Annotated in this window: 63 protein-coding genes and 4 tRNA genes (2 of these 67 running past the window's edge); 56 read left to right on the top strand and 11 right to left on the bottom strand. The window is 60.1% G+C overall.

Annotated elements, in window-relative coordinates; all coding sequences use genetic code 11:
- Nucleotides 1–185, top strand: partial view of an aminotransferase class I/II-fold pyridoxal phosphate-dependent enzyme gene (locus ACEN84_RS16695; protein ID WP_112720421.1) — the 3' end only. It extends 973 nt beyond the left edge of the window; only the last 185 of its 1,158 coding nucleotides appear in the window; its start codon lies beyond the left edge, outside the window; it ends in the stop codon at nt 183–185.
- 56 nt (nt 186–241) lie between these two features.
- Here ACEN84_RS16695 and ACEN84_RS16700 read toward each other — a convergent pair whose 3' ends face one another.
- Entirely contained in the window at nt 242–751 is a 510-nt protein-coding gene (locus ACEN84_RS16700) for a ribonuclease H family protein (RefSeq protein WP_413709306.1), read from the bottom strand.
- Nucleotides 752–902: 151 nt separating this feature from the next.
- On the opposite strand from ACEN84_RS16700, the gene ACEN84_RS16705 reads away from it, so the two are divergent.
- From ACEN84_RS16705 to ACEN84_RS16725, 5 genes are all read left to right on the top strand, one after another.
- Entirely contained in the window at nt 903–1,232 is a 330-nt protein-coding gene (locus ACEN84_RS16705) for an ArsR/SmtB family transcription factor (RefSeq protein ID WP_413709307.1), read from the top strand.
- Nucleotides 1,229–1,636: an SRPBCC family protein gene (locus ACEN84_RS16710; protein ID WP_413709308.1), complete on the top strand. Its 408-nt coding sequence runs from the start codon at nt 1,229–1,231 to the stop codon at nt 1,634–1,636. Before ACEN84_RS16705 ends, ACEN84_RS16710 begins: the two co-directional genes overlap by 4 nt.
- Nucleotides 1,637–1,665: 29 nt before the next feature.
- The gene (locus ACEN84_RS16715; protein ID WP_413709309.1) at nt 1,666–1,866 is read left to right on the top strand and encodes a hypothetical protein; all 201 of its coding nucleotides are present in this window, start codon (nt 1,666–1,668) and stop codon (nt 1,864–1,866) included.
- Between the two features lie 75 nt (nt 1,867–1,941).
- The gene (locus tag ACEN84_RS16720; RefSeq protein ID WP_413709310.1) at nt 1,942–3,195 is read left to right on the top strand and encodes a D-arabinono-1,4-lactone oxidase; all 1,254 of its coding nucleotides are present in this window, start codon (nt 1,942–1,944) and stop codon (nt 3,193–3,195) included.
- Between the two features lie 165 nt (nt 3,196–3,360).
- Nucleotides 3,361–3,618 carry a hypothetical protein gene (locus ACEN84_RS16725; RefSeq protein ID WP_413709311.1) on the top strand — a complete coding sequence of 86 codons (258 nt, stop codon included), beginning with the start codon at nt 3,361–3,363 and terminating at the stop codon, nt 3,616–3,618.
- Nucleotides 3,619–3,707: 89 nt separating this feature from the next.
- Here ACEN84_RS16725 and ACEN84_RS16730 read toward each other — a convergent pair whose 3' ends face one another.
- Entirely contained in the window at nt 3,708–6,605 is a 2,898-nt protein-coding gene (locus tag ACEN84_RS16730) for an Rne/Rng family ribonuclease (protein WP_413709312.1), read from the bottom strand.
- Nucleotides 6,606–7,279: 674 nt separating this feature from the next.
- Between ACEN84_RS16730 and ACEN84_RS16735 the strand changes: the two genes are divergently transcribed.
- From ACEN84_RS16735 to prfB, 3 genes are all read left to right on the top strand, one after another.
- Nucleotides 7,280–8,491: an N-acetylmuramoyl-L-alanine amidase gene (locus ACEN84_RS16735; protein WP_413709313.1), complete on the top strand. Its 1,212-nt coding sequence runs from the start codon at nt 7,280–7,282 to the stop codon at nt 8,489–8,491.
- A 241-nt stretch (nt 8,492–8,732) separates the two neighbouring features.
- Entirely contained in the window at nt 8,733–11,192 is a 2,460-nt protein-coding gene (locus tag ACEN84_RS16740; protein WP_112720413.1) for a penicillin-binding protein 1A, read from the top strand.
- A gap of 101 nt (nt 11,193–11,293) precedes the next feature.
- Nucleotides 11,294–12,425, top strand: a protein-coding gene (prfB, locus tag ACEN84_RS16745; RefSeq protein ID WP_413709314.1) for a peptide chain release factor 2 whose coding sequence is annotated in 2 segments (ribosomal slippage) — nt 11,294–11,362 and nt 11,364–12,425 — 1,131 coding nt in all. Because the reading frame shifts where the segments join, the coding sequence is not laid out codon by codon here.
- 53 nt (nt 12,426–12,478) lie between these two features.
- Here prfB and ACEN84_RS16750 read toward each other — a convergent pair.
- From ACEN84_RS16750 to ACEN84_RS16760, 3 genes are all read right to left on the bottom strand, one after another.
- Nucleotides 12,479–12,793 carry a hypothetical protein gene (locus tag ACEN84_RS16750; protein WP_413709315.1) on the bottom strand — a complete coding sequence of 105 codons (315 nt, stop codon included), beginning with the start codon at nt 12,791–12,793 and terminating at the stop codon, nt 12,479–12,481.
- 112 nt (nt 12,794–12,905) lie between these two features.
- A complete protein-coding gene (locus ACEN84_RS16755; protein WP_413709316.1) occupies nt 12,906–14,648 on the bottom strand; it encodes a hypothetical protein in 1,743 nt (580 codons plus the stop codon).
- Nucleotides 14,649–14,831: 183 nt separating this feature from the next.
- Nucleotides 14,832–14,907, bottom strand: a tRNA-Thr gene (locus ACEN84_RS16760).
- Nucleotides 14,908–15,126: 219 nt separating this feature from the next.
- On the opposite strand from ACEN84_RS16760, the gene ACEN84_RS16765 reads away from it, so the two are divergent.
- Together ACEN84_RS16765 and ACEN84_RS16770 are read left to right on the top strand one after the other, a co-directional pair.
- Nucleotides 15,127–15,900: an NAD kinase gene (locus tag ACEN84_RS16765; RefSeq protein WP_112720409.1), complete on the top strand. Its 774-nt coding sequence runs from the start codon at nt 15,127–15,129 to the stop codon at nt 15,898–15,900.
- A 1-nt stretch (nt 15,901) separates the two neighbouring features.
- Nucleotides 15,902–16,405 (top strand): hypothetical protein, encoded by a 504-nt coding sequence (locus tag ACEN84_RS16770; protein WP_413709317.1) that lies wholly within the window; start codon nt 15,902–15,904, stop codon nt 16,403–16,405.
- A 56-nt stretch (nt 16,406–16,461) separates the two neighbouring features.
- Here ACEN84_RS16770 and ACEN84_RS16775 read toward each other — a convergent pair whose 3' ends face one another.
- From ACEN84_RS16775 to rlmB, 3 genes are all read right to left on the bottom strand, one after another.
- Entirely contained in the window at nt 16,462–16,599 is a 138-nt protein-coding gene (locus ACEN84_RS16775; protein ID WP_413709318.1) for a hypothetical protein, read from the bottom strand.
- A gap of 61 nt (nt 16,600–16,660) precedes the next feature.
- Nucleotides 16,661–16,828, bottom strand: coding sequence for a hypothetical protein (locus ACEN84_RS16780; RefSeq protein WP_413709319.1), 168 nt, complete (start codon nt 16,826–16,828; stop codon nt 16,661–16,663).
- Nucleotides 16,829–16,917: 89 nt separating this feature from the next.
- Entirely contained in the window at nt 16,918–17,808 is an 891-nt protein-coding gene (gene rlmB, locus ACEN84_RS16785) for a 23S rRNA (guanosine(2251)-2'-O)-methyltransferase RlmB (RefSeq protein WP_203429037.1), read from the bottom strand.
- 202 nt (nt 17,809–18,010) lie between these two features.
- On the opposite strand from rlmB, the gene ACEN84_RS16790 reads away from it, so the two are divergent.
- The 17 genes from ACEN84_RS16790 (at nt 18,011) to rpoC (ending at nt 36,612) form a co-directional block, all read left to right on the top strand.
- A tRNA-Tyr gene (locus tag ACEN84_RS16790) sits at nt 18,011–18,095 on the top strand.
- Nucleotides 18,096–18,118: 23 nt separating this feature from the next.
- Nucleotides 18,119–18,192 (top strand) — tRNA-Gly (locus ACEN84_RS16795).
- A gap of 198 nt (nt 18,193–18,390) precedes the next feature.
- Nucleotides 18,391–19,566 carry an elongation factor Tu gene (gene tuf, locus ACEN84_RS16800; protein ID WP_130282487.1) on the top strand — a complete coding sequence of 392 codons (1,176 nt, stop codon included), beginning with the start codon at nt 18,391–18,393 and terminating at the stop codon, nt 19,564–19,566.
- A 107-nt stretch (nt 19,567–19,673) separates the two neighbouring features.
- Nucleotides 19,674–19,955 carry a type II toxin-antitoxin system RelE/ParE family toxin gene (locus ACEN84_RS16805; RefSeq protein WP_413709320.1) on the top strand — a complete coding sequence of 94 codons (282 nt, stop codon included), beginning with the start codon at nt 19,674–19,676 and terminating at the stop codon, nt 19,953–19,955.
- Nucleotides 19,956–19,975: 20 nt separating this feature from the next.
- On the top strand, nt 19,976–20,275 hold the full coding sequence (locus tag ACEN84_RS16810; protein WP_413709321.1) for a HigA family addiction module antitoxin: 300 nt from the start codon (nt 19,976–19,978) through the stop codon (nt 20,273–20,275).
- 77 nt (nt 20,276–20,352) lie between these two features.
- Entirely contained in the window at nt 20,353–21,246 is an 894-nt protein-coding gene (locus ACEN84_RS16815; protein ID WP_413709322.1) for an NAD-dependent epimerase/dehydratase family protein, read from the top strand.
- Nucleotides 21,247–21,386: 140 nt separating this feature from the next.
- Nucleotides 21,387–21,462 (top strand) — tRNA-Trp (locus ACEN84_RS16820).
- A gap of 103 nt (nt 21,463–21,565) precedes the next feature.
- Nucleotides 21,566–22,612: a glycosyltransferase family 2 protein gene (locus tag ACEN84_RS16825; protein ID WP_413709323.1), complete on the top strand. Its 1,047-nt coding sequence runs from the start codon at nt 21,566–21,568 to the stop codon at nt 22,610–22,612.
- A complete protein-coding gene (locus tag ACEN84_RS16830; RefSeq protein ID WP_413709324.1) occupies nt 22,609–24,201 on the top strand; it encodes a hypothetical protein in 1,593 nt (530 codons plus the stop codon). The genes ACEN84_RS16825 and ACEN84_RS16830 overlap by 4 nt, the downstream gene beginning before the upstream one ends.
- A 269-nt stretch (nt 24,202–24,470) precedes the next feature.
- The gene (gene secE / locus ACEN84_RS16835; RefSeq protein WP_112716918.1) at nt 24,471–24,671 is read left to right on the top strand and encodes a preprotein translocase subunit SecE; all 201 of its coding nucleotides are present in this window, start codon (nt 24,471–24,473) and stop codon (nt 24,669–24,671) included.
- Between the two features lie 17 nt (nt 24,672–24,688).
- A complete protein-coding gene (nusG, locus tag ACEN84_RS16840) occupies nt 24,689–25,219 on the top strand; it encodes a transcription termination/antitermination protein NusG (RefSeq protein WP_112716916.1) in 531 nt (176 codons plus the stop codon).
- 175 nt (nt 25,220–25,394) lie between these two features.
- Nucleotides 25,395–25,826, top strand: a complete 432-nt coding sequence (rplK, locus tag ACEN84_RS16845; RefSeq protein ID WP_112716914.1) for a 50S ribosomal protein L11 — start codon at nt 25,395–25,397, stop codon at nt 25,824–25,826.
- A gap of 4 nt (nt 25,827–25,830) precedes the next feature.
- A complete protein-coding gene (gene rplA / locus ACEN84_RS16850; protein WP_112716912.1) occupies nt 25,831–26,529 on the top strand; it encodes a 50S ribosomal protein L1 in 699 nt (232 codons plus the stop codon).
- A 323-nt stretch (nt 26,530–26,852) separates the two neighbouring features.
- The gene (gene rplJ, locus ACEN84_RS16855) at nt 26,853–27,371 is read left to right on the top strand and encodes a 50S ribosomal protein L10 (protein WP_112716910.1); all 519 of its coding nucleotides are present in this window, start codon (nt 26,853–26,855) and stop codon (nt 27,369–27,371) included.
- Nucleotides 27,372–27,429: 58 nt separating this feature from the next.
- Nucleotides 27,430–27,810 (top strand): 50S ribosomal protein L7/L12, encoded by a 381-nt coding sequence (gene rplL / locus ACEN84_RS16860; protein WP_112716908.1) that lies wholly within the window; start codon nt 27,430–27,432, stop codon nt 27,808–27,810.
- 261 nt (nt 27,811–28,071) lie between these two features.
- Nucleotides 28,072–32,211 (top strand): DNA-directed RNA polymerase subunit beta, encoded by a 4,140-nt coding sequence (gene rpoB, locus ACEN84_RS16865; protein ID WP_112716906.1) that lies wholly within the window; start codon nt 28,072–28,074, stop codon nt 32,209–32,211.
- A 189-nt stretch (nt 32,212–32,400) separates the two neighbouring features.
- A complete protein-coding gene (rpoC, locus tag ACEN84_RS16870; protein WP_130282491.1) occupies nt 32,401–36,612 on the top strand; it encodes a DNA-directed RNA polymerase subunit beta' in 4,212 nt (1,403 codons plus the stop codon).
- Between the two features lie 63 nt (nt 36,613–36,675).
- On the opposite strand, the gene ACEN84_RS16875 is transcribed toward rpoC, so the two are convergent.
- Both ACEN84_RS16875 and ACEN84_RS16880 read right to left on the bottom strand, forming a co-directional pair.
- Entirely contained in the window at nt 36,676–36,879 is a 204-nt protein-coding gene (locus tag ACEN84_RS16875; protein WP_130282489.1) for a hypothetical protein, read from the bottom strand.
- 131 nt (nt 36,880–37,010) lie between these two features.
- Nucleotides 37,011–37,721, bottom strand: coding sequence for an acid phosphatase (locus tag ACEN84_RS16880; protein ID WP_413709325.1), 711 nt, complete (start codon nt 37,719–37,721; stop codon nt 37,011–37,013).
- 173 nt (nt 37,722–37,894) lie between these two features.
- On the opposite strand from ACEN84_RS16880, the gene ACEN84_RS16885 reads away from it, so the two are divergent.
- Together ACEN84_RS16885 and ACEN84_RS16890 are read left to right on the top strand one after the other, a co-directional pair.
- A complete protein-coding gene (locus ACEN84_RS16885) occupies nt 37,895–38,149 on the top strand; it encodes a type II toxin-antitoxin system ParD family antitoxin (RefSeq protein WP_199630022.1) in 255 nt (84 codons plus the stop codon).
- Nucleotides 38,146–38,448 carry a type II toxin-antitoxin system RelE/ParE family toxin gene (locus tag ACEN84_RS16890; RefSeq protein WP_413709326.1) on the top strand — a complete coding sequence of 101 codons (303 nt, stop codon included), beginning with the start codon at nt 38,146–38,148 and terminating at the stop codon, nt 38,446–38,448. Before ACEN84_RS16885 ends, ACEN84_RS16890 begins: the two co-directional genes overlap by 4 nt.
- Before the next feature lie 11 nt (nt 38,449–38,459).
- Here the strand turns inward: ACEN84_RS16890 and ACEN84_RS16895 are convergent, their stop codons facing one another.
- Complete coding sequence (locus tag ACEN84_RS16895; protein ID WP_112716928.1) at nt 38,460–38,753, bottom strand: transcriptional regulator; 294 nt, start codon at nt 38,751–38,753, stop codon at nt 38,460–38,462.
- 496 nt (nt 38,754–39,249) lie between these two features.
- On the opposite strand from ACEN84_RS16895, the gene rpsL reads away from it, so the two are divergent.
- From rpsL to secY, 26 genes are all read left to right on the top strand, one after another.
- Nucleotides 39,250–39,621 (top strand): 30S ribosomal protein S12, encoded by a 372-nt coding sequence (rpsL, locus tag ACEN84_RS16900; protein ID WP_003547537.1) that lies wholly within the window; start codon nt 39,250–39,252, stop codon nt 39,619–39,621.
- 77 nt (nt 39,622–39,698) lie between these two features.
- Nucleotides 39,699–40,169: a 30S ribosomal protein S7 gene (rpsG, locus tag ACEN84_RS16905; protein WP_112716896.1), complete on the top strand. Its 471-nt coding sequence runs from the start codon at nt 39,699–39,701 to the stop codon at nt 40,167–40,169.
- 29 nt (nt 40,170–40,198) lie between these two features.
- The gene (gene fusA, locus ACEN84_RS16910) at nt 40,199–42,298 is read left to right on the top strand and encodes an elongation factor G (RefSeq protein WP_112716894.1); all 2,100 of its coding nucleotides are present in this window, start codon (nt 40,199–40,201) and stop codon (nt 42,296–42,298) included.
- A gap of 68 nt (nt 42,299–42,366) precedes the next feature.
- The gene (gene tuf / locus ACEN84_RS16915; RefSeq protein ID WP_130282487.1) at nt 42,367–43,542 is read left to right on the top strand and encodes an elongation factor Tu; all 1,176 of its coding nucleotides are present in this window, start codon (nt 42,367–42,369) and stop codon (nt 43,540–43,542) included.
- A 311-nt stretch (nt 43,543–43,853) separates the two neighbouring features.
- Nucleotides 43,854–44,162 carry a 30S ribosomal protein S10 gene (gene rpsJ / locus ACEN84_RS16920; protein ID WP_003547547.1) on the top strand — a complete coding sequence of 103 codons (309 nt, stop codon included), beginning with the start codon at nt 43,854–43,856 and terminating at the stop codon, nt 44,160–44,162.
- Nucleotides 44,163–44,196: 34 nt separating this feature from the next.
- Complete coding sequence (gene rplC / locus ACEN84_RS16925; protein ID WP_008521348.1) at nt 44,197–44,838, top strand: 50S ribosomal protein L3; 642 nt, start codon at nt 44,197–44,199, stop codon at nt 44,836–44,838.
- A 13-nt stretch (nt 44,839–44,851) separates the two neighbouring features.
- The gene (gene rplD, locus ACEN84_RS16930; protein WP_112711471.1) at nt 44,852–45,472 is read left to right on the top strand and encodes a 50S ribosomal protein L4; all 621 of its coding nucleotides are present in this window, start codon (nt 44,852–44,854) and stop codon (nt 45,470–45,472) included.
- On the top strand, nt 45,469–45,762 hold the full coding sequence (locus ACEN84_RS16935; RefSeq protein WP_112711472.1) for a 50S ribosomal protein L23: 294 nt from the start codon (nt 45,469–45,471) through the stop codon (nt 45,760–45,762). The genes rplD and ACEN84_RS16935 overlap by 4 nt, the downstream gene beginning before the upstream one ends.
- 11 nt (nt 45,763–45,773) lie before the next feature.
- A complete protein-coding gene (gene rplB / locus ACEN84_RS16940; protein ID WP_112711473.1) occupies nt 45,774–46,610 on the top strand; it encodes a 50S ribosomal protein L2 in 837 nt (278 codons plus the stop codon).
- 15 nt (nt 46,611–46,625) lie between these two features.
- Nucleotides 46,626–46,904 (top strand): 30S ribosomal protein S19, encoded by a 279-nt coding sequence (rpsS, locus tag ACEN84_RS16945; RefSeq protein ID WP_007531666.1) that lies wholly within the window; start codon nt 46,626–46,628, stop codon nt 46,902–46,904.
- A gap of 2 nt (nt 46,905–46,906) precedes the next feature.
- Nucleotides 46,907–47,296, top strand: a complete 390-nt coding sequence (gene rplV / locus ACEN84_RS16950; protein WP_007531667.1) for a 50S ribosomal protein L22 — start codon at nt 46,907–46,909, stop codon at nt 47,294–47,296.
- Nucleotides 47,296–48,015, top strand: a complete 720-nt coding sequence (gene rpsC / locus ACEN84_RS16955; RefSeq protein WP_018857109.1) for a 30S ribosomal protein S3 — start codon at nt 47,296–47,298, stop codon at nt 48,013–48,015. The genes rplV and rpsC overlap by 1 nt, the downstream gene beginning before the upstream one ends.
- A gap of 36 nt (nt 48,016–48,051) precedes the next feature.
- A complete protein-coding gene (gene rplP, locus ACEN84_RS16960; protein ID WP_003573792.1) occupies nt 48,052–48,465 on the top strand; it encodes a 50S ribosomal protein L16 in 414 nt (137 codons plus the stop codon).
- A 10-nt stretch (nt 48,466–48,475) separates the two neighbouring features.
- Nucleotides 48,476–48,676 (top strand): 50S ribosomal protein L29, encoded by a 201-nt coding sequence (gene rpmC, locus ACEN84_RS16965; protein ID WP_007531673.1) that lies wholly within the window; start codon nt 48,476–48,478, stop codon nt 48,674–48,676.
- Between the two features lie 12 nt (nt 48,677–48,688).
- A complete protein-coding gene (rpsQ, locus tag ACEN84_RS16970; protein ID WP_004674926.1) occupies nt 48,689–48,928 on the top strand; it encodes a 30S ribosomal protein S17 in 240 nt (79 codons plus the stop codon).
- Nucleotides 48,929–49,187: 259 nt separating this feature from the next.
- Complete coding sequence (rplN, locus tag ACEN84_RS16975) at nt 49,188–49,556, top strand: 50S ribosomal protein L14 (RefSeq protein ID WP_003547558.1); 369 nt, start codon at nt 49,188–49,190, stop codon at nt 49,554–49,556.
- 12 nt (nt 49,557–49,568) lie between these two features.
- The gene (gene rplX / locus ACEN84_RS16980; protein WP_112711474.1) at nt 49,569–49,871 is read left to right on the top strand and encodes a 50S ribosomal protein L24; all 303 of its coding nucleotides are present in this window, start codon (nt 49,569–49,571) and stop codon (nt 49,869–49,871) included.
- A complete protein-coding gene (gene rplE, locus ACEN84_RS16985) occupies nt 49,871–50,428 on the top strand; it encodes a 50S ribosomal protein L5 (protein ID WP_112711475.1) in 558 nt (185 codons plus the stop codon). Before rplX ends, rplE begins: the two co-directional genes overlap by 1 nt.
- Before the next feature lie 32 nt (nt 50,429–50,460).
- Nucleotides 50,461–50,766 (top strand): 30S ribosomal protein S14, encoded by a 306-nt coding sequence (gene rpsN / locus ACEN84_RS16990; protein WP_112711476.1) that lies wholly within the window; start codon nt 50,461–50,463, stop codon nt 50,764–50,766.
- Nucleotides 50,767–50,778: 12 nt separating this feature from the next.
- On the top strand, nt 50,779–51,177 hold the full coding sequence (rpsH, locus tag ACEN84_RS16995) for a 30S ribosomal protein S8 (RefSeq protein ID WP_003547562.1): 399 nt from the start codon (nt 50,779–50,781) through the stop codon (nt 51,175–51,177).
- A 44-nt stretch (nt 51,178–51,221) separates the two neighbouring features.
- Nucleotides 51,222–51,755: a 50S ribosomal protein L6 gene (rplF, locus tag ACEN84_RS17000; protein ID WP_112711477.1), complete on the top strand. Its 534-nt coding sequence runs from the start codon at nt 51,222–51,224 to the stop codon at nt 51,753–51,755.
- 12 nt (nt 51,756–51,767) lie between these two features.
- Nucleotides 51,768–52,130: a 50S ribosomal protein L18 gene (rplR, locus tag ACEN84_RS17005; protein WP_112711478.1), complete on the top strand. Its 363-nt coding sequence runs from the start codon at nt 51,768–51,770 to the stop codon at nt 52,128–52,130.
- A 132-nt stretch (nt 52,131–52,262) separates the two neighbouring features.
- A complete protein-coding gene (gene rpsE, locus ACEN84_RS17010; RefSeq protein ID WP_112711479.1) occupies nt 52,263–52,832 on the top strand; it encodes a 30S ribosomal protein S5 in 570 nt (189 codons plus the stop codon).
- 14 nt (nt 52,833–52,846) lie between these two features.
- Nucleotides 52,847–53,056, top strand: a complete 210-nt coding sequence (gene rpmD / locus ACEN84_RS17015; RefSeq protein ID WP_112711480.1) for a 50S ribosomal protein L30 — start codon at nt 52,847–52,849, stop codon at nt 53,054–53,056.
- Between the two features lie 16 nt (nt 53,057–53,072).
- Nucleotides 53,073–53,546 (top strand): 50S ribosomal protein L15, encoded by a 474-nt coding sequence (gene rplO, locus ACEN84_RS17020; RefSeq protein ID WP_112711481.1) that lies wholly within the window; start codon nt 53,073–53,075, stop codon nt 53,544–53,546.
- A gap of 235 nt (nt 53,547–53,781) precedes the next feature.
- Nucleotides 53,782–54,722, top strand: partial view of a preprotein translocase subunit SecY gene (gene secY, locus ACEN84_RS17025; RefSeq protein WP_112711482.1) — the 5' portion only. It continues 400 nt past the right edge of the window; the window shows 941 of its 1,341 coding nt (coding positions 1–941); its start codon is at nt 53,782–53,784; its stop codon lies beyond the right edge, outside the window.

Here is a 54,722-nt window from a genome sequence, read left to right on the forward strand (position 1 = left end):
TCACACGCTTCAGCAATGACAGCATGGCCTTTGCCAAGCGCATGCTGGCGGAGATCAATGTCGCGGCCACGCCGGGTCTCGACTTCGATCCGCTGGAGGGCAACAGGACGATGCGGATGTCCTATGCGGGATCCGAATCGGAGATCGCTGAGGCCATCGAGCGCATGGCCGGCTGGCTGAAATAGGGTCTGTTTTCCTGCGCTTGCGCCGGTTTCCTGAATCAATTCCGCAGGCGCTTGAATCAATTTGTGAGCGGGCGAAGCGACAGGCGCCCGCGCTCCGCCAGCTCATCGGCCCGCTCATTGCCGCCGATGCCGGCATGGCCCTTGCACCAGGCGACGGACAAAGCGGCGTTGCGCGATAGCGCGCCGTCGATCGCCTGCCAGATATCCTTGTTGGCGATCGCCCGGTTTCGGAGATTGGCGTTGGCGCCGATCTTCTTCCAGCCGTTGTTCCGCCAGATCGGCCTCCAGAGCGTGCAGCCCTTTATGGCATAGGCCGAGTCCGTCCAGATGACTGCAGTCTCGCCGGATGCGTTTGCATCGACCCACCGCGCCGCTTCCAGGATTGCCCGCAGCTCCATACCGTTATTCTCGGCCTTACCGACTCTACCGGATGCCGATGCGATTTCGGCGCCGTCGCGATAGGCAGCGAATGCCCAGCCGCCGTGGCCGGACTTCGGATCGAAGGAGCCATCGGTGAACAGGTGGAGGCCGCGGCGCATGTCCGGCGCGTCTGGGATCTCGGTCATGCTGGTGGAGGGGCCCTCTACTGGAATCGTTGCCCGTAGGGTAGCGGCAAGGTGAAGGCCTGTCTGCGTTCGAGCGGAGCCCGTTCACAAGCCCCTTGACTATTCCATACCCGTATGGCTATGAATAAACCCATAGCCAATGAGGTATGAATTGGAAACACAAAGCACCCAGGACCTGCTTTTCCGGTCGCTCGCCGATCCGACCCGCCGCGCGCTTTTCGAGCGTCTGTGCCTGGAGGGCGAGAAGACGGTCGGCGTGCTGACGTCAGGAGCAGGGGTCTCGCAACCGGTCGTCTCGAAGCATCTCGCCGCCCTCAAGCAGGCTGGCCTGGTGCGCGACCGGCATGAGGGACGCCAGACGCATTACAGTGCCCGCATCGAGGCGCTGGCGCCGCTGGCGGATTGGACGACGAAGATGGCCGGCTTCTGGGAGAGCCGGTTCGATGATCTCGAAGAGCTTTTGAAGAGGATGGACCAATGAGCGACGCAACCCATGAACGGCGCACCGTGGTCGTCGAGCGGGAGATCGCCTTTCCGCCGGAAAAGATATGGCGCGCGCTGACGCAGCCGCATCTCTTGCAGGATTGGCTGATGCGGAACGATTTCAAGCCGGTGGTCGACCACCGCTTCAAGTTCAGCGGCGACTGGGGCTCGGTCGATTGCGCGGTCCGCGAAGTCGAACCGAACAGGACGCTCTCCTACAGCTGGGACGCTCATGGCCTCGAAAGCGTCGTGACGTGGACCCTGACGCCGACGGCGAAGGGCACGCATCTGCGCATGGAGCAATCCGGATTCCGACCCGACCAGCAGCAGGCCTTCATGGGCGCACGCGCAGGCTGGCACAAATTCTTCGAGAACCTCGAGCAGCTGCTGGCGCGCGCTTGAGTTTCGACCATATCTTCAGGGAGGAAACATTGGCTTTCAGCAGATTTATCCGGCAGACGCACCGCTGGATCTCGATTATCTTCACGGTGACCGTCGCCGCCAATTTTGCAACCATGGCCTTCGGCACGCCACCGGCATGGGTCGTCTATTCACCGCTTCTGCCGCTGTTCCTGCTGCTTTTCAGCGGCCTCTATCTCTTCGCCCTGCCTTATCTGGCAGGACGGAATTGACGGCAAGCGGCCTCTTCAATCCGGCGCGTTTCGGCTAACGTCGAGGCGACAAATGGATTCGGGAGGGTTAGTAGCGTGCGTCAGGTTCCGGCAGCCAATTGGGCGGAGAGCTATCACTACAGCTTCAGGGAATGCCTCAGCCCCACCTCGGTGGATGAGCTTTGCAGCATCGTCGCGCAATCGGGATCGCTGAAGGCAGTCGGCTCCGGCCACTCCTTCAACGGTATTGCCGATGGCAGCACCGCGATCCGGCTGACGGATATGCCTGCCAATCCAGTGGTCGAGAGCAACGGCACGGAGGTCAGCGTCGGCGGACACTGGACCTATGGCGATCTTGCCCAGTTTCTCCACGGTCAGCGGCTGGCGATCCACAATCTCGCCTCGCTGCCGCATATCTCGATTGCCGGCGCGATCGCCACGGCCACCCATGGATCGGGCGACGGCAACGGCAATCTGGCAACCGCGGTATCGGCTCTGGAATTCGTCGCCGCTGACGGCAGCCTCGTCAAGGTCAGGCGCGGCGAGCCCGGTTTCGACGGCATGGCCGTCCATCTCGGCGCGCTCGGCATCGTGACGAGGGTGAGCCTCGATATCCGGCCGGAATTCAAAATCGCGCAAAGCGTCTATGAAGATCTCGCCTGGGATCAGCTGCTTGCCAATCTCGATCAGATCATGGCAGGCGGCTACAGCGTCAGCGTCTTCACGCAATGGGCGGAGAAGGCGGGGGCGATCTGGCTGAAACGGACGGCTTCCGACGCTGACTGGCCGGCAGAGCTCCATGGCGCGGTGCGCGCTACGGTAAACCGTCACCCGATCATCGGGCTCGATGCCGGCAACTCGACGGAGCAACTCGGCCGTTACGGACGCTGGTCCGACCGGCTGCCGCATTTCAAGATGGGCTTCACCCCGAGCAGCGGCGCGGAGATACAGTCGGAATTCCACGTGCCCCGGCAGCATGGCGCAGCCGCAATCCAGGCCTTGCTGAAGATTCGCGAGCGTTTCGCGCCGCTGATCCAGGCCGGCGAGTTCCGTACCGTCGCAGCCGATACGCTCTGGCTCAGCCCTCAATATCAGCGCGATACGCTATCGATGCACTTCACCTGGCAGCGGGATCAGGATGCCGTCAACGAGGCGGTTCGTCATATCGAGGAGGCGCTCCAGCCTTTCGACGCGCTGCCGCATTGGGGCAAGGTCTTCAACGAGCGCGGCATCGGTGCGCGCTATGAGAAGTTTGACGATTTCGTCAATCTTCGCAACAGGATGGACCCGGAACGCAAGTTCTCGAATCCCTGGCTCGACGCGGTCGTCTTCGGCGCCGGCAAGGCCTGAAAATCGGCATGGCGCTACATCCGTACTTCCGGCTTTACTCATGAAAATGTCTTTCCGGTAGCAGGAAAGCGGGCTCTTCCGATGCCTTTGATAACTGCCGGTGGTGTCACGCTCAGGTCACGCTGGAGGGTGATATGACGTCTGCTTCTTGTTCAGGAGCAGGCAGTGAACCGCTTTATCATATACCTTCCGGACGACCGCGACTGGGTCAAGATACTGACCTCTTTGCAGAAGCTCGGAAGCCTCGAAACCGACCGTGCGCACATGGTGACGTTGGTCAGCCCCTTCGATACCGATCACATCGATGCCAAGCTGAAGGAAGGCCGCAAGTCCTACGTCCTCGTCAAGGTCGAGGGCGAATTGCGCTATAACGTCCGCGACCACGCCGCGACCGCCGTTCTGGCGATCCATGTCGAAGTCTGAGCCTTCGCCGATCCCAATCAATCCTTGAGCCATAAAAAAATCCGGCCGCGTCTCCACGGCCGGATTTTTGTTTTGAACCGTCAGGCTTCTTAGAAGAAGCCGCGGCGCTGCCACCAGCCGGCCTTCTTCGGCTTGCCGTCGCCTTCGGCCTCGGCAGCCTCGCGGGTCGACTTCACGGTCGGTGCAGACGAGGAGATGTTCGATTCGCGGTTGGCGCGGACCGGCTTTGCCTCTTCGGCCGCAGCGGCTTCAGCAGCAGGAGCGGCGAGGTCGGCGGATGCTTCGACAGTCTCGGCTTCCGGCTCTGCAGCGGCTGCAGGCGCTTCTTCGGCGACAACAGGCTCTTCGACAGGCGATGCAGCTGCCTTGCGGCGGCCACGGCCGCGGCCCTTGGCAGGCTTGACCTCTTCGGTGACGAAGGCACCGGTTTCGACGGCTGCCATGGCGCTTTCGCCCTCGGCTGCATCAGTTGCAAAGGCTTCGATCACTTCGGCCTGGGTTTCGACCGCGACGGTCTCGCCGGCTTCAGCTTCCGACTCGGCGTCGCCTTCACCTTCACCGTCGGCGGCATCGGCGCTCAGTTCGCCGTTTTCGTCACGGTTGCGGCGTCCACCACGCTTGCCACGGCGGCGGCGCTTGCGGCGCTGCTCGTTGTCGCTATCGCCTTCGGCGCGGGCTTCGGTTGCAGCGGCTTCATCGCCTTCTGCCTCGTCCTCATCGCCTTCTGCTTCGTCGGCACCGTCTTCAGCGGAGGCTTCGAGGCCCGAAGCCTGGTCGCCATTGCCACCACGGCCACCACGGCGGCGGCGGCGGCGCTTGCGCTTGCGGTTACCGCCTTCGCTGTCGCTTTCCGAACGCTGCTGGGCAGGGCGCTCGGCGCTAGCTGCCTTTTCTTCCAGCTCTTCGTCTTCTTCCTCGTCCATCTCGATCACGACATCGTCGTCGTCATCGTCGGGGATGGCCGCGAAGTTGAAGAGCGTTTCGATCTTGACCGGGTTCTCGACCGGCTCGCCACGATCGATCGCGAAATGCTGCGAACCGATGCTGTTGTCGGCACCGATGACGATCGCCACGCCGAAGCGGGTTTCGTAATCGACGATCGACTGGCGCTTGTGGTTGAGCAGGTAGAGCGCGATGTCAGGCGTCGTGCGCACGGTGATATCGTGCGTCGTGTTCTTGAGCAGATATTCCTCGATGCCGCGCAGGACGTGCAGGGCAACGGAGGACTGCGAACGGACGTGGCCGGTGCCGCCGCAATGCGAGCAGACCTGCGTCGTCGATTCCAAAACCGAAGCGCGGATGCGCTGGCGCGACATTTCCAGAAGGCCGAAATGCGAGATGCGGCCGACCTGGATGCGGGCGCGGTCGTTCTTCAGGCATTCCTTCAGACGCTTCTCGACGGCGCGGTTGTTGCGCTTTTCTTCCATGTCGATGAAGTCGATGACGATCAGGCCGGCAAGGTCGCGAAGGCGAAGCTGGCGCGCCACTTCGTCGGCGGCTTCGAGGTTCGTCTGCAGCGCCGTGTCTTCGATCGAATGCTCGCGCGTCGAACGGCCGGAGTTGACGTCGATCGAAACCAGCGCTTCCGTCTGGTTCATGATCAGGTAGCCGCCGGACTTCAGCGTCACCTGCGGCTGCAGCATGCGGTCGAGCTGTGCCTCGATGCCGGAGCGCGAGAAGATCGGGTGAATGTCGCGGTAAGGCTGAACCACCTTGGCGTGGCTCGGCATCAGCATCTTCATGAAGTCTTTCGCTTCACGATAGCCTTCTTCGCCGGCAACGATGATCTCGCCGATATCCTTGTTGTAGAGGTCGCGGATCGAGCGCTTGATCAGCGATCCCTCTTCGTAAACCAGGCAAGGAGCCGTCGAGGCCAGCGTCAGCGTGCGGACGTTCTCCCACAGGCGCATCAGATATTCGAAGTCGCGCTTGACCTCGACCTTGGTGCGGTTTGCACCGGCGGTACGAAGGATCACGCCCATGCCCTGCGGCACTTCCAGCATGCGGGCGATTTCCTTCAGCCGCTTGCGGTCCTGCGGGTTGGTGATCTTGCGCGAAATGCCGCCGCCACGCGCCGTGTTCGGCATCAGAACCGAGTAACGGCCTGCGAGCGACAGATAAGTGGTGAGAGCCGCGCCCTTGTTGCCGCGCTCTTCCTTGGCGACCTGCACGAGCAGGATCTGGCGGCGCTTGATGACTTCCTGGATGCGGTACTGCTTGCGCGGACGGCGGGCTGCACGATCCGGCACTTCTTCCATCGCGTCTTCGGCGCCGACGGATTCAATCACTTCTTCTTCATGGTCGTGATCGTCGTCGTCATCGTCGTCGTGGCCGCGGCGGCGGGAATCGACTTCTTCCGAGATCGAGTCGCTTTCGACCATTGCAGCCATCGATCCGCCGTTCGAATCGTCGTCGCTGTCGACGGAAGCAACCGGTGCTTCGACATCGGTCGGAACGGCGTCTTCGGTCGCGGTGGTTTCGACAGCCTTCTTGCGGCTGCGGCGCGGCTTGGCCGCGGCCTTCTTCTTGGCCGGAGCGGCTTCTTCGGCAACCGGAGCTTCTGCCTCGGTCGGAGCCTCGGCTGCGACTTCCTCGGCAGGCTCGTCCTTGGCGACGATGCCGATATCGGGCTGCTCCTGGTTCGCCGGATCGTTCATCGGCGCGGTCTCGACATGCTCGACGTCGTCGTCGCGGCGATGCTCTTCGGCCTCGGCGCGCAGCAAGGCCTGACGGTCGGCAAGCGGGATCTGGTAGTAATCGGGATGGATTTCGGCAAAGGCCAGGAAGCCGTGCCGGTTGCCGCCGTAGTCGACGAAAGCGGCCTGCAGCGAGGGCTCAACCCTCGTTACCTTAGCAAGATAGATGTTGCCGCGGATTTGCTTCTTGTGCTGCGACTCGAAGTCAAATTCTTCTATGCGGTTCCCGCGAACGACAACGACGCGCGTCTCTTCCTCGTGAGACGCGTCGATAAGCATTTTGTCTGCCATGTAAGCTGTGCTCCTCGGCGCAGCCCGATACGCGCATTCCCGCCGGTGTCTAGGACAGGCAGGGAACGGTTATGAGCGGTTGCGCCGGATAATGAAAGTCGCGATTGGTTCGGGAGGGTAGGCAGCAGCCAGGCAACAGCGGGGAAGATATTCTCCCGGGGCCTGTAGACTTTGGATAAAACCTGCTGCGACACCATTATGACCAAGCGAGATCGACAATACTAAGACCCGTAGGTCCGATGGGTTTGCTCCTCAGAGCGTTTGGTGGCTATCCACCGATGAAGTTTCCGCATACGCCGGAAAATTCAGAATCCAGTTCACTCGGCTAGAAACACATATGACGGCGGACGATTGCCGGTTGCGGCGCCAGGTCCTCGTGGGGTTGGCAGCCTTCGCGGCGACTCTATCCCGTCAGCACTTCTAACCTGAATTCGTTGTATGGTTTCTCTGTCACAATAGCAAGGGAAAAGCCAAATGTGCCATAATATTGATGGATTTCGGCACGCATAGAAAATCGGGGATAAACGGTCCTGATTCGGCATGCGCTGTGTTACAAGGCTCGGGGAGCCTGACGGCGCTGGCGGGCGTCCGGGACCGATATGCAATGACAGATAGGGTGTGGCGGTCGATTGGTTAAGAGGGAGCGGCCCGCTAAAGGGCAATCCGGCAGGCGGATGAATGTTTTGGCGGGCGCGCTCGTTGCTGCCGCGCTGTGTCTTCATGTGGGACCTGCTTCGGCTGCCGATGGCGGCAAGCCCGAACCGCTGCTTGCCTATGGCGCCCGCATCATCGGCGATGACGCCCGCACCCGCATCGTCGTCGATTTCGACCGCGAACCGGCTTTCTCCGTTCACTACATCGCCAATCCCGAGCGCATCGTCATCGACCTGCCGGCGACCGCCTTCGGCTTCGATGCCAGGCAGCTCGGTGCCCGCGGTCTCTTCAAGGATATCCGCTACGGCGCGATGGGCGAGGGCAGTGCCCGCATCGTGCTGACGGCGATCAAGCCGGTGAAGCTGGCGATCGCCAAGGTGCAGAAGGATGAGGACGGCAAGGGCCACCGCCTGGTGCTCGATGCCGAGATGACGACCAAGGAGGAATTCGCGGCCCTCGTCAAAGGCCAGTCCTGGAGCGATCCGGCCGACCAGCAGGTGACGAGCGCGATACCGGCCGGAGAGACGCCGAAGCCCGGCGACTTCATCATTGCCGTCGATGCCGGTCACGGTGGTATCGATACCGGCGCGATCGGCGTCGACACCAAGACCGAGGAAAAACAGGTGACGCTTGCCTTTGCCAAGGCGCTGGCCGACCGGCTGAACCGCGAGGCCGGCATCAAGGCCTTCCTCACCCGCGATAACGACGAATTCCTGTCGCTTTCCGAGCGCGTGCAGCTCGCCCGCCAGCACCATGCCGGTCTGTTCATCTCGCTTCATGCCGATACGCTGAAGCAAAAGGATATCAGGGGCGCCACCGTCTACACGATCTCCGACAAGGCATCCGACAAGCTCGCCGCCGATCTCGCCGAGCGCGAAAACCTCTCCGACCAGATCGCCGGCAAGGAAACCGTTGCCGAGCCGCCTGAGGTCGCCGACATCCTGCTCGACCTGACGCGGCGCGAGACCCAGGCCTTCTCGATCTCGCTTGCCGAGAATGTGCTCGGCTCCTTCAAGGATCAGATCGGCACGATCAACAATCCGCACCGGCATGCCGGTTTCCAGGTCCTGCGCGCACCCGACGTGCCCTCGATCCTGCTCGAGCTCGGCTTCCTCTCGAATGTCGAGGATGAGAAGCTCCTCCTCGACGACCAGTGGCGGCTGAAGATGGCCGATCTGCTGACCGATGCCGTAAAGCGATACCATTCGTCGGTTGCCGCCAATGGCGGCTGATGCCGTGGCGAAGATGTGACAGTTTGGGCGAAAGCTGAGGATGGCAGTGGAATGGGGCAGGGGAGCCCTATTTTGCTCACATTCAGGCCGTTACTCCCGGCTATGTTTCTGACCCGAGAGGCGGAATCGGCTTGTCGCAGTGCCGCGCATGGAGTAAGCCGCGCGCAACGTGTAAATTGCGCGATCTGATGCGATGATACCGCCTGCGCCGATTGAAGATTTGGAATACCGGTAGCCCAACATGATCAGACTTCTTGGATATTTCTTCGGCATTGCTTGCGTCATGTTTCTTGGCGCAGCAGCTGTCGTGGCCGTTTATCTGGCCAACGTCGCGAAGGATCTCCCCGATTACGCCGTGCTGAACAGCTATGCGCCGCCCGTGACCACCCGCGTTCACGCCGGCAACGGCGCGCTGATGGCTGAATATGCCAAGGAAAAACGCCTGTTCCTGCCGATCCAGGCAATCCCGGACCGCGTCAAGGCTGCCTTCCTTTCGGCTGAAGACAAGAATTTCTACAACCATCCGGGCGTCGACCTCACCGGTCTCGGCCGCGCTATTCTCGTCAACGTCCAGAATTTCGGCTCTGGCCGCCGCCCGGTCGGCGCCTCGACGATCACCCAGCAGGTCGCCAAGAACTTCCTTCTGACCTCGGACCAGACGATCGACCGCAAGATCAAGGAAGCGATCCTCTCCTTCCGCATCGAGCAGGCCTACAGCAAGGACAAGATCCTCGAGCTTTATCTGAACGAGATCTTCTTCGGCCTGAACTCCTACGGTATCGGCAGCGCAGCACTCACCTATTTCAACAAGTCGGTCACCGAACTGACGATCGCCGAATCCGCCTATCTGGCATCGCTGCCGAAGGGCCCGGCAAACTACCATCCGTTCCGCCACCCGGAAGCAGCGCTTGAGCGCCGCAACTGGGTCATCGATCGCATGGTCGAAAACGGCTATGTCAGCAAGGAAGACGGCGAAGAAGCCAAGAAGCAGCCGCTCGGCGTCACCGCCCGCAGCACCGGCCCGTCGCTCTTCGCGTCCGATTACTTCGCCGAAGCCGTCCGCCGTCAGCTGATCGACCAGTTCGGTGAGAAGGCGCTTTATGAAGGCGGTCTCTCGGTCCGTACCTCCCTCGATCCGCAGATGCAGCTGGCGGCCCGCCGCGCCCTGCAGGATGGTCTGACGACCTATGACGAGCGCCGCGGTTTCCATGGCCCGATCAAGACGATCGACACGACTGCCGACTGGGGCAAGGCTCTCGCCGACATTCCGGCGCTGTCGGACGTTCCCGAATGGCGCCTTGCCGTCGTTCTCGCCGTCTCCGACGACAGCGTCGATATCGGCCTGCAGCCGCCGAAGGACGGTGGCGGCAAGATCGGCCCGGATCGCGAGCGCGGCACCATCCAGGCAAAGAACATGCAGTGGGCCTATCGCTCGTCGACCGGCGACCGCAAGACGGCGAAGTCGCCTGAGGGCGTTCTGTCGCCCGGCGATGTCGTCTATGTCGCGCGCCAGGGCGGTGAGACATCGACATCATACCGGCTGCAGCAGCCACCGAAGGTTCAGGGTGGCCTCGTTGCCATGGACCCGAAAACCGGCCGCGTTCTCGCCATGGCTGGCGGCTTCTCCTACGGCCAGTCGGAATTCAACCGTGCGACGCAGGCGATGCGCCAGCCGGGTTCCTCCTTCAAGCCTTTCGTCTACGCAGCCGCGATGGACAACGGCTATACGCCTGCCTCCGTCATCATGGACGCCCCGATCGAGATCGTCTCCGGCGGTCAGGTCTGGAAGCCTGAGAACTACGGCGGCGAAGTCGGCGGCCCCTCGACCTTGCGTTCGGGCATCGAGCATTCGCGCAACCTGATGACGGTCCGCCTCGCCAACGACCTTGGCATGAACATCGTTGCCGAATATGCCGAGCGCTTCGGCATTTACGACAAGATGCCGCCGCTGCTCGCCATGTCGCTCGGCTCCGGCGAAACCACGGTCCTGCGCATGGTCTCGGCCTATTCGGTCATTGCCAATGGCGGCAAGCAGATCAAGCCGACGCTGATCGACCGCATCCAGGACCGCTACGGCAAGACCATCTTCAAGCATGAAGAGCGCGTCTGCGACGGCTGCAATGCCGGCGACTGGCAGAACCAGGAAGAGCCGAACATCGTCGATAACCGCGAACAGGTTCTCGACCCGATGACCGCCTACCAGATCACCTCGATGATGCAGGGCGTCATCACCCGCGGTACCGCCGCAGGCAAGATCGATCTCGGCGGCCGCGATGTCGCCGGCAAGACCGGTACCACCAACGATGAAAAGGACGCCTGGTTCGTCGGCTTCACGCCGGATCTGGTCGCCGGTCTCTACATGGGCTTCGATACACCGGCGCCGCTTGGCCGCGGCGGTACGGGTGGCGGCCTTTCGGCGCCGATCTTCAACGAGTTCATGCAGGCCGCCGTCAAGGACATGCCGCCGTCGAAATTCGTGATCCCGCAGGGCATGAACCTCGTCGCCATCGACCGCAAGACCGGCATGGCGGCGCAGGAAGGCGATCCGAACACGATCATCGAAGCCTTCAAGCCCGGCACCGGCCCGGCCGACAGCTTCTCGGTCATCGGCATGGACAGCACCATGTCTCCGGAAGAGATTCTGAAGACCTCGCCGCAGGCCAACCAGGCCGTTCAGTCGAACAGCGGCGGCCTCTACTAATCACCTTCGTCGAACGCCATGCGGCGGCCGCGGGCTTTACATCCGCTGCCGCCGCAACTATTTGACGGGCCATCTCGAGACCAACGCAGAGAAGCAGGAAAATGCGCGCGGAGATCATAAACGTAGTCGATGAAACCAAGCAGGCTATCACCCTGCTGAGGAGGCATCTTTGACTGGGACCAGGCGATAAGACGGCTGGACTGGTTGAACAATAAGGCAGAGGACCCGAACCTCTGGAACGATGCCCAGGAAGCACAGAAGCTGATGCGCGAGCGCCAGCAGCTGGATGACGGCATCAACGGCGTGCGGCAGCTCGAGCAGCAGCTGAACGACAATATCGAGCTCATCGAGATGGGCGAGGAAGAGGGCGATGCGAGCGTCGTCACCGAGGCCGAGGAAGCGCTGAAGGGCCTGAAGGCCGAAGCGGCGCGCCGCCAGGTCGAGGCGATGCTGTCAGGCGAGGCCGACAGCAACGATACCTATCTTGAAGTCCATTCCGGCGCCGGCGGCACGGAAAGCCAGGACTGGGCGAACATGCTTCTGCGCATGTACACCCGCTGGGCTGAGCGTTCGAAATTCAAGGTCGAGCTTCTGGAAGTCCATGACGGCGAAGAAGCGGGTATCAAGTCCGCGACCCTGCTCGTCAAGGGCCACAATGCCTATGGCTGGCTGAAGACGGAATCGGGCGTTCACCGCCTGGTGCGTATCTCGCCTTATGACAGCAACGCGCGCCGTCACACGTCCTTCTCGTCGATTTGGGTCTATCCCGTCGTCGATGACTCGATCAACATCGAGATCAACGAGAGCGACTGCCGCATCGATACCTACCGTTCCTCGGGCGCCGGCGGCCAGCACGTCAACACGACCGACTCGGCCGTGCGTATCACCCATATCCCGACCGGCATCGTGGTCGCCTGCCAGCAGGAACGCTCGCAGCACAAGAACCGTGCCAAGGCCTGGGACATGCTGCGTGCCCGCATGTACGAAGCGGAACTGAAGAAGCGTGAAGACGCCGCCAGCGCCGAAGCCGCATCGAAGACCGATATCGGCTGGGGCCACCAGATCCGCTCCTACGTCCTGCAGCCCTACCAGCTGGTCAAGGATCTGCGCACCGGCGTGGCCAGCACCGCTCCCGGCGATGTTCTCGACGGCGAACTCAACGAGTTCATGGAAGCGGCTCTCGCGCACCGCATCAGCGGCAAGCCCGACGCCGTCGTCGACGACATCGATTGATCGCTGCAGGCATGTGAATAAAGAAAGCCCCGGTCTCCCGGGGCTTTTTCGTTCTAGAGGTTCAGGCGGAAATAGACGCCGTTGCGATGCGGCCGGTAGTAACGGTCGTGATATCGCCAGTAGCGATGCTCCCGCCAGCGCCGCTCGGCGCGCCAGTCGCGATAGTGGTGCCTGTTATAGCGCCAGCCATGGCGATAATAGTAACGATGGTTGTTCCGGTAGTGACGGTGCCGGACCTGAACGACATCGCTCTTTTCCACAGCCGCAACCGGCGCCTGCGACCGCGGCATGGCCGAGACAGGCTCCGCCGCAACGACGGCCGAGCCGATCGAAAGAACGGCCGCAATGGCAAAATGGGCGATTTTCATAACGCATCTCCTTGGTAGTTCATGCCCAAGGTTGGCCCCCGCGGCCTGAACTCGCTCTGAAGACGGGCTTCATGTTAGGTTCATGCGGAGGGAGCGTTGAAAGCGACGGCAGTCATTCCGACAGCGCGTCAGCGGGGCCGTTGAGTGTTGTGCGCTGGGAAGAGAGAGGGCTACCCCTCCTCAATGCCGCGATCGAGATTACCAGCGAGGCAACACCCGCCAGAGAAGCGATCCAGCCGGCCCGCTCTTGTTGCGTGGGCGGCATCGTTATCGTTGTGCGGTGGCTACCCGGAGGAACGCTCACCACGACAACCGGTTCGTCTATGCTCAGCAGATCGGCGGGCCGCGCCGCACCTCCATTTTGAGCATATTGCCATCCGGTGTATGAAAATTGGCGGATCGCCAGCCGCATCTCGCCTTCTGAAGATGTCGCGAGTTCAATCAGCCGCGGTCTCCACTGTTTGACGCGAACATCGCCAGTTCCGGAAAGAATGGCCGTCGATGCGTTGTCCGGGAATCTCCTGGTCAAGACGTCGATGTCGCCGAGCTGATATTCGAAGGGCTCGGTGTTATCCGCGACCAGTGCAGCCCGCGCCTTTCCTGAGGCCGCGCCGGATTCGATCGAGAAGGCATAGAGGGCCACGTTTACAACCAGCATCGAACCGATCGCAAAAAACACGCTTCTCTGCGCGGCTTGTCGCCTTGGTGTCGAAGAGCGGCCCGCTTGGTCGCCTACATATGCACAGAGTGCGGCAATAGCGATCGCCTGGATCGAGAGAAATCTCCAAGGAAACTGGATGCGATTGAGCGAAGAGTTCAAACTCCATAGCGGTTCGCTGATGATAGTCGTCATAACGACCGAGATAGTCATCAATGCCAATGCGAAGCTTAGACGCCACATTGATGTGCGCGGCTGTCCTGTTGCGATGTTGCGAAACAGGACGATCGCCAAAACCACCTGCAACACCATGATGAAATTAATCATTATCATGATGGGGATATCCGGCCACGTGCCTCCGCCAATCAACCACTTCGTAGGGACCAAGCGGCCGCCGAAGAGCTCGACGCTCCGGATCATGTTCACTTGTGTAAGGGCCGTGCCGAGATATCCGCCACAAAGGAGCATCGCAATTGCTCCGGCCGTGGCGAATAGCACAAGCGGGCGGAGGCTTCTCTGCTGCCAGCCGATGAGGGCGGCGTAGAGACCGACTACTGGCACATTGATCAGCACTGATGGCGCATGCAGGAGGACGGCACAAGACAAGGACAAGACCAGGCTCAAAAAAGCCGAATGGGCCTTGCCTGAAAGCCGGTCGACTGCAAGCATTGCAAATGGAATGGGGGCAAAGGACCAAACCTCGGCGAATGCTCCGCGGAAATAGGTGTCGACGAAGAGGTGATAGGGGGCGACCGAGTACGCGATGGCTCCCCACATGGCAGACCTATCGTTGGTGTGCGTTCGCAGCCAGAGGAACGCCCCGAGTGCGGCCACGAATATCGCAAACGTCACAGACACTGCGATCCTGAAGCTGGTCCATTCGGCGCTAGGGGCGAGTGGATAGGTAACAGCCGCAAGCATTTGGGTGAGCGGTGGATAGATAAAAAACGCGGGACTGCCAAAGCCTTTGTTCAAATCTGGAAGCCAGCGCGGGAAGATGTCGCCACTCCAGAAAACTGGAGCAAATGCAACCTGCCAGCGTGTGTGAATTAGTGCATCCTGACCGCGGAGGATTTCTCCGAAGCAGAGCGCAGGTAACATTACGGTAATTGACGTCAGCAGAAGAATGATAATGACGCCAAGAGACCTGCGTCCGTCAGCGGATTTACTCGACAGCGTCCCGTTGATCCAGCTCAATCGAAAGCTCGCTAATGTTCAGCCTAGGGTAGCCGTGACCCAAGGCTGTGATTCTTCATTGATAAACCGGAAGTTGAGGGTGGGGCGTTGATCTGTCAAGACCATTGCTAGCCTTGCTCCGCAATGACGCGCCATTCCGCGGCTCGACTTAGAGCAACTCGCGATATCTATCTTGCAATGAAGTGGTGCCCCCGGCAGGGTTCGAACCCGCGACCCCCTGATTACAAATCAGGTGCTCTACCAACTGAGCTACAAGGGCATTGCGTGCCAACTAGCAGATTCTGGCTTTGTGTAAAGTCAAAATCCAGGGAGGGGCGCGATTTCGCAAACGGTGATTGCCTCGAATATCCGAGATCGCGATGTTGCTTTTGCATGCCAACGCCGAATTCCCGGACTAGCGAAATCCGTCGCCGCGCAAAACACCTTGTCGCACAAGCCCTTTATCCTTTAGCTAGGCGAGCATCATAAAGGGCATTGCATGGGCCGGTCATTTCAGACGCTTGGTTTTCTGGCATCTTCCGCCACCGAGGCGCTGGCGGCGCGTGAGGAATTGATTCGCATCTATGGCGATGTGCCGGCCGAGGAGGCCGATGTCATTGTCGCGCTTGGCGGCGATGGCTTTATGCTGCAGACGCTGCATGGCACGATGAACAGTGGCAAGCTTGTCTATGGCATGAACCGCGGTTCCGTCGGCTTCCTGATGAACGATTACAAGACGGAAGATCTGCAGGACCGTATCTGCGCTGCCGTCGAGAATGTCTTCCGGCCGCTACAGATGACGACAGCCAATGCCGACGGCACCAATTCGACGGCGCTTGCGATCAACGAGGTCTCGCTGTTTCGCCAGTCCTACCAGGCCGCCAAGCTGCGGGTCGAGGTCGATGGCCATGTGCGGCTCGAAGAGCTGATTTGCGACGGCCTGATGGTGGCAACGCCGGCGGGCTCGACGGCCTATAATCTCTCGGCCCATGGTCCGATTCTGCCGCTGGAGGCGCCGCTTCTGGCGATGACGCCGGTGAGCGCCTTCCGCCCGCGGCGCTGGCGCGGCGCGCTGCTGCCGAACAAGGTGACGGTCGATATCCATATTCTGGAAGCGGAGAAGCGGCCGGTGAATGCCGTTGCCGATAATTCCGAGGTCAAGTCGGTGCTGCATGTGCGCATCGCCCAGTCGGAACATATGACGGCACGCATCCTCTCCGATCCGGACCGCTCCTGGTCCGACCGCATTCTGGCAGAACAATTCGAGGATTGAGATGAGAGCCGCAAACTTACTTCTGGCCGCCGCTCTTTTCTCCGGCGCGGGGATGGCGGCTGCAGCACCAGCCGCCGATACAATCCTGCCGTCGTCGATCACCTTTGCGACGAGCACCGGCTACTGGGAAGAGGCGAAGGGCGAGATCGCCATCGAGCGCGCGCCAGGTGCAGCCCAGCCGGCCGCTATCAGTGCGGAGCCGCGACACGGCTATTACAAGATCTTCGCCGTCCGCCAGCCGGACCGCACGTCCAAGGTCTATCTGCAGCAGATTGCCCAGGCCGACGAAGGCCCCGAGGTCGTTTCCACTCTCGAGCTGCATGAGTTCACCGACATCAAGCCCTATGTGACCGATATCCGTCCGGAGAATTCCACCGGCATCATCAAGCAGCCGGGCCTCTTCGCCACGGTCTACCTGAAGACCGATCCGGATGCCGAGCCCGATGGCTGGACCGTGATGATCGACGAGTTCGGCGAGATCACCGTCGAGAAGGCCAGCAACTGACAGCAGAAAGCCCCGGTCATGCCGGGGCTTTGCACATCAGGTGATGGATTTCAGGTCTACTGCTGCACAGGCTCGTTGATGCTAGCCTCGATCTTGGCGCCGTTGCCGGTCTGTCCGGCGCCGGATGGCGTCATTATCACGATGCTGAGCACCGAGCCGACCATCAGAACTACGACCACGATCATGATTCGCATGCGGTTTTCCTTGCGTTAATCTGCGAGGCAAACGCGCGGTGCGGTTTGTGGTTCCAGGCGGCTACTGTGCAGGAGCAGGCGCCGTAGGGTCGGTAACTGCAGGCGGCGTGGGCGCCAGCGGGTCGGATTGCCGTGTCGGCTGGGAGGGATCGACCCAGACCAGACTGACGATGATGCCGACGAAAACTGCGATGAACAGAATGCCGAACAGGAGGGGCCGGATTGCCATGCCGGATTGCTTCCTTCTCGCTTGCCGTTTCGGTCCGGCGGCTTCTAGCCGCCGCATGCGTTCATTTTGAGTCCGCCGGCGGATCTCACCTATTTCGCCAGATAAAGCCGCGCCGCATAGAGCGCGATCGCTGCCGCGTTCGAGACGTTGAGCGATTTGATCGCGCCCGGCATGTCGAGCCGCGCCAGCGCATTGACCGTCTCGCGCGTCTTCTGCCGCAGGCCCTTGCCCTCGGAGCCGAGAACGAGTGCCACTTTCTCTCCGGTAAAGGTCCCTTCGAGCGGCGCCGGTCCTTCCGAATCAAGCCCGATCGTCACGAAGCCGAGCTTGTGCAGCTCGCCCACCGCATCGGCGAGATTGGTGATCTGTATATAAGGAATGAGTTCAAGGGCGCCGGAGGCCGATTTTGCCATCACGCCCGATTCGGTCGGGCTGTGCCGCTGCGTGGTGATCACGGCACCGGCATTGAAGGCGACGGCCGAGCGCATGATGGCGCCAACATTGTGCGGATCGGTCACCTGGTCGAGAACCAGAAGCAGCGGGCTGTCCTTCAGCGCTTCCAGCCGGCGTACGGGCAGGGGCCGCGTTTCCAGCATGACGCCCTGGTGGATGGCGTCGGGGCCAAGCATCTTGTCGATATCATGCGGCGCCACCATCTCGACCGGAATGCCGAGCGTCTCGGGATCGATCTCCAGGCGGGCGAGCGCATTCTGCGTCACCGAAAGCTTGATGTTGCGGCGCTCTTTATTGTCGAGCGCGGCGCGCACCGTATGCAGGCCATAGAGATAGACCTGTTCGGGCGCCAGAACCGGCGGCTTCCAGTCGTCGCCGCCGCGCTTGCGTTTTTGCGGGGCAGGGGTGGGGATCTCGCCACGCTCGCGTTTTGCATCGCGGTGCTGGCGGCGCAGCGTTGCATAATGCGTGTCGCGCGGGGTTTTTTCGGTTGCGGGCTTGCCGCCGGATTTGTTGTCTTTGCTCATGCGGCCTTATAGCGGCGCGATCTCGCTGCGCATAGGTCTCATTCGTCTTCGGGCCTTTCAACAGGCAATGAATTTTTTCACATTTTTTCTTTTGTCTTCGTGTTGACATGTGAAAACGCACCGGTCATATACGCGGCGCAGATCGAGGGCGGCGACGCCAAACGATCGCAAGCTTGGTCTTCCGATCCAGACGAAAAGTTATGGAGAGATGCCCGAGTGGTTAAAGGGGACGGACTGTAAATCCGTTGGCTCAGCCTACGTTGGTTCAAATCCAACTCTCTCCACCATTCGTCTCGATCGGACCAATCCCGCGGGTATAGCTCAATGGTAGAGCAGCAGCCTTCCAAGCTGAATACGCGGGTTCGATTCCCGCTACCCGCTCCAGGTTTTCTTTTCATTTTCAAATAATTCTGCAGTCTCGAGCGGCATCGATCTTGTGCGCCGAAGATTGTCTCCCATATGGGCAGCAAAGCCCGGAAGACCGTTCGCAATTAGGTCTTGCGCAATCCCGCCGAAAGCCTTAAACGGCGGCACTAAACCGGTTCGCCGGGGTCACCCATTTCGTTCACAGGAAGCATTCAAATGGCAAAGAGTAAGTTTGAGCGCAACAAGCCGCACGTAAACATCGGCACGATCGGCCACGTTGACCACGGCAAGACGTCTCTGACGGCAGCGATCACGAAGTACTTCGGCGAGTTCAAGGCGTACGACCAGATCGACGCTGCTCCGGAAGAAAAGGCACGCGGCATCACCATCTCGACGGCTCACGTCGAGTATGAGACCCCGAACCGCCACTACGCGCACGTCGACTGCCCCGGCCACGCCGACTACGTCAAGAACATGATCACCGGTGCCGCACAGATGGACGGCGCGATCCTGGTTTGCTCCGCTGCTGACGGCCCGATGCCGCAGACCCGCGAGCACATCCTGCTCGCTCGCCAGGTTGGCGTTCCGGCTATCGTCGTGTTCCTCAACAAGGTCGACCAGGTTGACGACGCCGAGCTTCTCGAACTCGTCGAGCTCGAAGTTCGCGAGCTGCTGTCGTCCTACGACTTCCCGGGCGACGACATCCCCGTCGTCAAGGGTTCGGCTCTGGCCGCTCTCGAAGATTCCGACAAGAAGATCGGCGAAGACGCGATCCGCGAGCTGATGGCTCAGGTCGACGCCTACATCCCGACGCCTGAGCGTCCGGTTGACCAGCCGTTCCTGATGCCGATCGAAGACGTGTTCTCGATCTCGGGCCGTGGTACGGTTGTTACGGGCCGCGTCGAGCGTGGTATCGTCAAGGTTGGCGAAGAAGTCGAAATCGTCGGCATTCGCGCCACCTCGAAGACGACGGTCACCGGCGTTGAAATGTTCCGCAAGCTGCTCGATCAGGGCCAGGCCGGCGACAACATCGGCGCTCTGGTTCGCGGTGTTAACCGTGACGGCGTCGAGCGTGGTCAGATCCTGTGCAAGCCGGGTTCGGTCAAGCCGCACAAGAAGTTCAAGGCAGAAGCCTACATCCTGACGAAGGAAGAAGGCGGCCGTCATACGCCGTTCTTCACCAACTACCGTCCGCAGTTCTACTTCCGCACGACGGACGTGACGGGCATCGTCACGCTGCCGGAAGGCACGGAAATGGTTATGCCGGGCGACAACGTCACGGTTGACGTCGAGCTGATCGTTCCGATCGCGATGGAAGAAAAGCTGCGCTTCGCTATCCGCGAAGGCGGCCGTACCGTCGGCGCCGGCATCGTTGCCTCGATCGTCGAGTAATCGACTGTCGCATTGAATAGAGAAGGCCTCGCTGGAAACAGCGGGGCCTTTTTCGTTTTTGTTGACTTCGATTGGTATCATCGTATGATACTAATGCGAGGCGCCCGGTGATCCGATCATATAAGGACAAGCTCAGCCAATCGATTGCCGATGGATCGATCCGAAAGGGTTTTCCTGCTGATCTTGTTCGCAGGACGCAGCTGATGCTGGCAGTGCTGAATGCCGCGGCCGATCTCAACGACCTTCGATCCCCGCCGGGAAATCGCTTGGAGAAATTGGCGGGAGACCGGGAAGGGCAGCATGCCGTCCGCATCAACAAGCAATGGCGCATCTGTTTCGTCTGGACGGAAAGCGGACCGGGCGATGTCGAAATCACGGACTATCATTAGAATGAATGGAGCTATGGACCATGGTTAAGAATATTCTGCCGGCGATCCATCCCGGTGAAATCCTGCGGGAGCTCTATCTCGAGCCATTGGAAATCTCGCCCTATATGCTGGCGAAGAAGCTCGGCGTTCCCCGGACCCGTATCGAGCGTATCGCGGTTGGGAAGGTGGGCATCACGACTGATACCGCGCTGCGGCTCGCCAAATTCTTCCGCACGACGCCCGAGTTCTGGATGAACCTGCAGGTGAGCTACGACATCAAGGTCCAAAAGGACGCTATGGCGACGGCGCTTGCCGCCATCCCCGAGGTCGAGGCAGCCTGACGCAGCGGCGCCACCCTTGCGCTCCGCTGCAAAGCCTTTATCTATCCCTGCGATTTTCATGACGCGGAGGATATTTCATGAAGAAGCGTATTCTTTTCACCGGTGGTTCGGGCAAGGCAGGGCGGCACACCGTGCCGTGGCTGGTCGCAAAGGGCTATGAGGTCCACAATATCGATCTCGTGCCGCTGGAAAGCCCCGGCGTCACCAATCTGATTGCCGACATCACCGATAGCGGCCAGGTCTTTAACGCGCTGTCGATGCATCGCGACTTTCCCGATCTCGAAAGCGGGAAGGGCGTCCAGCCGTTCGACGCGGTCATTCATTTTGCCGCCGTGCCGCGCATCCTCATCAAGCCTGATAACGAGACCTTCCGCATCAATACGATGGGCACCTATAATGTCATCGAAGCGGCGGTGAAGCTCGGCATCCGCAAGATCATCGTCGCCTCGAGCGAGACGACCTATGGCGTCTGCTTCGCCGAGGGGCATCGCGATTTCCACCAGTTTCCGCTGGACGAGGATTACGACGTCAATCCGATGGATTCCTATGGCTTGTCGAAGGTGATCAACGAGAAGACGGCAAGGGCCTTCGCCGAACGCACCGGCGCCGACATCTATGCGCTGCGCATCGGCAATGTCATCGAGCCGCATGAATACGAGAAGTTCCCGGCCTATTTTGCGAACCCGGAGATTCGCAAGCGCATTGCCTGGAGCTATATCGACGCCCGCGATCTCGGCCAGATCTGCCATCTCTGCATCGAGAAGGATGGTCTCGGCTACCAGGTCTTCAACGCGGCAAACGACACCGTCTCGGCCAACACGCCGTCGAAGGAACTCGCTCAGCAGTTTTTCCCCAACGTTCCCTTCACCCGCGAGATCGGCGAATATGAGGGGCTTCTCTCCAACCGCAAGATCCGCGAAGTGCTGGGCTTCAAGGAAGAACACAACTGGCGCAACTACGTGAAGGTCTGACGGAAACGTCTTGAAGCGGCAGAGGATTGGGAAAAATCGAAAACGGGACTTGCCAATCCTTTGCCGCCGTCTTAAAGGGAGCGCCATGCTTTGCGGAAGCGCTTCGGCCGAATGGCCAAGGAGCTGAAACGAAAGCGTAAAGGGGTATAGCTCAGTTGGTAGAGCGGCGGTCTCCAAAACCGCAGGTCGGGGGTTCGAGCCCCTCTGCCCCTGCCATTTTCAGACTTCTTTATCTTTTCATGGACTATTTTCCGACTGGATTGTGACCGGTCGTTATCTGCATGGATTTCTCTTCCGCGACCGGCTGGCGGAGAACGATGTGCATCCAGAAACCATGAATAAGCCGGCGCAGAGCCGCAGTCTTCAGCCACCCGGGCTCGATGACGTCGCGTTATCAAGCGATGCCGCTCCGATGGAGCGCGCCACTGCGGCGCCGCTGCTGTCGCTTGTCGTGCCGTGTTACAACGAACAGGACGTTCTCCCGCAGTTTTTCGCCCGCGTGACCGCGGAGCTCAGCCGGATCGACGGCATCGATTTCGAGATCGTCTGCGTCAATGATGGAAGCCGCGACCAGACACTTGCAGTGTTGCTTGCTGCGTGCCGGGCTGACGCGCGAATTCGAGTGCTCGACCTCAGCCGCAATTTCGGCAAGGAGGCCGCACTGTCGGCGGCGATACAGGAGACGAGGGGCGATGTCATCGTGCCGATCGACGCCGACCTTCAGGATCCGCCGGAACTGATCGGCAAGATGGTGGCAAAGTGGCGGGAGGGATATGACGTTGTCCTTGCCAAGCGGATAGACCGTTCCTCGGACACCCCGCTCAAGCGCTGGACGGCTTCGGCCTTTTATCGCCTTCACAACAAGCTCTCCGATGTGCCGGTTCCCGAAAATGCCGGCGATTTTCGTCTGATCAGCCGCGAAGTGGCCGATGCGCTTGCGACGCTCCCGGAACGCCATCGTTTCATGAAGGGGCTCTTTGCCTGGGTCGGCTTTCCGACGGCCGAGGTTGAATATATGCGCGAGCCGCGCGCTGCCGGAAAAACCAAATTCTCCTTTTGGAAGCTCTGGAACTTCGCGCTCGAGGGCGTGACGAGTTTCAGCACCTTGCCGATGCGCATATGGACGTACATCGGAGCGTTCGTCGCCGTATGCGCGATCTTGCGCGCCGTGATGCTCGTGATCCGTACGATGGTCTGGGGTGTCGACGTACCGGGCTATGCGTCGCTCGCGACGGCGATCCTGTTGCTCGGCGGTATCCAGTTGATCGGTATCGGTATTCTTGGCGAATATGTCGGGCGCATCTACTTCGAGGTCAAGCAGCGGCCGATCTTCATCGTCAAGGGCCGCTACGGGAGCCGTGTTTGAGCGACCAAGGCGCGGTGGTATCGCAATCAGCGCAGGCCGGTCTTGGCGTTTTCGGTATTCCTGAGGGCGGAAGGCGAGACGTGGCGCTGCGCTTCTTCTGGATCGGCGTCGTTGCGATCGTCTTCTTCGCTGCCGCTCTGCGGATCCCGGGGCTGGCCTCCCGCTCCTTATGGCTGGACGAGGCGTATAGCGCCTGGTTCTCGGCGTTGCCGCTTGGTGAGCTCTGGCACTCCGTGCCGCAATACGAGACGCACCCGCCGCTCTATTATACGCTGCTGAAGGGCTGGCGTTGGCTGTTCGGAGCGAGTGAAGCCGGCTTGCGCGGCCTATCCCTCGCGGCAAGCGTTGCGACAGTTTTGTTAGTCTCGCTGTCGGGGCGGCTATTAAAGCTTGGCCGGGAGGGGGAGGCGGTTTCTCTCCTTGCCGGCCTGCTTCTGGCGATGAACGCCGGAAATATAAAATACGCACAGGAAGCCCGGCCCTACGCGCTGGAGACGCTGGCCGTCACCATCGCGATCATCGCCGCCGCTCGCTTGGTCACGCTGGTCTACCGTCAGCCGGGGATTGGTCTGCGCTCCGTGGCATCCGCAGCCGTGGTTCTCACGCTATCAGGCGGGTTGCTGCTCTGGTGTCACAATACGGCGCTGTTTGTTGCTTTCGGTATCTGGTGCGCACTTGGCGTCGCCGCGTTGATGTTGCCGGCGGCAGATTGCAGGCGGCTGTTGGCTGTTGCGGTGATTTCGGGCTTTGGGGCGTTGGTGCTCTGGTCTCCGTTCCTGCCTTGGTTCTTGAAGCAAAGCCGTGCATTCGGTGCCATGCAGTTCTGGATCGAGCCTTCGCGCTTCGACTTGATCAGCGCCTGGATTCTGGCCGGCGGCGGCAGAACCCCCGCGGTGCTTGCCTGTCTTCTTGCTGTACCGGGCCTTTGGTTCATGTGGCGGCGTCAGCCGCAGCTTGCGGTCATGCTCGGCATCATTCTTTGCGTGCCGCTGTCGCTTGTGCTGATTATCAGCTTCGCCTTCAAGCCGATCTACATCGATCGCCTATTCGGGTGGATGGGGCCGATACTGATGGTGCTGACCGCCTGTGGCATTGTTGGCATATCGAGAAGTGTGCCGGTGCGAAGTGCTGCGCTTGCTGTGCTTCTGTTGGCAAATCTCCATGCAGTGACAATGCAATATGCCGCTCCACCAATCGAGGATCTGCGTGAACTGAGCGCCACGATCGCTGCAGACGTCCGCCCGGGTGATGCCATATTGGCCGTCCCGAATGAGCTCGGCGTGGGCTTCCGGTATTATTCGGACGCAGCCGGCGTGACCTACCTTCCGGGGGAGTTTCCATATCTCGCGCCAGCCGGCGAACGACGTTACATCGGCAACCTTGGAGCCCCGGCGATCACGCAGGCCGATGTCGCCGATCTCGCAGCGCGGCTCGGCAATCCCCATCGTGTCTGGCTGGTGGCGCGCCGCGCCGATCTCTACGATCCCAACGGCCTGACAGCCGCAGCAATCGGCTCCGGACGCTCCACCGTGGTCGAACGCCGGTTTGGTCCGATCGAGCTTCGCCTTTATGGTGAGATGCCGAACTAACGTTCGGGGAGTTGTGCACGAAAGATCGTCTTCGCGCATTGCCATCCGGTGAGCGGTTGTGCTAACAGGGCGCTTCGATATGGCCGAGGCCGTATCTGGCGAGGAACGGCGAGGCTGAATGGCCAGTGCGCCGCGCATCCGCTAATTTCGTTAAACTTCGGTTTCCCTCTTGTCGAATTGGGAATCGGTGTTTATGTAGGGTTCAACAGACACGCGGTGCGTGGGGCTGATATGTTCAGCTTTACGCGCCGTAATTGCGTGGGCAGTCGATGGCATCCAAATCCAATCCACTAGCGTTTCTCCAGCAGGTTCGCTCCGAGACGGCGAAGATCACTTGGCCGTCGCGCCGTGAGACGATGATCTCGACGATCATGGTTCTGGTAATGGTGGTTTTTGCCGCGCTGTTTTTCTTTGCTGCCGACCAGCTGATCAGCTGGCTTTTGAGCTTCGTGCTCAACGTCAGCAACTGATCGGGTGGAGATAAAAGATGGCGGCACGTTGGTACATCGTCCACGCGTATTCGAATTTTGAAAAGAAGGTTGCTGAGGACATCGAGAATAAGGCTCGCCAGAAGGGGCTTGAGCACCTGTTCGAAAAGATCCTCGTGCCAACCGAGAAGGTGGTTGAAGTGCGCCGCGGCCGCAAGGTCGACAGCGAGCGCAAGTTCTTCCCGGGCTACGTCATGGTTCGTGCGAACCTGACCGACGAAGCCTACCACCTGATCAAGAACACGCCGAAGGTCACGGGCTTCCTCGGTTCCGACAACAAGCCGGTTCCGATCCCGGACTCCGAAGCCGAGCGCATTCTCGGTCAGGTCCAGGAAGGTGTCGAGCGTCCGAAGGCCTCGGTCAGCTTCGAGATCGGCGAGCAGGTTCGGGTTTCCGATGGTCCGTTCGCCTCGTTCAACGGCACGGTTCAGGATGTGGACGAAGAGCGTTCGCGCCTGAAGGTGGAAGTATCGATCTTCGGCCGCGCGACGCCCGTCGAGCTGGAATACGGTCAGGTCGAGAAGGTCTGATTTCAAGAATCGGAGGCTGGTCCTTGAGGCTGGCCTTCGGGCGGCGAAAGCCGCAGCGCGTGGAAGGTGAGGGGCCTTAGCCGGGTCTCAATTATCCGAACCACGCAACCGCAGCCGCCGGAGCAATCCGGCATCAAGGGCCGGGCAACCGGCCGTCAGTGAAAGGCAGAGAGATATGGCTAAGAAAGTTGCAGGCCAGCTCAAGCTTCAGGTCAAGGCAGGATCGGCTAACCCGTCCCCGCCGATCGGCCCGGCGCTTGGTCAGCGTGGCATTAACATCATGGAATTCTGCAAGTCGTTCAACGCGGCTACGCAGGAAATGGAAAAGGGTATGCCGATCCCGGTCGTCATCACCTATTACCAGGACAAGTCCTTCACCTTCATCATGAAGCAGCCGCCGGTCAGCTACTTCCTGAAGAAGGAAGCGAAGATCCAGTCCGGTTCGAAGACGCCTGGCAAGGGCGCCAACGCCGGCAAGCTCACCAAGGCTCAGATCAAGTCGATCGCCGAAGCCAAGATGAAGGATCTGAACGCAGCAGATATCGAAGGTGCAATGGCGATGATTGAGGGCTCTGCCCGCGCCATGGGCCTGGAAGTGGTAGGTTAAGACCATGTCAGGCAAGCGCACCAAGAAGATCAACGAAGGTGTTGATCCCACGAAGCTCTACGCACTCGGCCTCGCCATCGGCATGGTCAAGGAGCGTGCTGTCGCCAAGTTCGACGAGACCATCGAAATCTCGATGAACCTCGGCGTTGACCCGCGCCACGCCGACCAGATGGTCCGCGGCGTCGTCAACCTGCCGAACGGCACCGGCCGCGACGTTCGCGTCGCTGTTTTCGCCCGCGGCGCCAAGGCTGACGAAGCCAAGGCTGCAGGCGCAGATATCGTCGGCGCCGAAGACCTGGTCGACATCGTCCAGGGCGGCAAGATCGATTTCGACCGCGTCATCGCGACCCCCGACATGATGCCGCTCGTCGGCCGTCTCGGTAAGGTTCTCGGCCCGCGCGGCATGATGCCGAACCCGAAGGTTGGCACGGTAACGATGGACGTCACGGGTGCCGTCAAGGCTTCCAAGGGCGGCGCCGTTGAATTCCGCGTCGAAAAGGCCGGTATCGTACACGCCGGCATCGGCAAGGCATCCTTCGATGCCAAGGCTCTGGAAGAAAACATCCGCGCCTTCGCTGACGCCGTCATCAAGGCAAAGCCGGCCGGCGCCAAGGGTAACTACGTCAAGCGCGTAGCGATCTCTTCGACCATGGGTCCGGGCGTCAAGATCGAGGTTGGCTCGGTCACGGCTCCGGCCGCCTAATGAATTTGCCGGGCTTTTGCCCGGCAGCAAGAATTCCGGCCTCGCAAGGGGCCGGGATATTCCGGAGAAATCCGGAATCCTGTCCGAGATTGCAGGTGGTTTTCCCTTAATCACTTGGCCTGCATGAGACGGGTAAGACCCGAATTTCTGAAGTTCGCTTCATTGATCCGGTTCGAGCCTTGGATGCCTTGTGCCTTCGGCCTTTTCTGGCGCGAAGCGCGAGGGGACAGGATCCTCAAGCGTCGCTTGGGATCGCAATTGATCCCGGGAGGCAAAAGGCAACCCGGTAGGGCCTTACAGGTCCTGCCAACTGGAGATAGGCAGTGGAAAGAGCGGAAAAACGCGAATTCGTCACGGAACTGAACGAAGTCTTCAAGGCTTCGGGCTCGGTTGTCGTGGCCCACTATGCTGGTGCTACAGTCGCGCAGATGAACGACTTCCGTTCGAAGATGCGCGCAGCTGGCGGTACCGTCAAAGTCGCGAAGAACCGCCTGGCCAAGATCGCCCTTCAGGGTACGGAAGCGGAAGGGATTTCCAATCTCTTCACCGGTCAGACGCTCATTGCATACAGCAATGACCCGATCACCGCTCCGAAAGTCGTCGTGGATTTCGCCAAGACCAACGATAAGATCGTTGTTTTGGGCGGCGCCATGGGAACAACCACGCTCAACGCCGATGCAGTCAAGTCGCTTGCGACCCTGCCGTCGTTGGACGAACTGCGTGCAAAGCTGGTCGGTATGATTCAGACCCCGGCTACCCGCATCGCAGGCGTTGTTGCAGCACCGGCAAGCCAGCTTGCTCGCGTGTTCTCGGCTTACGCCAAGAAGGACGAAGCCGCATAAGGCGGTTTTTTGCTGTTTATAAAACACCGGTTCGAACCGAACAAAAGGAACTGATAACATGGCTGATCTCGTAAAGATCGTTGAAGACCTCTCTGCTCTGACCGTCCTGGAAGCTGCTGAGCTTTCCAAGATGCTCGAAGAAAAGTGGGGCGTTTCTGCTGCTGCTCCGGTAGCAGTTGCTGCTGCTGGTGGCGCTGGTGGCGCTGCAGCTCCGGCTGAAGAAGAAAAGACCGAGTTCGACGTTATCCTGGTTGACGCTGGCGCCAACAAGATCAACGTCATCAAGGAAGTCCGCGGCATCACCGGCCTCGGCCTGAAGGAAGCCAAGGACCTCGTCGAAGGCGCTCCGAAGGCTGTCAAGGAAGGCGTTTCCAAGGCTGAAGCTGCCGACATCAAGAAGAAGCTTGAAGACGCTGGCGCAAAGGCCGACGTCAAGTAATCTTGAACTGCATCTGGGAGGCGGTATGTTTACCGTCTCCCATTTGCCGTTTTCCTGAACAAATTACCCAAAAGCCGCGTGAAAACGGCTTTTGGGTAATGGGTTCTTCAAGAGGATGGTCTCGAACCGCAGCATGAAGGCAATCCGGCCTCTTGTTTCGGGAAGTGAGACGAGATTGAACCAACCCATTGGTTGACGGGGTCGACTGGCCATCGGTTCCCGTCCGTTGCAGGCCCGGATGCAATTTTTGAAGGAGCGACGATGGCTCAGACCCTTTCGTTCAACGGTCGTAGGCGCGTACGCAAGTTTTTTGGTAAAATCCCCGAAGTCGCAGAGATGCCGAACCTCATCGAGGTTCAGAAGGCGTCCTACGACCAGTTCCTGATGGTTGAAGAGCCCAAGGGCGGCCGCCCTGACGAAGGCCTTCAGGCCGTCTTCAAGTCTGTTTTCCCGATCACGGATTTCTCCGGCGCTTCGATGCTGGAATTCGTTTCCTACGAATTCGAGCCGCCGAAGTTCGACGTCGATGAATGCCGTCAGCGCGACCTGACCTACGCAGCGCCGCTCAAGGTGACGCTGCGCCTCATCGTGTTCGATATCGACGAGGATACCGGCGCGAAGTCCATCAAGGACATCAAGGAACAGTCCGTCTACATGGGCGACATGCCGCTCATGACCAACAACGGTACGTTCATCGTCAACGGCACCGAGCGCGTCATCGTTTCGCAGATGCACCGTTCGCCGGGCGTGTTCTTCGATCACGACAAGGGCAAGAGCCATTCTTCCGGCAAGCTGCTCTTTGCTGCCCGCGTGATCCCGTATCGCGGTTCCTGGCTCGATATCGAATTCGACGCCAAGGACATCGTCTATGCCCGTATCGACCGCCGCCGCAAGATTCCGGTGTCGTCGCTGCTGATGGCCCTCGGCATGGACGGTGAGGAAATCCTCGACACCTTCTACACGAAGTCGCTCTACAAGCGCGACGGCGAAGGCTGGCGCATTCCCTTCAAGCCGGAAACGCTGCGTGGCGCCAAGGCGATCACCGAGATGGTCGACGCCGACACCGGCGAAGTCGTTGTCGAAGCCGGCAAGAAGCTGACCCCGCGTCTGCTCCGCCAGCTCTCCGAAAAGGGTCTCAAGGCCCTGAAGGCGTCTGACGACGACCTGTACGGCAACTTCCTGGCCGAAGACATCGTCAACTATTCGACCGGCGAGATCTATCTCGAAGCCGGCGACGAAATCGACGAGAAGACCCTGCCGGTCATCCTGTCCAACGGTTTCGACGAAATCCCGGTTCTCGGTATCGACCACATCAATGTCGGCGCCTACATCCGCAACACGCTGCACGCAGACAAGAACGAGAACCGTCAGGACGCTCTGTTCGACATCTACCGCGTCATGCGTCCGGGTGAACCGCCGACCATGGAATCGGCCGAAGCCATGTTCAACTCGCTGTTCTTCGATGCGGAGCGTTACGACCTCTCCGCCGTCGGCCGCGTAAAGATGAACATGCGTCTCGACCTCCAGGTCGACGACACCGTCCGCATCCTGCGCAAGGACGACATCCTGGCCGTGGTCAAGATGCTCGTCGAACTGCGCGACGGTAAGGGCGAAATCGACGACATCGACAACCTCGGCAACCGTCGCGTTCGCTCTGTCGGCGAACTGATGGAAAACCAATACCGTCTCGGCCTGCTCCGCATGGAGCGCGCGATCAAGGAACGCATGTCCTCGATCGAAATCGACACGGTCATGCCGCAGGATCTGATCAACGCCAAGCCGGCAGCAGCTGCCGTCCGCGAATTCTTCGGCTCCTCGCAGCTGTCGCAGTTCATGGACCAGGTGAACCCGCTTTCGGAAATCACCCACAAGCGCCGTCTCTCGGCACTTGGCCCGGGTGGTCTGACCCGCGAGCGCGCAGGCTTTGAAGTCCGCGACGTTCATCCGACCCACTACGGCCGCATTTGCCCGATCGAAACGCCGGAAGGTCCGAACATCGGTCTCATCAACTCGCTGGCGACTTTCGCGCGCGTCAATAAGTACGGCTTCATCGAAAGCCCGTATCGCCGCATCGTCGATGGCAAGGTCACGAACGACGTTCTCTACCTGTCGGCCATGGAAGAAGCGAAGTACTACGTCGCACAGGCGAACGCTGCGCTCGAGAAGGACGGTTCCTTCGTTGACGAGTTCGTCGTCTGCCGTCACGCCGGCGAAGTTATGCTTGCTCCGCGCGACAGCATGAACCTGATGGACGTCTCGCCGAAGCAGGTCGTTTCGGTCGCAGCCGCTCTCATCCCGTTCCTGGAAAACGACGACGCCAACCGCGCTCTCATGGGCTCGAACATGCAGCGTCAGGCCGTTCCGTTGCTGCGTGCCGAAGCTCCGTTCGTCGGCACCGGCATGGAGCCGGTCGTTGCCCGCGACTCCGGCGCTGCTATCGGCGCCCGCCGCGGCGGCGTTGTCGACCAGGTCGACGCGACGCGTATCGTTATCCGTGCGACGGAAGACCTCGAAGCTGGCAAGTCCGGCGTCGATATCTACCGCCTGCAGAAGTTCCAGCGCTCGAACCAGAACACCTGCGTCAACCAGCGTCCGCTGGTCACCGTCGGTGACGTTGTCAACCGCGGCGACATCCTCGCCGACGGCCCGTCGACGGACCTGGGCGATCTCGCACTCGGCCGCAACGCGCTCGTCGCGTTCATGCCGTGGAACGGTTACAACTACGAAGACTCGATCCTGCTCTCCGAGCGTATCGTTGCTGATGACGTGTTCACCTCCATCCACATCGAAGAATTCGAAGTGATGGCCCGTGACACCAAGCTTGGTCCGGAAGAAATCACGCGCGACATTCCGAACGTTTCGGAAGAAGCGCTGAAGAACCTCGACGAAGCCGGTATCGTCTACATCGGCGCCGAAGTTCAGCCGGGCGATATCCTCGTCGGCAAGATCACGCCGAAGGGCGAAAGCCCGATGACGCCGGAAGAAAAGCTTCTGCGCGCCATCTTCGGTGAAAAGGCATCCGACGTGCGCGACACGTCCATGCGCATGCCGCCCGGCACCTACGGCACGATCGTCGAAGTGCGCGTCTTCAATCGCCACGGCGTTGAGAAGGACGAGCGCGCGATGGCAATCGAGCGCGAAGAGATCGAGCGTCTTGCAAAGGACCGCGACGACGAGCAGGCGATCCTCGACCGTAACGTCTACGGCCGTCTGATCGACATGCTCCGCGGCCAGATGTCCATCGCGGGCCCGAAGGGCTTCAAGAAGGGCACCGAGCTGTCGAACGCCGTCGTCTCCGAATATCCCCGCTCGCAGTGGTGGATGTTCGCCGTCGAAGACGAGAAGGTCCAGAGCGAACTCGAAGCTCTGCGTGGCCAGTACGACGAATCCAAGTCGCGCCTTGAACAGCGCTTCATGGACAAGGTCGAGAAGGTCCAGCGCGGCGACGAAATGCCTCCGGGCGTCATGAAGATGGTCAAGGTCTTCGTCGCTGTTAAGCGCAAGATCCAGCCAGGCGACAAGATGGCCGGCCGTCACGGCAACAAGGGTGTCGTGTCGCGTATCGTGCCGGTCGAAGACATGCCGTTCCTCGAAGACGGTACGCATGTCGACGTCGTTCTGAACCCGCTCGGCGTGCCGTCGCGCATGAACGTCGGTCAGATTCTCGAAACGCATCTCGGCTGGGCTTGCGCCGGCATGGGCCGCCAGATCGGCGACATGCTGGAAGCCTACAAGGCGAGCGGCAACATCGAGCCTCTGCGCAAGACGATCGGCGACGTTGTCGGCGAAGGTCCGAAGGCCGAGCAGGTCAAGGATTTCGACGACGAGTCGGTCCTGCGTCTTGCCGACCAGTGGAAGCGCGGCGTTTCGATCGCAACGCCGGTTTTCGACGGTGCGCACGAAGGTGACGTCAACGAGATGCTGGCTCTCGCCGGTCTGAAGGAAAGCGGTCAGTCGACCCTTTACGACGGCCGTACGGGTGAGCAGTTCGACCGTCAGGTCACGGTTGGCTACATCTACATGCTGAAGCTGAACCACCTTGTCGACGACAAGATCCACGCCCGTTCGATCGGTCCTTACTCGCTCGTTACTCAGCAGCCGCTGGGCGGCAAGGCGCAGTTCGGCGGTCAGCGCTTCGGCGAAATGGAAGTCTGGGCACTGGAAGCATACGGTGCGGCTTACACGCTGCAGGAAATGCTCACGGTCAAGTCGGACGACGTCGCCGGCCGTACCAAGGTCTACGAAGCCATCGTCCGCGGCGACGATACGTTCGAAGCGGGTATCCCCGAAAGCTTCAACGTTCTCGTCAAGGAAATGCGCTCGCTCGGTCTGTCCGTCGAACTGGAGAACTCCAAGGTCGATGAACAGCAGGCGAGCCAGCTGCCGGACGCAGCCGAGTAACCATCTGATAGGGTGTGCGCTGTAAATCAGCGCACACCGTTCCCGCTCTGGCCCCGTAACGTGTTGGCCGGGCAGGGACGATTTCGCCGCATTCTGCGGTTATTGTCGTTTTGAGCGTTGGCGCGGCTCCCGGGATTTGCCGCCGTCGATCGCAAGCTAAGGGCGCATCCGCCCATGAAGGAGACAGGCATGAACCAAGAGGTCATGAATCTTTTCAATCCGCAGGTGCCTGCACAGAATTTCGATAGCATTCGAATTTCTATCGCATCGCCGGAGAAGATCCTCTCCTGGTCCTACGGCGAGATCAAGAAGCCGGAAACCATCAACTACCGTACGTTCAAGCCGGAACGCGACGGTCTCTTCTGCGCGCGCATTTTCGGACCGATCAAGGACTACGAATGCCTGTGCGGCAAGTACAAGCGCATGAAGTACAAGGGCATCATCTGCGAAAAGTGCGGCGTCGAAGTCACGCTGTCGCGCGTTCGCCGTGAGCGCATGGGCCATATCGAGCTCGCCGCTCCCGTTGCCCACATCTGGTTCCTGAAGTCGCTTCCGTCGCGCATCTCGACCCTGCTCGACATGACGCTGAAGGATGTAGAGCGCGTTCTCTACTTCGAAAACTACATCGTCACCGAGCCGGGCCTCACCGCGCTCAAGGAGCACCAGCTCCTGACGGAAGAAGAGTACATGCTGGCCGTCGACGAATACGGCGAAGACCAGTTCACCGCCATGATCGGTGCTGAAGCCATCTACGAGATGCTGGCATCGATGAACCTCGAGAAGATCGCTGGCGATCTGCGCTCCGAGCTTGCCGACACCACGTCGGATCTCAAGCAGAAGAAGCTGATGAAGCGCCTGAAGATCGTCGAGAACTTCATGGAATCGGGCAACCGTCCGGAATGGATGATCATGAAGGTCGTCCCGGTCATCCCGCCGGACCTGCGCCCGCTCGTTCCGCTCGATGGCGGCCGTTTCGCGACGTCGGATCTGAACGATCTGTACCGCCGCGTCATCAACCGTAACAACCGTCTGAAGCGCCTGATCGAACTGCGCGCTCCGGGCATCATCATCCGCAACGAAAAGCGCATGCTGCAGGAATCTGTGGACGCGCTGTTCGACAACGGCCGCCGTGGCCGCGTCATCACCGGCGCCAACAAGCGTCCGCTGAAGTCGCTGTCCGACATGCTCAAGGGCAAGCAGGGCCGCTTCCGTCAGAACCTGCTCGGCAAGCGCGTCGACTATTCCGGCCGTTCGGTCATCGTGACCGGTCCGGAACTGAAGCTGCACCAGTGCGGTCTTCCGAAGAAGATGGCGCTCGAGCTCTTCAAGCCGTTCATCTACGCCCGCCTCGACGCCAAGGGTTACTCCTCGACCGTCAAGCAGGCCAAGAAGCTGGTTGAAAAGGAAAAGCCGGAAGTCTGGGATATCCTCGACGAGGTCATCCGCGAGCATCCGGTTCTCCTGAACCGCGCACCGACGCTGCACCGCCTGGGTATCCAGGCCTTCGAACCCACCCTGGTCGAAGGCAAGGCCATCCAGCTGCACCCGCTCGTCTGCACGGCCTTCAACGCTGACTTCGACGGTGACCAGATGGCCGTTCACGTGCCGCTGTCGCTCGAAGCCCAGCTCGAAGCCCGCGTCCTGATGATGTCGACGAACAACATCCTGCACCCGGCAAACGGTGCACCGATCATCGTTCCGTCGCAGGACATGGTTCTCGGCCTCTACTACCTCGCGATCATGAACCAGAACGAGCCGGGCGAAGGCATGGCCTTCTCCGATCTCGGCGAGCTGCATCACGCGCTTGAAAACAAGGTCGTGACGCTGCACACCAAGATCCGCGGCCGCTTCAAGTCGATCGGCGAGGACGGCAAGCCGTACTCGAAGATCTATGAAACGACTCCGGGCCGTCTGCTCATCGGCGAACTCCTGCCGAAGAACGGCAAGGTGACCTTCGACGTCTGCAACCAGGAAATGACCAAGAAGAACATCTCCAAGATGATCGACACGGTCTACCGTCACTGCGGCCAGAAGGACACGGTCATCTTCTGCGACCGCATCATGCAGCTCGGCTTCGCCCATGCCTGCCGCGCCGGCATTTCGTTCGGCAAGGACGACATGGTCATTCCGGAAACCAAGGCAAAGATCGTTGGCGACACCGAAAACCTGGTCAAGGAATACGAGCAGCAGTACAACGACGGCCTGATCACTCAGGGCGAGAAGTACAACAAGGTCGTTGACGCCTGGGGTAAGGCTACCGAAAAGGTCGCTGAAGACATGATGGCCCGCATTAAGGCTGTCGAGTTCGATCCGAACACCGGCCGCCAGAAGCCGATGAACGCCATCTACATGATGTCGCACTCGGGTGCCCGTGGTTCTCCGAACCAGATGCGCCAGCTGGGTGGCATGCGCGGCCTCATGGCCAAGCCGTCGGGCGAAATCATCGAAACGCCGATCACGTCGAACTTCAAGGAAGGTCTGACCGTCAACGAGTACTTCAACTCGACCCACGGCGCCCGTAAGGGTCTCGCAGACACCGCTCTGAAGACGGCTAACTCCGGTTACTTGACCCGTCGTCTCGTCGACGTCGCGCAGGATTGCATCGTCAACCTCGTGGATTGCGGCACCGACAAGGGCCTCACCATGACCGCCATCGTCGATGCCGGTCAGGTCGTTGCTTCGCTCGGCGCACGTATCCTCGGCCGTACGGCTCTTGACGATATCGATCATCCGATCACCGGCGAGCGTCTTGTCGACGCTGGCAAGATGATCCTTGAGCCCGATGTCATCGAGATCGAAAAGGCTGGTATCCAGTCGATCCGCATCCGTTCGGCTCTGACCTGCGAAGTTCAGACGGGCGTCTGCTCGGTCTGCTACGGCCGCGACCTTGCTCGCGGTACGCCTGTCAACATGGGCGAAGCAGTCGGCGTCATCGCGGCTCAGTCGATCGGCGAGCCGGGCACGCAGCTCACCATGCGTACGTTCCACCTTGGTGGTACGGCAAACGTGGTCGACCAGTCGTTCCTGGAAGCCTCGTACGAAGGTACGATCCAGATCAAGAACCGTAACGTTCTGCGTAACTCGGAAGGCAACCTCGTTGCCATGGGCCGCAACATGACCGTCCAGATCCTGGACGAGCGTGGCGTGGAGCGCTCCTCGCAGCGCGTCGCCTACGGTTCGAAGCTGCATGTCGACGAAGGCGACAAGGTCAAGCGCGGTCAGCGTCTGGCAGAGTGGGACCCCTACACCCGTCCGATGATGACGGAAGTAGCCGGTACCGTTCAGTTCGAAGACCTGGTCGACGGTCTCTCCGTTCTCGAAGCGACCGACGAATCCACCGGCATCACCAAGCGTCAGGTTATCGACTGGCGCTCGACGCCGCGCGGTTCCGACCTGAAGCCGGCAATCGTCATCAAGGACGCCAGCGGCAATGTCATGAAGCTTTCGCGTGGTGGTGACGCCCGCTTCCTGCTCTCGGTCGACGCCATTCTGTCGGTCGAGCCGGGCACGAAGGTTTCCCAGGGTGACGTTCTCGCACGTTCGCCGCTGGAAAGCGCCAAGACCAAGGACATCACCGGTGGTCTGCCGCGCGTTGCCGAATTGTTCGAAGCCCGCCGTCCGAAGGATCACGCCATCATCGCTGAGATCGATGGTACGATCCGCCTCGGCCGCGACTACAAGAACAAGCGCCGCGTCATCATCGAGCCGGCGGAAGACGGTGTCGAGCCGGTCGAATACCTGATCCCGAAGGGCAAGCCCTTCCACCTTCAGGAAGGCGACTATATCGAAAAGGGTGACTACATCCTCGACGGTAACCCGGCTCCGCACGACATCCTGGCGATCAAGGGCGTCGAGGCACTCGCTTCGTACCTGGTCAACGAAATCCAGGAAGTCTACCGCTTGCAGGGCGTTGTCATCAACGACAAGCACATCGAAGTGATTGTCCGTCAGATGCTGCAGAAGGTGGAAATCACCGATGCAGGCGACTCGACCTATATCGTCGGCGACAACGTCGATCGTATCGAGCTCGAGGACGTCAACGACGGCCTGATCGAGCAGGGCAAGAAGCCTGCTTACGGCGATCCGGTTCTGCTCGGCATCACCAAGGCGTCGCTGCAGACCCCGTCCTTCATCTCCGCCGCGTCCTTCCAGGAAACGACGAAGGTGCTCACGGAAGCTGCGATCGCCGGCAAGACCGACGGCCTGCAGGGTCTGAAGGAAAACGTCATCGTCGGCCGCCTCATCCCGGCTGGTACCGGCGGTACGATGACACAGATCCGCCGCATCGCCACGTCGCGCGACGAGATGATCCTCGAAGAGCGCCGCAAGGGCAGCGGTGCAGAATCGGCCACGCCGATGCTGCAGGACATGGCTGCCGAAAACGCTCCGGCCGCCGAATAAGCGACCAGCGTCTTGGAAATCGACAACCGCCCGGAGCAATCCGGGCGGTTTTTCTTTTAGGGCTTAGGAAAAGTGCGGGATCGTCCCGCGCATGGCTGCATCGCGCAGTAGAAGCAGCAGCATGAAGACGGCGGTGATGCCGATGACGACCGAGATCCGCTTCATCCGCCGCTTTCGCTCCTCATCGCCCGGCGGCCGCCGCCCGCATTGTGGGCAGATCAGCAGGCCCGGCGGGATCTCCCGCTCGCAATATTCGCATTGAGCCATCGGTGCCTCCCCAGGACAGTGCAAATGTCTCCGGTGAACGGCAAGGGTGCCGAAAAGTTCAGCTCGTCAGATTTCAGCAAAGCAAAAGGCCGCAGCTTTCGCCGCGGCCTTCAGATCATATGCTGGCGATATCACATGCCGAGAACGGTGCGCAGCTCGGTGCGGGCGGCTTCGTATTCCGCCTTGTAGTCATCATGCTGCATGATCGTCTGTGCTGTCGCGATACCGGCAATGCGGCCAGCTTCGATATCGGTTGGGTAGTGGATGCCGCCGATGACACGGTTCCAGCCGTATTCCCAGGCGCGCGCCATGATCGCGTCCTTCTTCTCCGGAACCATGTTGGAGAGAACGACGCCCATCAGCGTGCCGAGCGTCGTGTGGCCTGACGGATAGGAACCGGACTTGGAGAGCGGAACGACCGGCTTGACGAGATCCGGATAGAGGAGGTGAGGGCGGGTGCGCTTCCAGACGTCCTTGGCCGGATCAACGACCGCGGCTTCGGTCTCGACGATCCGGTCGAAGAAGGCGGAGAACTTCGGCAGGTTCTCCTGGGTGAACTTCGGATTGTCGATCACGTCGGCATAGCGCCAGACATTCTCTTCTGCATCGCCAACGGCGCGGGCTTCCATCTCGGGCGTGCGCGTCACCTGGATCTTCAGGAGTTCGCCGATCTCGGCCTTGGTCTTGGCGGAATCATTGGCCGGCGGCGGCGGCAGCAGGTTCAGCAGGTTGACTTCGGTATTGTCGGTAAAGGGCTTGGCCTTCTCTTCGGCAAAGGCCGGGGCCGAAAAGGCAATCGCGGCCGCGAGGCCGAAAGCAACGAATTTGGAAATGGAACGCATCGGGAGACTCCTTGGGGGCAATAATGCATCCCGCGGGTAACCGAGGATTGTTTGGCGAAGATGACAGAACGGTGTCAGAGGCTGCGGCATATTGGCCGCGGACCGTTGGCACGCATGCAAGCCGGACTTGCCAAAGAACAAGACCGGTCCGATAATAGTTATCGGAGGCTGCTATGGCTCAAAGCGTTGAACTTGGAAATCTGGAAGCGGTGGTAAAGCGGCTCGTCGAAAGCGGCCGCTACAACTCGAAGAGCGAGGTATTGCGCGAGGGCGTGCGCCTGGTCGAGGAGCGCGAGAAGCAGCTCGCTCTCATGGATGCAGCGCTGGCACGGGGCAGGGCGGATATCGAAGCGGGCCGCGTCCATGCCGCAGAGGATGTCTTTGCCGAGATGAAGGAGCGCTACAAGCGCATGGCGGATGGCGAATGAAACTGGTCTTTGCGGAAGAAGCCCGCCGGGACCTGTTCGCTATAGGCGACTACATCGCCAAGGATAATCCGCGCCGCGCCCTGTCTTTCGTCGAGGAGATCGAATGGCACTGCAAGCGGATCGCCGATCATCCGCTTGCCTATGCTCTGGTGCCGAGACACGAGGCGTCCGGCATTCGCCGCGCTGTGTATGGCCGCTACAATATATTCTATACGGCGGGTGAGGGCACCGTTCACATCCTGCACATAGTCAGCGGCGCGATGAATTATGAAGCGGTGCTGTTTCCGGGCGGCGATTAGGTCGCCGCTTGTCAGCTGAAGCGGATGATCGAGACTTCGCCCTCGAGGGCGCCCTGATAGGCCGAGGCGTGCGGTTCTTCTTCCGGCACTTCGGTCAGCATGCCGATCTGGTCGAGGTCGGCTTCGATGAAGCCTTCTTCGGCGAGCGCGTTGAGCGCCTCGCGCACCGCGCTGTCGTCGTCGGCGGCCTTCAGCATGACGTGCAGGTCGACGCCTTCGCTGCCATCCGTCTCGTAGCCCTTGCCGATGATGATGAAGATCATCGGGCCTTCGGAATTGTTGTCATTGTCTGGGCTCGCGATCATGCTCATGTCCTTCGGGTATGTGACGATTCGAAAATACGAATCCGCTCTCAGCGGATTTCGCTTGCAATCGCCGATTCCTTAGCGGCTTTTCATGTCGGCCCCAAGTTGAACTTGGCCGGGTGCTTCAAAATTCCGCTGGAACCCCTGCAAAGAGGGCGATAGCCCGGCATTTCAAGGCATTCCGTTAAAGATTATTTCCGGCGCGGCCTTGACGTAGGTGAGGGAAACCAGTAGTACCCGCGCCATCGGAACCCATGTGAGGCATGGCTTTCTGGGGCGCCTTGCCCTGGAGTTCTCCTCAAACAAGGTTCGAAACGCACGTTGAAGATATGATGCCTGCACGCATGACGCATGTCTTTTGCGTCCTCTGCCCTCGGTGGTCCATCTGCGAAAGCGGATCGGGCCACGTTTTGCGCATTGAGACTAGCGTGTGATCTTGCCGGAGACGGCGCGATTTACGCCCGAAAGGGTACAGATTAACGTAAGGGATGGTTGAATGCCTACCGTAAACCAGCTTATCCGCAAGCCGCGTCAGGCGAACGTAAAGCGCAATAAGGTTCCTGCTCTGCAGGAAAACCCGCAGAAGCGCGGCGTCTGCACCCGCGTCTACACCACGACCCCGAAGAAGCCGAACTCGGCTCTCCGTAAGGTCGCCAAGATCCGCCTGACCAATGGCTTCGAAGTCATCGGCTATATCCCGGGCGAAGGTCACAACCTGCAGGAACACTCTGTCGTCATGATCCGTGGCGGCCGCGTCAAGGACTTGCCGGGCGTTCGTTACCACATCATCCGCGGCGTTCTCGATACCCAGGGTGTCAAGAACCGCAAGCAGCGCCGTTCGAAGTACGGTGCGAAGCGTCCGAAGTAATTTCGGTTTTGAAATCCCCGGCGCTGCGCGAGGTTCTCCGCGTGGTTGAGCGCCCTAACAATTAAGAGACGAGAAGTATGTCCAGACGTCACAGAGCAGAAAAGCGTGAAATCAACCCGGATCCCAAGTTCGGCGATCTGGTTGTCACGAAGTTCATGAATGCCATCATGCTCGATGGTAAGAAGTCCGTTGCTGAAAGCATCGTTTACGGCGCATTTGACTCCGTACAGGGCAAGTCCAAGCAGGAGCCGCTGGTCGTTTTCCACGCCGCTCTCGACAACATTGCCCCGCACGTCGAAGTCCGTTCGCGCCGCGTCGGTGGTGCGACCTATCAGGTTCCGGTTGATGTCCGCCCTGAGCGCCGCCAGGCCCTTGCTATTCGCTGGCTGATTACCGCTGCACGCAAGCGCAACGAAACGACCATGATCGATCGTCTGTCGGGCGAGCTTCTCGACGCATCCAACAACCGTGGTTCCGCGGTCAAGAAGCGCGAAGACACGCACAAGATGGCTGACGCCAACCGTGCGTTCTCGCATTATCGCTGGTAATCCCGAACGGTATCGAAAGGCAGTCCATTATGGCTCGCGAATATAAAATCGAAGACTACCGTAATTTCGGTATCATGGCGCACATCGACGCCGGCAAGACGACGACGACCGAGCGTATCCTTTACTACACCGGCAAGTCGCACAAGATCGGCGAAGTGCACGACGGCGCAGCCACCATGGACTGGATGGAGCAGGAGCAGGAGCGTGGCATCACGATCACCTCTGCTGCCACCACGACCTTCTGGAAGGGCCGTGACGGCAAGATGCGCCGCTTCAACATCATCGACACCCCCGGCCACGTCGACTTCACCATCGAAGTCGAGCGTTCGCTGCGCGTTCTCGACGGTGCTATTGCTCTTCTCGATGCCAACGCCGGCGTTGAGCCGCAGACGGAAACCGTCTGGCGTCAGGCTGAGAAGTACAATGTTCCGCGCATGATCTTCTGCAACAAGATGGACAAGACCGGTGCGGACTTCTACCGCTCTGTCGAGATGATCAAGACCCGTCTCGGCGCAACGGCTGTCGTCATGCAGCTGCCGATCGGCGCAGAAAGCGACTTCAAGGGCGTCGTCGACCTGATCGAAATGAACGCTCTCGTCTGGCGCGATGAATCGCTCGGCGCCCAGTGGGACGTCGTCGAAATCCCGGATGACCTGAAGGCCAAGGCTGAAGAATATCGCGAAAAGCTGATCGAGACCGTTGTCGAGATCGACGAAGAAGCGATGGAAGCTTACCTGAACGGCGACATGCCGGACAACGACAAGATCCGCGCCCTGGTTCGCCGCGGCACGATCGACGTCAAGTTCCACCCGATGTTCTGCGGCACCGCCTTCAAGAACAAGGGCGTTCAGCCGCTGCTCGACGCCGTCGTCGACTACCTGCCGTCGCCGCTCGACATTCCGGCCATCAAGGGCATCGACTTCAAGACCGAAGCCGAAATCGAGCGTCACGCTGATGACGCCGAGCCGCTCGCGATGCTGGCGTTCAAGATCATGAACGACCCCTTCGTCGGTTCGCTGACCTTCGCTCGTATCTACTCGGGCAAGCTCGAAAAGGGCGTATCCGTCATCAACACGGTCAAGGACAAGCGCGAGCGTGTCGGCCGTATGCTGCAGATGCACTCCAACTCGCGTGAAGACATCGAAGAAGCCTTTGCAGGCGACATCGTTGCTCTCGCCGGCCTCAAGGAAACCACCACTGGCGATACGCTCTGCGATCCGCTGAAGCCGGTTATCCTCGAGCGCATGGAATTCCCGGAGCCGGTCATCCAGATCGCGATCGAGCCGAAGTCCAAGGGCGACCAGGAAAAGATGGGCCTCGCGCTCAATCGCCTCGCTGCTGAAGACCCGTCCTTCCGCGTCAAGACCGACCAGGAATCCGGCCAGACGATCATCGCCGGCATGGGCGAACTTCACCTCGACATTCTCGTCGACCGTATGCGTCGCGAGTTCAAGGTTGAAGCCAACGTCGGTGCTCCGCAGGTTGCTTACCGTGAAACGATCACGCGTCAGCACGAAGAAGACTACACGCACAAGAAGCAGTCCGGTGGTACCGGTCAGTTTGCACGCGTCAAGATCATCTTCGAACCGAACCCGGAAGGCGACGACTTCAAGTTCGAATCCAAGATCGTCGGCGGTGCTGTTCCGAAGGAATACATCCCGGGCGTTCAGAAGGGTATCGAAAGCGTTCTGTCCTCCGGTCCGCTGGCTGGCTTCCCGATGCTCGGCGTCAAGGCGACGCTCGTTGACGGTGCCTTCCACGACGTTGACTCGTCGGTCCTGGCGTTCGAAATCGCTTCGCGTGCCTGCTTCCGTGAAGCAGCCAAGAAGGCCGGCGCTCAGCTCCTCGAGCCGATGATGAAGGTCGAAGTCGTAACGCCGGAAGATTACGTCGGCGACGTCATCGGTGACCTGAACTCCCGCCGTGGCCAGATTCAGGGCCAGGAACAGCGCGGTATTGCGATCGTCATCAGCGCCAACGTTCCGCTGGCGAACATGTTCAAGTACGTCGATAACCTGCGCTCCATGTCGCAGGGCCGTGCTCAGTACACGATGACCTTCGATCACTACGCGCCGGTCCCGTCGAACGTCGCAACTGAAATCCAGGCAAAGTATTCCGGTCAGAAGTGACCGGAATACCAATTGACCGATAACAAGAATTAGCGCCCTTCGGGGCCTAGCAAAATGGAGAGCCGAAAATGGCAAAGAGTAAGTTTGAGCGCAACAAGCCGCACGTAAACATCGGCACGATCGGCCACGTTGACCACGGCAAGACGTCTCTGACGGCAGCGATCACGAAGTACTTCGGCGAGTTCAAGGCGTACGACCAGATCGACGCTGCTCCGGAAGAAAAGGCACGCGGCATCACCATCTCGACGGCGCACGTCGAGTATGAGACCCCGAACCGCCACTACGCGCACGTCGACTGCCCCGGCCACGCCGACTACGTCAAGAACATGATCACCGGTGCCGCACAGATGGACGGCGCGATCCTGGTTTGCTCCGCTGCTGACGGCCCGATGCCGCAGACCCGCGAGCACATCCTGCTCGCTCGCCAGGTTGGCGTTCCGGCTATCGTCGTGTTCCTCAACAAGGTCGACCAGGTTGACGACGCCGAGCTTCTCGAACTCGTCGAGCTCGAAGTTCGCGAGCTGCTGTCGTCCTACGACTTCCCGGGCGACGACATCCCCGTCGTCAAGGGTTCGGCTCTGGCCGCTCTCGAAGATTCCGACAAGAAGATCGGCGAAGACGCGATCCGCGAGCTGATGGCTCAGGTCGACGCCTACATCCCGACGCCTGAGCGTCCGGTTGACCAGCCGTTCCTGATGCCGATCGAAGACGTGTTCTCGATCTCGGGCCGTGGTACGGTTGTTACGGGCCGCGTCGAGCGTGGTATCGTCAAGGTTGGCGAAGAAGTCGAAATCGTCGGCATTCGCGCCACCTCGAAGACGACGGTCACCGGCGTTGAAATGTTCCGCAAGCTGCTCGATCAGGGCCAGGCCGGCGACAACATCGGCGCTCTGGTTCGCGGTGTTAACCGTGACGGCGTCGAGCGTGGTCAGATCCTGTGCAAGCCGGGTTCGGTCAAGCCGCACAAGAAGTTCAAGGCAGAAGCCTACATCCTGACGAAGGAAGAAGGCGGCCGTCATACGCCGTTCTTCACCAACTACCGTCCGCAGTTCTACTTCCGCACGACGGACGTGACGGGCATCGTCACGCTGCCGGAAGGCACGGAAATGGTTATGCCGGGCGACAACGTCACGGTTGACGTCGAGCTGATCGTTCCGATCGCGATGGAAGAAAAGCTGCGCTTCGCTATCCGCGAAGGCGGCCGTACCGTCGGCGCCGGCATCGTTGCCTCGATCGTCGAGTAATCAGAGAAACGGCCGCCTCCAAGAGGGGCGGCCGATTCGATGACATTATTATGATGTGAGCGGCTCTAGCCGCTTGCTTATTACACAGAAATGTTGCACATGGCGCGCGAGCGCTGTTTGCGTGCTGCTTCGGTTTTCGAAGCGGCGAATAAAACTAACAATAAGGTGGGCTGAAAAGGCCCGAAGAGTGGATAGGGATGCCGTTCCGCGGTGTCCTTCTCGATCTTTGAAACCGGTGGTCCGCCTTAGCGAAAACAAAAAACGCGTCTTGAGAAAGGCGCGCGAAAAACAGAACACAAGGATAATGTCGAATGAACGGCCAAAATATCCGCATTCGCCTGAAGGCGTTCGATCACCGAATTCTCGATGCTTCCACGCGCGAGATTGTGTCGACGGCGAAGCGCACCGGCGCAAGCGTCCGGGGCCCCGTTCCGCTTCCGACTCGCATCGAGAAGTTTACGGTTAACCGGTCCCCACACATCGACAAGAAGAGCCGCGAGCAGTTCGAGATGCGCACGCATAAGCGCCTCCTCGACATCGTAGATCCGACCCCGCAGACGGTAGACGCGCTGATGAAGCTCGATCTCGCCGCCGGTGTCGATGTTGAGATCAAGCTCTGAGCCTGGCTCGAGCGGATTTGGAAGGATTGAACCGATGCGTTCAGGTGTGATTGCACAGAAGGTGGGCATGACCCGCGTCTACAACGACGCTGGCGAACATGTTCCGGTAACGGTACTGCGTATGGACGGCTGCCAGGTCGTCGCAACGCGCACTGTAGAAAAGAATGGCTATACCGCAGTTCAGCTCGGTGCTGGCCAGGCGAAGGTTAAGAACACGTCCAAGGCGATGCGCGGCAACTTTGCTGTCGCTAACGTCGAGCCGAAGGCCAAGCTCCAGGAATTCCGCGTTTCGGAAGACAACCTGCTGGAGATCGGTACCGAGCTCAAGGCTGGTCACTTCGCAGCAGGTCAGCTCGTCGACGTGACGGGCACGACCATTGGTAAGGGCTTTGCCGGCGCCATGAAGCGCCACGGCTTCGGCGGTCTCCGCGCCACGCACGGTGTGTCGGTTTCGCACCGCTCGCACGGTTCGACGGGCTCGCGCCAGGATCCGGGCAAGGTTTTCAAGAACAAGAAGATGGCTGGTCACATGGGCCAGACGCGCGTAACGACTCAGAACCTTGAAGTGGTTTCGACCGACGAAGATCGTGGTCTGATCCTGATCAAGGGTGCAGTACCCGGTTCCAAGGGTGCCTGGATCATCGTGCGCGACGCCGTCAAGTCGGCCGCGAAGTAAGGGAGCCAGACCAATGGAATTCAACGTCAAGACCCTCGAGGGAAAAGACGCAGGGAAGGTTTCTCTCTCTGACGCGATCTTCGGTCTCGAGCCCCGCGAAGACATTCTTGCCCGCGTCATCCGCTGGCAGCTTGCCAAGAAGCAGCAGGGCACGCACCAGGCAAAGGGCCGCGCGGACGTTTCGCGCACCGGCGCCAAGATGTACAAGCAGAAGGGTACGGGCCGCGCTCGTCACCATTCGGCTCGCGCTCCGCAGTTCCGCGGCGGTGGTAAGGCTCACGGCCCGGTTGCTCGCAGCCACGAACACGACCTTCCCAAGAAGGTTCGCGCTCTCGGCCTGCGTCTCGCTCTCTCGGCAAAGCTGAAGTCGGATGATGTCATCATCATCGACAACCTCGTTGCTGCTGAAGCCAAGACCAAGGCTCTGGCCGCTACCTTTGAGACGCTCGGCCTGACCAACGCGCTCTTCATCGGTGGTGCTGAGCTCGACGGCAACTTCAAGCTCGCTGCCCAGAACATCCCGAACATCGATGTTCTCCCGATCCAGGGCATCAACGTTTATGACATCGTGCGCCGCGGCAAGCTCGTGCTTTCCAAGGCTGCCGTTGAAGCTCTAGAGGAGCGTTTCAAGTGACCGATCTTCGCCACTACGATGTGATCGTCTCGCCGGCGATCACCGAAAAGTCCACTCTGGTATCGGAAAACAACCAGGTTGTTTTCAATGTCGCCAAGACGGCGTCGAAGCCGGAAATCAAGGCTGCAGTCGAGGCGCTCTTCGGCGTCAAGGTCACGGCCGTCAACACGCTGCTCCGCAAGGGCAAGACCAAGCGTTTCCGCGGTTTTGCCGGCAAGCAGCAGGACGTGAAGAAGGCTGTCGTAACGCTGGCTGAAGGCCAGACGATCGACGTCTCCACCGGTCTCTGAGGAATAAAACAATGGCATTGAAAACATTCAATCCTACGACCCCGAGCCAGCGTCAGCTGGTCATCGTCGACCGTTCTGGCCTCTGGAAGGGCAAGCCGGTCAAGGCGCTGACGGAAGGTCTGACCAAGAGCGGCGGTCGTAACAACCTCGGCCGTATCACTGCCCGCTTCATCGGCGGCGGTCACAAGCGTACGTACCGTATCGTTGACTTCAAGCGTCGCAAGTTCGACGTCGAAGGCACCGTTCAGCGTATCGAATACGACCCGAACCGTACTGCATTCATCGCGCTCGTCAGCTACACGGACGGCGAACAGGCCTACATCCTCGCTCCGCAGCGCCTCGCTGCCGGCGACAAGGTCATCGCTTCTGAAAAGGCTGTCGACGTAAAGCCCGGCAACACCATGCCGCTGCAGTACATCCCGGTCGGCTCCATCATCCACAACGTGGAAATGAAGCCGGGCAAGGGCGGTCAGATCGCTCGTTCGGCCGGCGGTTACGCACAGCTCGTCGGCCGCGATGCCGGCATGGCGATCCTTCGCCTGAACTCTGGCGAACAGCGCCTCGTCCACGGCTCGTGCCTGGCGACGATCGGTGCCGTTTCCAACCCGGATCACGCCAACATCAACGACGGCAAGGCCGGTCGTACGGTTTGGCGCGGCAAGCGTCCGCATAACCGCGGTGTTGTCATGAACCCGGTCGACCACCCGCACGGTGGTGGTGAAGGCCGCACCTCTGGTGGCCGTCATCCGGTTACCCCGTGGGGCAAGCCGACCAAGGGCAAGCGCACCCGGTCGAACAAGTCGACCGACAAGTTCATCATGCGCTCGCGTCATCAGCGTAAGAAGTAAGAGAGGAAGTCTCCAATGGCTCGTTCAGTATGGAAAGGTCCGTTCGTTGACGGCTATCTTCTCAAGAAGGCTGAGAAGGTTCGTGAAGGCGGACGTGCAGAAGTAATCAAGATCTGGAGCCGCCGCTCCACGATCCTGCCGCAGTTCGTCGGTCTCACCTTCGGCGTCTACAACGGCAGCAAGCATGTACCGGTCAGCGTCAACGAAGACATGGTCGGTCACAAGTTCGGTGAATTCTCTCCGACGCGGACCTACTACGGTCACGGCGCGGACAAGAAGGCAAAGAGGAAGTAACAATGGGCAAGGCAAAAGCCGAACGCCGGCTGAAGGACAACGAGGCGCAAGCAGTCGCCCGCACGCTCCGCGTCAGCCCACAGAAGCTCAACCTGGTTGCTGCGGCTATCCGCGGCAAGAAGGTCGACCGTGCACTCGCTGAGCTGGAGTTCTCCCGCAAGCGCATCGCAGGCGCCGTCAAGAAGACGCTCGAATCTGCGATCGCCAACGCTGAGAACAACCACGATCTCGACGTTGACACGCTTGTCGTAGCAGAAGCCTACGTCGGCAAGTCGATCGTCATGAAGCGTTTCCACGCTCGTGGCCGCGGCCGTGCATCTCGCATCGAGAAGCCGTTCGCGCACCTCACGATCGTGGTCCGCGAAGTGCAGGCACAAGAGGAGGCCGCATAATGGGTCAGAAAATCAATCCAATCGGTTTCCGTCTTGGCATCAACCGTACCTGGGATAGCCGCTGGTTTGCGGACAATGCCGAATACGGTCAGCTGCTGCACGAAGACCTGAAGATGCGCAAGTTCGTCATGAGCGAACTGAAGCAGGCTGGTATCGCCAAGGTCGTCATCGAGCGTCCGCACAAGAAGTGCCGCGTCACGATCCACTCGGCTCGCCCGGGTCTGATCATCGGCAAGAAGGGTGCAGACATCGACAAGCTCCGCAAGAAGCTGTCGGATATGACGAACTCCGAAACGCACCTCAACATCGTTGAAGTGCGCAAGCCGGAAGTCGACGCAACGCTCGTTGCTCAGTCGATCGCCCAGCAGCTCGAGCGTCGCGTGGCTTTCCGCCGCGCCATGAAGCGCGCTGTTCAGTCTGCAATGCGTCTTGGCGCCGAAGGCATCAAGATCACCTGCGCAGGCCGTCTCGGCGGTGCTGAAATCGCTCGTACCGAATGGTACCGCGAAGGTCGCGTTCCGCTGCACACGCTGCGCGCTGACATCGACTACGGCACAGCTGAAGCGGAAACCGCTTTCGGCATCTGCGGCATCAAGGTTTGGATCTTCAAGGGCGAAATCCTTGAGCATGATCCGATGGCCTCCGAGCGCCGCGCACTCGAGGGTGACGCTCAGGGTCCGGCAAGCCGCGACCGCGATCGTCGCCGCGACAACGCTTGATAGCGTTGGTGGCAAAGAAGTTCGGAGAATAAGAAAATGTTGCAGCCAAAGCGTACCAAGTACCGCAAGCAATTCAAGGGCCGCATCAAGGGCGTCGCCAAGGGTGGTTCCGACCTCGCCTTCGGTGAATTCGGCCTTAAGGCTCAGGAGCCGAACCGCGTGAATGCACGCGAGATCGAAGCGGCACGCCGCGCGATCACGCGTTACATGAAGCGCGCCGGCCGTGTATGGATCCGCGTGTTCCCGGATGTTCCGGTAACCGCGAAGCCGACCGAAGTCCGTATGGGTAAGGGTAAGGGCTCCGTTGAATACTGGGCATGCAAGGTCAAGCCCGGCCGTATGATGTTCGAGATCGACGGCGTCAGCGAAGAAATCGCCCGTGAGGCGCTTCGTCTCGGCTCTGCCAAGCTCTCGGTCAAGACGCGCTTCGTACAGCGCATTGCAGAGTAAGGAGAGGCAGATGAAAGCCGAAGAAGTCCGCGGCCTCACGGCCGATCAGCTCAAGGACAAGCTCGCCGACCTCAAGAAGGAGCAGTTCAACCTGCGCTTCCAGAAGGCAACCGGCCAGCTCGAGAAGTCCTCGCGCATCAACGAAGTCCGCAAGGACATCGCCCGCGTGAAAACCATTGCCCGCCAGAAGGCGGCAGAAGCAAAGGCGTAAAGGAAGAATAACATGCCGAAGCGCATTCTGCAGGGCGTCGTCGTTGGCGACAAGAACGAGAAGACTGTAGTAGTCCGCGTCGAGCGCCGTTTCGCTCACCCGCTGCTTCAGAAGACCGTTCGTCGTTCCAAGAAGTACAAGGCCCACGACGAAAACAACCAGTACAAGATCGGCGACACCGTTTCCATCGAGGAATGCGCTCCGATCTCCAAGGACAAGCGCTGGACGGTTATCGCCGCCCAGGGCAAGTAAGAATTTCTCGCGAGGCCTTGCGTCTCGCGGAAATATCTGTATGAAGCAGCGTCAGAACGCTCGAAAGCCGGGCGTTCTTTTGCTTTGAGCGCACGGAAGGTCCCACCGGGAAACCACCTTGGCACGATTTTTCCCGCGCTATTCAAGCTATTGCCGTTTCTGTGCCCGTTTTGCGGGCTCGGTCGGCTGACAAATTTTCATAAGCCGGGGTAGGGGGCGAAAGCCCAACCAGTCCGGTAAACCAAAAAGGCGACCTGATATGATTCAGATGCAAACAAACCTCGACGTCGCGGATAATTCCGGCGCGCGTCGTGTCATGTGCATCAAGGTGCTGGGCGGCTCGAAGCGCAAGTATGCCTCGATCGGCGACGTCATCGTCGTTTCGATCAAGGAAGCGATCCCGCGCGGCCGCGTGAAGAAGGGTGACGTTATGAAGGCGGTTGTTGTTCGCACCGCCAAGGACATCCGCCGTGCGGATGGCTCCGTCATTCGCTTCGACACGAACGCAGCAGTTCTCATCGACAACAAGAAAGAGCCGATCGGCACCCGTATCTTCGGACCGGTTCCGCGCGAACTTCGCGCCAAGAACCACATGAAGATCATCTCGCTGGCTCCCGAAGTACTGTAAGGAGCGAGACCGATGCAGAAGATTCGTAAAGGCGACAAGGTCGTCATGCTCACGGGCAAGGACAAGGGCCGTACCGGCGAAGTCCTCCAGGTTCTGCCGAAGGAAGATCGCGCGGTTGTCCGTGGCGTCAACGTCGTAAAGCGCCATCAGCGCCAGACGCAGACCCAGGAAGCCGGCATCATCAACAAGGAAGCCTCGGTTCACCTGTCCAACGTTGCAATCGTCGACAAGGACGGCAAGCCGACCCGCGTTGGCTTCAAGGTCGTTGACGGCAAGAAGGTCCGTGTGGCCAAGCGTTCCGGTGAGGTGATCTAATGGCTCAGGCAAAGTACGAGCCGCGGCTCAAGAAGGAATACGTTGAGCGCATTCGCAATGCGATGCAGGAGAAGTTCTCCTACGCCAACGAAATGATGATCCCGAAGATCGACAAGATCGTCATCAACATGGGTGTTGGCGAAGCAACGGCTGATTCGAAGAAGCCGACTGTTGCTGCAGCTGACCTGGCCGCTATCGCTGGTCAGAAGCCGGTTATCACCCGTGCACGCAACTCTATCGCTGGCTTCAAGGTCCGCGAACAGATGCCGATCGGCGCGAAGGTTACCCTCCGCGGCGCCCGCATGTACGAGTTCCTGGACCGTCTCGTGAACATCGCGCTCCCGCGCGTTCGCGACTTCCGCGGCCTGAACCCGAAGAGCTTTGACGGCCGTGGCAACTTCGCCATGGGCATCAAGGAGCACATTGTGTTCCCTGAGATCAACTACGATAAGGTTGATCAGATGTGGGGCATGGACATCATCGTTTGCACGACGGCAACGAAGGACGACGAAGCACGCGCTCTGCTCACAGAGTTCAGCTTCCCGTTCCGTCAGTAACCGTAACGACGAGCGTAGAAAAGGAACCTGACATGGCGAAGACCAGCGCAGTTGAAAAGAACAAGCGCCGCCGTAATACGGTCGCAAATCAGGCTGCCAAGCGCGCAGCTCTGAAGGCGATCATCATGAACCAGTCTCTTCCGATCGAAGAGCGGTTCAAGGCCTCGATCAAGTTGGCATCCCTGCCGCGCGATGGATCGAAGACCCGCATTCGCAACCGTTGCGAAGTATCGGGCCGTCCGCGCGCATACTACCGCAAACTGCGCATGTCGCGTATCGCGCTGCGTGAACTCGGCAATCTCGGCAAGGTGCCGGGCATCGTCAAGTCCAGCTGGTAAGGAGCAGGTTAGATGACAATGACTGATCCGTTGGGCGATATGCTCACCCGTATCCGTAACGGCGCTTCCCGCCGCAAGTCGTCGGTCTCGACGCCTGCTTCGAAGCTCCGTGCACGTGTTCTCGATGTTCTGCAGTCCGAAGGCTACATCCGTGGCTATTCCGTTGTCGATTTCGGCAATGGCAAGTCGGAGCTCAGCATCGAACTCAAGTACTATGAAGGCGCATCGGTGATCCGTGAGATCGGCCGTGTGTCCAAGCCGGGCCGCCGGGTTTATGTCTCGGTCAAGTCCATTCCGCAGGTCGCGAACGGCCTCGGCATCACCATCCTTTCGACCCCGAAGGGCGTGATGGCCGATCACCAGGCTCGCGAACAGAACGTAGGCGGCGAGGTTCTCTGCTCGGTCTTCTAAGATCAGAGCAGGGGAACTCCATAACGAACAGACAGGATTGAAACATGTCTCGTATCGGTAAAAAAGCCGTCCCGGTTCCAGCAGGTGTGACGGCATCGGTTGACGGCCAGAAGGTCACCGCAAAGGGTCCGAAGGGCGAGCTCTTCTTCGTCGCCAACGACGAAATCAAGCTCGAGTTCAAGGACAACGCGGTATCGGTTGCTCCGATCAACCAGTCCAAGGATGCTCGTTCGAAGTGGGGCATGTCCCGCACGATGATCGAGAACATCTTCAAGGGTGTTAAGGACGGCTTCGAGCGCAAGCTCGAAATCAACGGCGTCGGTTACCGCGCATCGCTTCAGGGCAAGAACCTGCAGCTGGCTCTCGGTTTCAGCCACGACGTAGTTTACGAGCCGCCGCAGGGCATCACGATCGCTGTGCCGAAGCCGACGGAAATCGTCGTCACCGGCATCAACAAGCAGCAGGTCGGCCAGGTTGCCGCTGAAATCCGCGAATATCGCGGTCCTGAGCCTTACAAGGGCAAGGGCGTTAAGTATGCCGAAGAGCGGATTGTCCGCAAAGAAGGCAAGAAGAAGTAAGGATCACGCGAAATGGCTAGCAGGAAAGAAGCACTTGCACGTCGTGCCAACCGCGTGCGCCGTCATCTCAAGTCGGTGGCCAATGGCCGTCCGCGCCTGTCGGTTCATCGCTCCTCGAAGAACATCTATGTTCAGGTCATCGACGATGTTGCCGGCAAGACCCTCGCGGCTGCCTCGACTCTCGATAAGGATCTGCGCGGTTCTCTGAAGACCGGTGCTGACACCGCAGCAGCTGCCCTCGTAGGCAAGCTTGTTGCAGAGCGCGCAACGAAGGCAGGCGTCAAGGAGGTCGTATTCGACCGTGGCGCCTTCATCTACCACGGCCGCATCAAGGCCCTGGCAGACGCAGCCCGCGAAGGCGGTCTGTCCTTCTAATAAAGTTTCCGGCCGGAAGCCTCAAAAGCTCCGGCCGGATCTCACCGGACCGCAGGCGTCTCCGAAGGGGAGGCCGGGGCGGTCCTCATTTTGTTTGCCGATTGCACCCGGAAAAGAAAAAGGAAGAGGACAATGGCACAGGAAAGAAGGCCGCAGCGGGAAGACCGCCAGGCCCGTGAAGAGCGCGATAGCGAATTCGTCGACAAGCTGGTCGCGATCAACCGCGTTGCTAAGGTTGTTAAGGGTGGCCGCCGTTTCGGTTTCGCCGCTCTGGTCGTTGTTGGTGACCAGAAGGGCCGCGTTGGCTTCGGTCATGGCAAGGCACGCGAAGTGCCGGAAGCTATCCGCAAGGCAACCGAAGCTGCCAAGCGCGAGCTGATCTTCGTGCCGCTGCGCGAAGGCCGTACCCTGCATCACGACGTTCACGGCCGCCACGGCGCCGGCAAGGTTCTGCTGCGTTCGGCTAAGGTCGGTACCGGTATCATCGCCGGTGGTCCGATGCGCGCCGTTTTCGAAACGCTCGGCGTTCACGACGTTGTCGCCAAGTCGACCGGTTCCTCGAACCCGTATAACATGGTTCGTGCAACCTTCGACGCTCTGAAGCATCAGGTTCACCCGAAGGACATCGCAGCTCAGCGCGGCATCAAGTATGCTACGCTCCAGGCTCGCCGTGCCGCCTCCGGCAACGCCTCTGAAGAATAAGAGGAGTCTGACCTATGGCCAAGGCTACCAAGAAGACCGAAGCAAAGACGATCACCGTCGAGCAGATCGGCAGCCCCATCCGCCGTCCTGACGTTCAGCAGCGCACGCTGATCGGTCTGGGCCTCAACAAGATGCACCGCCGCCGCACGCTGGAAGATACCCCTTCCGTTCGTGGCATGATCCGTGCTGTGCAGCATCTCGTTCGCATCGTCGACGAGAAGTAAGCCAGAGGATACGATCATGAAACTGAACGAAATCAAGGACAACGAAGGCTCTACGCACAGCCGCAAGCGTCTCGGACGCGGCATCGGCTCGGGCTCCGGCAAGACCGGCGGCCGTGGTGTCAAGGGTCAGAAGTCCCGTTCCGGCGTTGCCATCAATGGCTTCGAAGGCGGTCAGATGCCAATCTACCGTCGTCTGCCGAAGCGCGGCTTCAACAACATCTTCAAGGCCGACTTCGTTGTCGTGTCGCTTGAGCGTATCCAGGCTGCCGTCGATGCCGGCAAGCTCGATGCCAAGCAGACCGTCGACGCAGCTGCCCTGAAGGCTGCTGGCGTTATCCGCCGCACCAAGGATGGCGTTCGCGTCCTCTCCGGCGGCGAACTGAAGGCCAAGATCAAGCTCGAAGTTGCAGGCGCTTCCAAGTCTGCCGTCGAGAAGATCGAAAAGGCCGGCGGTTCCATCACGCTTCTTTCTGCCGCAGCGGCAGAATAATAATCTTATGATATGTCGCCCGGGGTGCTTCACACCGGGCGATTTTGCTCCCATATGTGGGCCTCACAAAACCTGTATCGTTGCACCCCCGCGGCGTGCCGGTTTCCGACGAAATCAAGGGTGAGGCATTGGTTGCGCCAGCAATCCGTCCTAAGCCCGGCTTTTGAATATTGACATACCTTTTCCGGGTCCGGCCACTTCGCGAAGGGCTGGAATGGGTAGCGCGGAGAATCGCATGGCTTCTGCAGCGGAACAGTTGGCTTCCAATCTCAATTTTTCGACCTTCGCCAAAGCCGAGGATCTCAAGAAGCGCCTGTGGTTCACACTGGCAGCTCTCCTCGTCTACCGTCTTGGTACGCACATTCCGCTTCCGGGTCTGAACCCCGAAGCTTATGCCCAGGCCTTCCGCGGCCAGGCAGGCGGCATTCTCGGCCTCTTCAACATGTTCTCGGGCGGCGCCGTACAGCGCATGGCGATCTTCGCGCTCGGCATCATGCCCTACATCTCCGCTTCGATTATCGTGCAGCTGATGACCTCGGTCGTCCCGGCGCTCGAAAACCTGAAGAAGGAAGGCGAGCAGGGCCGCAAGATCATCAACCAGTACACCCGCTACGGCACGGTGCTGCTCGGCACGCTGCAGGCCTATGGCATCGCGGTCGGCCTCGAGAGCGGCAACGGCCTCGTGGTCGATCCGGGCTGGTTCTTCAAGATTTCGACTGTCATCACCCTGCTCGGCGGCACGATGTTCCTGATGTGGCTCGGTGAGCAGATCACCTCGCGCGGCATCGGCAACGGCATCTCGCTGATCATCTTCGCAGGTATCGCTGCCGGTCTTCCGAGCGCGCTTGCCGGTACCCTCGAGCTCGGCCGTACCGGCGCTCTGTCGACGACGTTGATTCTCGCAGTCATCGTCATCGCGATCGCCGTCATCGCCATCATCGTCTTCGTCGAACGCGCCCAGCGCCGCCTTCTGATCCAGTATCCTAAGCGTCAGGTGGGCAACCGGATGTTCCAGGGCGATACGTCGCACCTGCCGCTGAAGCTCAACACTTCGGGCGTCATCCCGGCTATCTTCTCGTCGTCGCTGCTGCTCTTGCCGGCAACCGTTGCAGGCTTTGCCAACACGACCGCTCTGCCGTCCTGGGCAACCTCGATCGTCGCAGCGCTCGGCCACGG

The organism is Rhizobium sp. Rhizsp82, assembly GCF_047325115.1.
Taxonomy (GTDB): Bacteria; Pseudomonadota; Alphaproteobacteria; order Rhizobiales; family Rhizobiaceae; genus Rhizobium.

Excerpts from the sequence above, each read along its gene's own strand:
- ACEN84_RS16700 (WP_413709306.1), bottom strand. The coding sequence starts at position 751 with ATGACCGAGATCCCAGACGCGCCGGACATGCGCCGCGGCCTCCACCTG.
- ACEN84_RS16710 (WP_413709308.1), top strand. The coding sequence starts at position 1,229 with ATGAGCGACGCAACCCATGAACGGCGCACCGTGGTCGTCGAGCGGGAG.
- ACEN84_RS16730 (WP_413709312.1), bottom strand. The coding sequence starts at position 6,605 with ATGGCAGACAAAATGCTTATCGACGCGTCTCACGAGGAAGAGACGCGC.
- ACEN84_RS16735 (WP_413709313.1), top strand. The coding sequence starts at position 7,280 with ATGAATGTTTTGGCGGGCGCGCTCGTTGCTGCCGCGCTGTGTCTTCAT.
- ACEN84_RS16740 (WP_112720413.1), top strand. The coding sequence starts at position 8,733 with ATGATCAGACTTCTTGGATATTTCTTCGGCATTGCTTGCGTCATGTTT.
- ACEN84_RS16750 (WP_413709315.1), bottom strand. The coding sequence starts at position 12,793 with ATGAAAATCGCCCATTTTGCCATTGCGGCCGTTCTTTCGATCGGCTCG.
- ACEN84_RS16765 (WP_112720409.1), top strand. The coding sequence starts at position 15,127 with ATGGGCCGGTCATTTCAGACGCTTGGTTTTCTGGCATCTTCCGCCACC.
- ACEN84_RS16770 (WP_413709317.1), top strand. The coding sequence starts at position 15,902 with ATGAGAGCCGCAAACTTACTTCTGGCCGCCGCTCTTTTCTCCGGCGCG.
- ACEN84_RS16775 (WP_413709318.1), bottom strand. The coding sequence starts at position 16,599 with ATGCGAATCATGATCGTGGTCGTAGTTCTGATGGTCGGCTCGGTGCTC.
- ACEN84_RS16780 (WP_413709319.1), bottom strand. The coding sequence starts at position 16,828 with ATGGCAATCCGGCCCCTCCTGTTCGGCATTCTGTTCATCGCAGTTTTC.
- rlmB (WP_203429037.1), bottom strand. The coding sequence starts at position 17,808 with ATGAGCAAAGACAACAAATCCGGCGGCAAGCCCGCAACCGAAAAAACC.
- tuf (WP_130282487.1), top strand. The coding sequence starts at position 18,391 with ATGGCAAAGAGTAAGTTTGAGCGCAACAAGCCGCACGTAAACATCGGC.
- ACEN84_RS16810 (WP_413709321.1), top strand. The coding sequence starts at position 19,976 with ATGGTTAAGAATATTCTGCCGGCGATCCATCCCGGTGAAATCCTGCGG.
- ACEN84_RS16815 (WP_413709322.1), top strand. The coding sequence starts at position 20,353 with ATGAAGAAGCGTATTCTTTTCACCGGTGGTTCGGGCAAGGCAGGGCGG.
- secE (WP_112716918.1), top strand. The coding sequence starts at position 24,471 with ATGGCATCCAAATCCAATCCACTAGCGTTTCTCCAGCAGGTTCGCTCC.
- nusG (WP_112716916.1), top strand. The coding sequence starts at position 24,689 with ATGGCGGCACGTTGGTACATCGTCCACGCGTATTCGAATTTTGAAAAG.
- rplK (WP_112716914.1), top strand. The coding sequence starts at position 25,395 with ATGGCTAAGAAAGTTGCAGGCCAGCTCAAGCTTCAGGTCAAGGCAGGA.
- rplA (WP_112716912.1), top strand. The coding sequence starts at position 25,831 with ATGTCAGGCAAGCGCACCAAGAAGATCAACGAAGGTGTTGATCCCACG.
- rplL (WP_112716908.1), top strand. The coding sequence starts at position 27,430 with ATGGCTGATCTCGTAAAGATCGTTGAAGACCTCTCTGCTCTGACCGTC.
- rpoB (WP_112716906.1), top strand. The coding sequence starts at position 28,072 with ATGGCTCAGACCCTTTCGTTCAACGGTCGTAGGCGCGTACGCAAGTTT.
- rpoC (WP_130282491.1), top strand. The coding sequence starts at position 32,401 with ATGAACCAAGAGGTCATGAATCTTTTCAATCCGCAGGTGCCTGCACAG.
- ACEN84_RS16875 (WP_130282489.1), bottom strand. The coding sequence starts at position 36,879 with ATGGCTCAATGCGAATATTGCGAGCGGGAGATCCCGCCGGGCCTGCTG.
- ACEN84_RS16880 (WP_413709325.1), bottom strand. The coding sequence starts at position 37,721 with ATGCGTTCCATTTCCAAATTCGTTGCTTTCGGCCTCGCGGCCGCGATT.
- ACEN84_RS16885 (WP_199630022.1), top strand. The coding sequence starts at position 37,895 with ATGGCTCAAAGCGTTGAACTTGGAAATCTGGAAGCGGTGGTAAAGCGG.
- ACEN84_RS16890 (WP_413709326.1), top strand. The coding sequence starts at position 38,146 with ATGAAACTGGTCTTTGCGGAAGAAGCCCGCCGGGACCTGTTCGCTATA.
- ACEN84_RS16895 (WP_112716928.1), bottom strand. The coding sequence starts at position 38,753 with ATGATCGCGAGCCCAGACAATGACAACAATTCCGAAGGCCCGATGATC.
- rpsL (WP_003547537.1), top strand. The coding sequence starts at position 39,250 with ATGCCTACCGTAAACCAGCTTATCCGCAAGCCGCGTCAGGCGAACGTA.
- rpsG (WP_112716896.1), top strand. The coding sequence starts at position 39,699 with ATGTCCAGACGTCACAGAGCAGAAAAGCGTGAAATCAACCCGGATCCC.
- fusA (WP_112716894.1), top strand. The coding sequence starts at position 40,199 with ATGGCTCGCGAATATAAAATCGAAGACTACCGTAATTTCGGTATCATG.
- tuf (WP_130282487.1), top strand. The coding sequence starts at position 42,367 with ATGGCAAAGAGTAAGTTTGAGCGCAACAAGCCGCACGTAAACATCGGC.
- rpsJ (WP_003547547.1), top strand. The coding sequence starts at position 43,854 with ATGAACGGCCAAAATATCCGCATTCGCCTGAAGGCGTTCGATCACCGA.
- rplC (WP_008521348.1), top strand. The coding sequence starts at position 44,197 with ATGCGTTCAGGTGTGATTGCACAGAAGGTGGGCATGACCCGCGTCTAC.
- rplD (WP_112711471.1), top strand. The coding sequence starts at position 44,852 with ATGGAATTCAACGTCAAGACCCTCGAGGGAAAAGACGCAGGGAAGGTT.
- rplB (WP_112711473.1), top strand. The coding sequence starts at position 45,774 with ATGGCATTGAAAACATTCAATCCTACGACCCCGAGCCAGCGTCAGCTG.
- rpsS (WP_007531666.1), top strand. The coding sequence starts at position 46,626 with ATGGCTCGTTCAGTATGGAAAGGTCCGTTCGTTGACGGCTATCTTCTC.
- rplV (WP_007531667.1), top strand. The coding sequence starts at position 46,907 with ATGGGCAAGGCAAAAGCCGAACGCCGGCTGAAGGACAACGAGGCGCAA.
- rpsC (WP_018857109.1), top strand. The coding sequence starts at position 47,296 with ATGGGTCAGAAAATCAATCCAATCGGTTTCCGTCTTGGCATCAACCGT.
- rplP (WP_003573792.1), top strand. The coding sequence starts at position 48,052 with ATGTTGCAGCCAAAGCGTACCAAGTACCGCAAGCAATTCAAGGGCCGC.
- rpmC (WP_007531673.1), top strand. The coding sequence starts at position 48,476 with ATGAAAGCCGAAGAAGTCCGCGGCCTCACGGCCGATCAGCTCAAGGAC.
- rpsQ (WP_004674926.1), top strand. The coding sequence starts at position 48,689 with ATGCCGAAGCGCATTCTGCAGGGCGTCGTCGTTGGCGACAAGAACGAG.
- rplN (WP_003547558.1), top strand. The coding sequence starts at position 49,188 with ATGATTCAGATGCAAACAAACCTCGACGTCGCGGATAATTCCGGCGCG.
- rplX (WP_112711474.1), top strand. The coding sequence starts at position 49,569 with ATGCAGAAGATTCGTAAAGGCGACAAGGTCGTCATGCTCACGGGCAAG.
- rplE (WP_112711475.1), top strand. The coding sequence starts at position 49,871 with ATGGCTCAGGCAAAGTACGAGCCGCGGCTCAAGAAGGAATACGTTGAG.
- rpsN (WP_112711476.1), top strand. The coding sequence starts at position 50,461 with ATGGCGAAGACCAGCGCAGTTGAAAAGAACAAGCGCCGCCGTAATACG.
- rpsH (WP_003547562.1), top strand. The coding sequence starts at position 50,779 with ATGACAATGACTGATCCGTTGGGCGATATGCTCACCCGTATCCGTAAC.
- rplF (WP_112711477.1), top strand. The coding sequence starts at position 51,222 with ATGTCTCGTATCGGTAAAAAAGCCGTCCCGGTTCCAGCAGGTGTGACG.
- rplR (WP_112711478.1), top strand. The coding sequence starts at position 51,768 with ATGGCTAGCAGGAAAGAAGCACTTGCACGTCGTGCCAACCGCGTGCGC.
- rpsE (WP_112711479.1), top strand. The coding sequence starts at position 52,263 with ATGGCACAGGAAAGAAGGCCGCAGCGGGAAGACCGCCAGGCCCGTGAA.
- rpmD (WP_112711480.1), top strand. The coding sequence starts at position 52,847 with ATGGCCAAGGCTACCAAGAAGACCGAAGCAAAGACGATCACCGTCGAG.
- rplO (WP_112711481.1), top strand. The coding sequence starts at position 53,073 with ATGAAACTGAACGAAATCAAGGACAACGAAGGCTCTACGCACAGCCGC.